General features: G+C 64.6%; 38 protein-coding genes, 1 tRNA gene and 2 pseudogenes (1 of these 41 running past the window's edge). 23 read left to right on the forward strand and 18 right to left on the reverse strand.

What is annotated here, in order from left to right:
- Positions 1–849 (reverse strand): annotated as a pseudogene (locus BW981_RS23375) (IS3 family transposase); the annotation flags it as partial.
- Positions 850–1,129: 280 nt separating this feature from the next.
- Here BW981_RS23375 and BW981_RS07610 point away from each other — a divergent pair.
- Complete coding sequence (locus BW981_RS07610; protein ID WP_139333675.1) at positions 1,130–2,296, forward strand: site-specific integrase; 1,167 nt, start codon at positions 1,130–1,132, stop codon at positions 2,294–2,296.
- Between the two features lie 181 nt (positions 2,297–2,477).
- Here BW981_RS07610 and BW981_RS07615 read toward each other — a convergent pair whose 3' ends face one another.
- From BW981_RS07615 to BW981_RS07630, 4 genes are read right to left on the reverse strand one after another with little or no spacing between them, the layout of a single operon-like run.
- Positions 2,478–3,437 (reverse strand): DNA/RNA non-specific endonuclease, encoded by a 960-nt coding sequence (locus BW981_RS07615; RefSeq protein WP_076437830.1) that lies wholly within the window; start codon positions 3,435–3,437, stop codon positions 2,478–2,480.
- A gap of 57 nt (positions 3,438–3,494) precedes the next feature.
- A complete protein-coding gene (locus BW981_RS07620; RefSeq protein WP_076437831.1) occupies positions 3,495–6,893 on the reverse strand; it encodes a hypothetical protein in 3,399 nt (1,132 codons plus the stop codon).
- Positions 6,893–8,962, reverse strand: coding sequence for a trypsin-like peptidase domain-containing protein (locus BW981_RS07625; RefSeq protein WP_139333676.1), 2,070 nt, complete (start codon positions 8,960–8,962; stop codon positions 6,893–6,895). The genes BW981_RS07620 and BW981_RS07625 overlap by 1 nt, the downstream gene beginning before the upstream one ends.
- Positions 8,963–8,971: 9 nt before the next feature.
- Positions 8,972–11,773 (reverse strand): S8 family serine peptidase, encoded by a 2,802-nt coding sequence (locus BW981_RS07630; RefSeq protein WP_076437835.1) that lies wholly within the window; start codon positions 11,771–11,773, stop codon positions 8,972–8,974.
- 135 nt (positions 11,774–11,908) lie between these two features.
- Here BW981_RS07630 and BW981_RS07635 point away from each other — a divergent pair.
- The 3 genes and pseudogenes from BW981_RS07635 to BW981_RS07645 form a co-directional block, all read left to right on the forward strand.
- Positions 11,909–12,037 (forward strand): annotated as a pseudogene (locus tag BW981_RS07635) (integrase core domain-containing protein); the annotation flags it as partial.
- Positions 12,038–12,337: 300 nt separating this feature from the next.
- A complete protein-coding gene (locus tag BW981_RS07640) occupies positions 12,338–13,810 on the forward strand; it encodes an N-6 DNA methylase (protein ID WP_076437837.1) in 1,473 nt (490 codons plus the stop codon).
- A gap of 114 nt (positions 13,811–13,924) precedes the next feature.
- Complete coding sequence (locus BW981_RS07645) at positions 13,925–14,950, forward strand: hypothetical protein (RefSeq protein WP_076437839.1); 1,026 nt, start codon at positions 13,925–13,927, stop codon at positions 14,948–14,950.
- Positions 14,951–15,424: 474 nt separating this feature from the next.
- On the opposite strand, the gene BW981_RS07650 is transcribed toward BW981_RS07645, so the two are convergent.
- The 4 genes from BW981_RS07650 to BW981_RS07665 form a co-directional block, all read right to left on the reverse strand.
- Positions 15,425–16,207 carry an ABC transporter ATP-binding protein gene (locus BW981_RS07650; RefSeq protein ID WP_076437840.1) on the reverse strand — a complete coding sequence of 261 codons (783 nt, stop codon included), beginning with the start codon at positions 16,205–16,207 and terminating at the stop codon, positions 15,425–15,427.
- A gap of 74 nt (positions 16,208–16,281) precedes the next feature.
- Positions 16,282–17,274 (reverse strand): ABC transporter substrate-binding protein, encoded by a 993-nt coding sequence (locus tag BW981_RS07655; protein ID WP_076437842.1) that lies wholly within the window; start codon positions 17,272–17,274, stop codon positions 16,282–16,284.
- A 51-nt stretch (positions 17,275–17,325) separates the two neighbouring features.
- Complete coding sequence (locus tag BW981_RS07660; RefSeq protein ID WP_076437844.1) at positions 17,326–18,138, reverse strand: ABC transporter permease; 813 nt, start codon at positions 18,136–18,138, stop codon at positions 17,326–17,328.
- Positions 18,135–18,983, reverse strand: coding sequence for an IclR family transcriptional regulator (locus BW981_RS07665; protein ID WP_076437846.1), 849 nt, complete (start codon positions 18,981–18,983; stop codon positions 18,135–18,137). The genes BW981_RS07660 and BW981_RS07665 overlap by 4 nt, the downstream gene beginning before the upstream one ends.
- Positions 18,984–19,098: 115 nt before the next feature.
- Between BW981_RS07665 and BW981_RS07670 the strand changes: the two genes are divergently transcribed.
- The 7 genes from BW981_RS07670 to BW981_RS23605 all read left to right on the forward strand — a co-directional run bounded on the left by BW981_RS07670 (position 19,099) and on the right by BW981_RS23605 (position 26,666).
- Positions 19,099–19,797, forward strand: a complete 699-nt coding sequence (locus BW981_RS07670; protein WP_076437847.1) for a hypothetical protein — start codon at positions 19,099–19,101, stop codon at positions 19,795–19,797.
- Positions 19,797–20,570 carry an SDR family NAD(P)-dependent oxidoreductase gene (locus BW981_RS07675; RefSeq protein WP_076437849.1) on the forward strand — a complete coding sequence of 258 codons (774 nt, stop codon included), beginning with the start codon at positions 19,797–19,799 and terminating at the stop codon, positions 20,568–20,570. Before BW981_RS07670 ends, BW981_RS07675 begins: the two co-directional genes overlap by 1 nt.
- Before the next feature lie 214 nt (positions 20,571–20,784).
- The gene (locus BW981_RS07680; protein ID WP_076437850.1) at positions 20,785–21,654 is read left to right on the forward strand and encodes a MurR/RpiR family transcriptional regulator; all 870 of its coding nucleotides are present in this window, start codon (positions 20,785–20,787) and stop codon (positions 21,652–21,654) included.
- A complete protein-coding gene (locus tag BW981_RS07685; RefSeq protein WP_076437852.1) occupies positions 21,651–22,976 on the forward strand; it encodes an aspartate aminotransferase family protein in 1,326 nt (441 codons plus the stop codon). The genes BW981_RS07680 and BW981_RS07685 overlap by 4 nt, the downstream gene beginning before the upstream one ends.
- A gap of 12 nt (positions 22,977–22,988) precedes the next feature.
- Positions 22,989–24,473, forward strand: a complete 1,485-nt coding sequence (locus BW981_RS07690) for a M81 family metallopeptidase (RefSeq protein WP_076437854.1) — start codon at positions 22,989–22,991, stop codon at positions 24,471–24,473.
- On the forward strand, positions 24,473–26,035 hold the full coding sequence (locus tag BW981_RS07695) for an ABC transporter substrate-binding protein (protein ID WP_076437855.1): 1,563 nt from the start codon (positions 24,473–24,475) through the stop codon (positions 26,033–26,035). Before BW981_RS07690 ends, BW981_RS07695 begins: the two co-directional genes overlap by 1 nt.
- A 502-nt stretch (positions 26,036–26,537) precedes the next feature.
- Entirely contained in the window at positions 26,538–26,666 is a 129-nt protein-coding gene (locus BW981_RS23605; protein ID WP_280174188.1) for a hypothetical protein, read from the forward strand.
- A gap of 768 nt (positions 26,667–27,434) precedes the next feature.
- Here the strand turns inward: BW981_RS23605 and BW981_RS07705 are convergent.
- From BW981_RS07705 to BW981_RS07715, 3 genes are all read right to left on the reverse strand, one after another.
- Complete coding sequence (locus tag BW981_RS07705) at positions 27,435–29,054, reverse strand: anti-phage dCTP deaminase (RefSeq protein ID WP_244560265.1); 1,620 nt, start codon at positions 29,052–29,054, stop codon at positions 27,435–27,437.
- A gap of 278 nt (positions 29,055–29,332) precedes the next feature.
- A complete protein-coding gene (locus BW981_RS07710) occupies positions 29,333–31,459 on the reverse strand; it encodes a hypothetical protein (RefSeq protein WP_076437858.1) in 2,127 nt (708 codons plus the stop codon).
- 195 nt (positions 31,460–31,654) lie between these two features.
- Positions 31,655–33,724, reverse strand: a complete 2,070-nt coding sequence (locus BW981_RS07715; protein ID WP_076437860.1) for an ATP-dependent helicase — start codon at positions 33,722–33,724, stop codon at positions 31,655–31,657.
- Positions 33,725–33,911: 187 nt separating this feature from the next.
- Here BW981_RS07715 and BW981_RS07720 point away from each other — a divergent pair, with 187 nt between their 5' ends.
- From BW981_RS07720 to BW981_RS07755, 7 genes are all read left to right on the forward strand, one after another.
- Positions 33,912–34,142: a hypothetical protein gene (locus BW981_RS07720; RefSeq protein WP_076437862.1), complete on the forward strand. Its 231-nt coding sequence runs from the start codon at positions 33,912–33,914 to the stop codon at positions 34,140–34,142.
- Complete coding sequence (locus tag BW981_RS07725) at positions 34,139–34,672, forward strand: S24/S26 family peptidase (RefSeq protein ID WP_076437865.1); 534 nt, start codon at positions 34,139–34,141, stop codon at positions 34,670–34,672. The genes BW981_RS07720 and BW981_RS07725 overlap by 4 nt, the downstream gene beginning before the upstream one ends.
- Before the next feature lie 562 nt (positions 34,673–35,234).
- A complete protein-coding gene (locus BW981_RS07735; RefSeq protein WP_076437867.1) occupies positions 35,235–35,966 on the forward strand; it encodes an SOS response-associated peptidase in 732 nt (243 codons plus the stop codon).
- 472 nt (positions 35,967–36,438) lie between these two features.
- Positions 36,439–37,335: a hypothetical protein gene (locus BW981_RS07740; protein ID WP_076437869.1), complete on the forward strand. Its 897-nt coding sequence runs from the start codon at positions 36,439–36,441 to the stop codon at positions 37,333–37,335.
- A gap of 106 nt (positions 37,336–37,441) precedes the next feature.
- A complete protein-coding gene (locus tag BW981_RS07745) occupies positions 37,442–37,933 on the forward strand; it encodes a hypothetical protein (protein ID WP_076437871.1) in 492 nt (163 codons plus the stop codon).
- Positions 37,930–39,879 (forward strand): AAA family ATPase, encoded by a 1,950-nt coding sequence (locus BW981_RS07750; protein WP_076437873.1) that lies wholly within the window; start codon positions 37,930–37,932, stop codon positions 39,877–39,879. The genes BW981_RS07745 and BW981_RS07750 overlap by 4 nt, the downstream gene beginning before the upstream one ends.
- A 150-nt stretch (positions 39,880–40,029) precedes the next feature.
- The gene (locus BW981_RS07755) at positions 40,030–40,752 is read left to right on the forward strand and encodes a hypothetical protein (RefSeq protein ID WP_139333677.1); all 723 of its coding nucleotides are present in this window, start codon (positions 40,030–40,032) and stop codon (positions 40,750–40,752) included.
- Between the two features lie 22 nt (positions 40,753–40,774).
- Here BW981_RS07755 and BW981_RS07760 read toward each other — a convergent pair whose 3' ends face one another.
- Both BW981_RS07760 and BW981_RS07765 read right to left on the reverse strand, forming a co-directional pair.
- Positions 40,775–42,799, reverse strand: coding sequence for a site-specific integrase (locus tag BW981_RS07760; protein WP_139333678.1), 2,025 nt, complete (start codon positions 42,797–42,799; stop codon positions 40,775–40,777).
- An 86-nt stretch (positions 42,800–42,885) separates the two neighbouring features.
- Positions 42,886–42,959, reverse strand: a tRNA-Gln gene (locus BW981_RS07765).
- Positions 42,960–43,204: 245 nt separating this feature from the next.
- Here BW981_RS07765 and BW981_RS07770 point away from each other — a divergent pair.
- Positions 43,205–44,329, forward strand: a complete 1,125-nt coding sequence (locus tag BW981_RS07770; RefSeq protein WP_076437879.1) for a M20 family metallopeptidase — start codon at positions 43,205–43,207, stop codon at positions 44,327–44,329.
- Positions 44,330–44,523: 194 nt separating this feature from the next.
- On the opposite strand, the gene accC is transcribed toward BW981_RS07770, so the two are convergent.
- The 3 genes from accC to BW981_RS07785 all read right to left on the reverse strand — a co-directional run bounded on the left by accC (position 44,524) and on the right by BW981_RS07785 (position 47,553).
- Complete coding sequence (accC, locus tag BW981_RS07775) at positions 44,524–45,885, reverse strand: acetyl-CoA carboxylase biotin carboxylase subunit (RefSeq protein WP_076438350.1); 1,362 nt, start codon at positions 45,883–45,885, stop codon at positions 44,524–44,526.
- 29 nt (positions 45,886–45,914) lie between these two features.
- Positions 45,915–46,382: an acetyl-CoA carboxylase biotin carboxyl carrier protein gene (gene accB / locus BW981_RS07780; RefSeq protein ID WP_076437881.1), complete on the reverse strand. Its 468-nt coding sequence runs from the start codon at positions 46,380–46,382 to the stop codon at positions 45,915–45,917.
- A 355-nt stretch (positions 46,383–46,737) separates the two neighbouring features.
- The gene (locus BW981_RS07785; RefSeq protein WP_076437883.1) at positions 46,738–47,553 is read right to left on the reverse strand and encodes a DsbA family protein; all 816 of its coding nucleotides are present in this window, start codon (positions 47,551–47,553) and stop codon (positions 46,738–46,740) included.
- Between the two features lie 179 nt (positions 47,554–47,732).
- Between BW981_RS07785 and BW981_RS07790 the strand changes: the two genes are divergently transcribed.
- Complete coding sequence (locus BW981_RS07790; RefSeq protein ID WP_076437885.1) at positions 47,733–48,932, forward strand: pyridoxal phosphate-dependent aminotransferase; 1,200 nt, start codon at positions 47,733–47,735, stop codon at positions 48,930–48,932.
- Positions 48,933–49,055: 123 nt separating this feature from the next.
- Complete coding sequence (locus tag BW981_RS07795; protein ID WP_076437887.1) at positions 49,056–51,338, forward strand: mechanosensitive ion channel family protein; 2,283 nt, start codon at positions 49,056–49,058, stop codon at positions 51,336–51,338.
- 391 nt (positions 51,339–51,729) lie between these two features.
- On the opposite strand, the gene BW981_RS07800 is transcribed toward BW981_RS07795, so the two are convergent.
- Positions 51,730–54,537 (reverse strand): Rne/Rng family ribonuclease, encoded by a 2,808-nt coding sequence (locus BW981_RS07800; RefSeq protein WP_076437889.1) that lies wholly within the window; start codon positions 54,535–54,537, stop codon positions 51,730–51,732.
- A 724-nt stretch (positions 54,538–55,261) separates the two neighbouring features.
- Here BW981_RS07800 and BW981_RS07805 point away from each other — a divergent pair.
- Complete coding sequence (locus BW981_RS07805; protein ID WP_083712231.1) at positions 55,262–56,476, forward strand: N-acetylmuramoyl-L-alanine amidase; 1,215 nt, start codon at positions 55,262–55,264, stop codon at positions 56,474–56,476.
- A gap of 161 nt (positions 56,477–56,637) precedes the next feature.
- Positions 56,638–57,671, forward strand: the 5' portion of a protein-coding gene (locus BW981_RS07810) for a penicillin-binding protein 1A (RefSeq protein ID WP_076437891.1). Its footprint extends 1,414 nt past the window's final position; 1,034 of the gene's 2,448 nt are visible here — the first part of the coding sequence; the start codon lies at positions 56,638–56,640; the stop codon falls past the right edge of the window.

The raw sequence follows: 57,671 nt of genomic DNA on the forward strand, positions 1-57,671 counted from the left end.
TGACACCAGCGCAGGATGGCCATCGATGTGAGCTCGGTGCCGTTGTCAGATACGATCGCCGATGGCCGGCCGCGCCTGGCGATGATCGCGTCCAGCTCTCGCACCACCCGGATCCCGGAGAGCGAGGTATCCGCGACGAGGGCAAGGCATTCGCGGGTGTAGTCATCCACGACCGCCAGGACGCGGAAGCGGCGGCCGTCTGTGAGGGCATCGGACACAAAGTCGAGGCTCCAGCGGATATTGGCTCGATCCGGCACCAGCATCGGGCGCCGTGTGCCCAGGCGCGTTTGCGGCCACCACGCCGGCGAACCTGAAGCTTCTCCTCCCGATAGAGCCGGCGGAGCTTCTTCTGGTTCATGGTGATGCCCTGCCGTTCCAGCATGACGTGGATCCTTCTGTAGCCAAACCGTCGCCGCTGGGCGGCCACGGTCTTCATGGCTTCACGCAACGCGTCGTCATCGGGGCGGATGCTCCGGTAGCGCACGCTCGTGCGATCGACATTCAGGGCCTTGCACGCTCGACGCTGGCTCACCCCATGCGCGTCACAGGCATGAGCCACAGCTTTGCGCTTCGCGTCAGGCGTCACCATTTTTTTGAGGCGACATCCTTCAGGATCGCGTTGTCGAGCATCTGTTCCGCGAGCAGCTTCTTGAGCCGGGCATTCTCGTCCTCGAGGGCCTTCAGCCGGCGGGCGTCAGACACGTCCATCCCGCCATACTTGCCCTTGAACTTGTAGAACGTGGCGGCCGAGATCCCGTACTTCCGGCAGATATCGGCGGTCTTCGAACCCGCCTCCTGCTCCTTCAGCATCCCGATGATCTGCTCCTCCGAAAAACGTGAGGGCTTCATCCGTCGTCTCCTTCGCGACAGACTCTACCCATTCATGGAGGAAGTTCAGGGGCTCAGGTCACAGCTCAAGTTTCCTGAGCAGCCTTAAAGAACCGCCATTCTCCTGCCAGGCAAAGCCGACAACCACGGTGATTTCTGAACTAACGGGTCATACAATGGCGCTGGCGCCGCAGGGAGAGACGTTTGAATTTTGACGACCAGCGGAGCCCGACAATGCGCCATGGTCCTATTCATCGAGATCAATAAGCTCAGTATAAGCCTCTGAACTAACGGGTTTTCAATGGACAAAATTCTGAGTGTGCTGCCAATCACGTCCAACCCGCGCGCAGAGGGCGATCTGCATCTTCGCCGTGCTCGCCGCGATTATCCGGAACTTCCGCTGGTGGCGGCGTTTCTGCAGTCCGTCAAAGCGGGCGGCGTTATCAAGGGTTCAACGGTGCGAGTTTACCGCCGCCAGCTCGGCTTCGCGCTGGACACGTTGATCGACCAAGAACTGGTTCCGTCTTCCTCCCGGGGAGATATCATGGCGAAACTGCTCGAATTCCTTGATGCGCGGCGCGGCCGTCCCGACGAGCCGCGCACGGCGAGCCGTAAAGCGAAGGACGTTACCGAAGAGGAGGCCAGGACGGTTTTCGAGTATCTCGCTAGACAGGCCAGAGGCGAGGACGACGTCAGCGACATCTGCATGCTGGCGCTTTTCATTTATGTCGTTCCCCGCGTGGGCTGCCGGCCGATCGAGTGGATGGATGCAGTCGTCGAAGGGAAAACGCTCCGGGTCCGGAGCGCGAAATTTGATGACGATCGTGCCGGGTTCGAGTGGCGGTCGATCCCGCTCTCCGCATTGCAGCCGCTCGAAATCGAGGCTGTCGCGGCTTTTGCCAGATTCGCCCGGTTGTCCGCGGCGCGCGCACCGTCGTTCCGCCACTGGCGCAATCGACTGGCGGACCGTCTGGCTCAGGCTTGCAAGGCGTGCCAGATTCGAAGGTTGTCGCTTTACTCCTTTCGCCATGTCGCGCTCGCCACTTGGAAGGCCGCGGGATTGGCTCCCTGGGAGATCGCCGCCCTTGCTGGGCATGCCGTGGAAAAATCCCAGGCGGCTTATGCCGGCAAGCGGAGCGGCTGGGGCATCGACACGATCGATCGTGCCGAGCCGGGCCGTGCCGAAGCGCTCGAAGCACGGGCCATCGAGCGTCGCGCCAACCAGAAGGCTGAACCGGAGAGCGGAAGGCAGCAGGACAATAACAATGGCGGCTGCTGGTCATTCGAAGATATGCCAGCTCCCAAGGTGCCGGCTCGCGATCCCGCTGTGTCGCGGCGCAATGCCGAGGCACTGGCAGCTATGAAGAAGCGGGCCGCCGAGATCGCGCGATCTTTGACAGGGACGACACCGAATACGGTAATTTCGGAGGACGAGCCGGATCCCGCCGCCGTCGCGTCGCCGCACTGACACTCTCCCTAAACTGGATGGACGAGCTCGGCCACTTAAATCCCTGCGCATCCCTTACAAGTGGTTCGCGTCTTGTTATGCCCTGATAGAAAAAGGCCCTCAATTGAGCGAACCAAGATGTCGATCGCTATCCGAATTAGCTCGTGACCAGCGACCGCCAATCATTCAACCGATCGCACCGTCAAACCCTAATGTCGGCTGGTGAGCGCAGTTCGGCAACAATCTCCGTTCGGGTTGCGGCTTCCTCGTTCGAAAAGCCATCGAAATCGGCGAGACCGTTGAAAAACAGCCCGGTCATACGTTCGATCGAGGAAACACTACGCTGATAGGTCTTGAACGCGCCAAACACGGCTTCAAGGTGCTTCAATTCCGCGACTTGGTCAACAATATAGGCGGTGCTCGACGGGTGCCCGGCATCATTCAGAAAGGTCAGCACTTTCCAATAAGCGGTCGGGATCTGCACACCGCGATAGGCTCTGTCGTTGTCCCTAAAAAGAGGCCCTGTAAACACCGTGACCTTGGTGTCCTGGGCCTTGGCATTGCCCAGCACATAGTCCTCAAGGCTCAGCCATGTCTTCTGATTGAAGTTCGCGGCTTGCGGCGAACAATTCGTAAAGTGGAAGGTATCGCCATTTGCTGTCTCGGCGGTTTCTCCCCACACCGGGTCCTGCCGGCGCACCAAATGACCGCGATCAAGAATGTTATCGATATAAAGATCCTCGCCGATCTGGAACTCGTCGGCGATGCGGCCATCCAAGAACCACTTATCGTTCTTTCGCTCGACGTCGCCGGGCGTCGTGCCATCAATGTTCACCGCGACGAACATGGCCAACCGTCGTGCCGAGTGCATGACAACGCTGAAATGCTCGTAGTCGAGTCGGCCCTCGCTGGAGCCCGCCACCGGCGTAACGAACCGCTTCAATTCGCCCAATGGCGTCGGCAATGGCACAGTGAAGCCGAGGAAGTCATCGACATAGCCAGCACGTCCCGCGAGATCCGCAGGCGGCGTGCGTTGCGGCCGCCGCCGCGCTTCCAAGACTTCAAGTTCACGGCCCGCAGCCGCCTCACTATCGATGTCCGCTGGCCCGCCGAGGCGCGAGAGATCGCTGAAACGCGGTCGATACGAAAGATCAATGCTCATCCTATCCCCCGGATCAATTGCTATTGCTCAACGCACTTCCAGAGAACCGGTCATCAGCTAACCAAAGACCGGCAGCGGGTTGACGGCGTCATAAGGCGTCAAAAGTAACGTATCGTAAGATTGAACAAGTTTTGCGACAGCCTGAAAACGTTTGCCCGTTTTGATACGTCGCTGAACAGCGGAGAACAATTCCGAGGTCAGGCCGGCGAGATCAACGAAGAGGACAAGGCGCGCGAGCAAATAATCCGCCTCCCGCAGGTTGACCAAATTCTCTGCGAGGCGGTCGGGCACAAGGTCCGCTGGCCAGAACGGTGGAAGTTGCGCGACCTCCGTCACCGCCGCAGCAAAGCTCGTCGCATCGGCAGCGGCGGCGTCCCCAAGTGCCGCCCGCACAGGATCGTAAAGCTCTGGCGATCGCCCCCGCATCAACAAACCCATCGCGCGCCGCACTTCACTCAGCAGCTCCGATTGTATTGACCCAGAGCTCTCGCTTATCGCAGGAAAGACAACGGAGCCTTCGCTCTCGTCCAGCCTCCTCAGATCAGATGAAAGAGGCGGACTGGAGTCGAATTCGCTCAATTGGCGCCGCAAGCTTTCTGGGATCTGCGGGGTCACGGTTGGACTGCCGATATTTCTGCCATCAACCCCTCGAACCTGTGACCAGAGCGCAACCAGCCGCAATAGATCCGGTCTCACCTCGACGGGCCGCAGCGTTGCCCCAGCGCGACCTTCATCCCAGTACTGCGCCAAGGCGCGAAGCCGCAGAGATAAGATCGAATTCACCGGTGCGCTTTCGAGCACACGCAGGGTCATGATGACATCGCGATAGGGCGGCTCTGTTCTGAACGAGGGCGCGCGGCCGAGCGCCACAGTCGCGACCGCAAGCGAGAGCACGGTACCAACACCGAATGGAGGACTGTTCGACAGTGCCGCTATCGGCCGCGAAACCGCCACAGCCCATTTCAGCTGCTCCTCATCACCCGCTCCCGTCGCCAGGCACGACAAGGCCCATTTCCAGATCCAGTGACTGGTGGTGTCGCCCACCTTGTCGAAAGGCGGTTCCTCTTGAGCTCCATTGCATAGCTCCGCCACCGCCAAGGCGGCATGCCTGAGGACGCCGTCGAAATCGGCCTCGGCAAAGCTAGCCTCGATGCGCTGAGCGGTCTCCTTGTCCTGGAGAACCTCGATCTGATCCCGCCCATAGCGCACGGTCCCCGCGAATGGCACGTCAGAACCGACTGAGAGAGATTCCAGATGCACGCCACTTTCCGATGCGCCCTCATCAAACACTTGCCGCGAGGTGACACCTTTCTTGGCCCGCCGTGATCGTCGTGTCGCGTCCGCACTGGCCCGCTCGGCTCCCGGAAGAGAAGCCGCCTCCTCGACTGAAAGGGCCTCGTCGGATCCAGCCTCTCGACGCAGGACAGCACGCGCTTCAATCGGCATTGCCGAAACATCGTCACCTGCAATATCAAGAACGCGCCGAACGAGGCTTGGATCGGATAGAAGCATTCCAACCTCTCCGAGAAAGGCATCATGGTAGGCGGCAAGCGCCACCGCGGCGGGGTCACTGGCGCCCTGCGTGCGATACCACTCCGCGGCTGTTCGATGCACAGCCCGAACCGTCTCACGCATCGCTGTATTGGCATTCTCCGACGGCGTCAGGTCGCCATTCAGCATCGGCAGCATGATCCGCCGCAATGCGGGTGCGTGCCGCACGGCGCCGGCTCCGACGCGCTCCACCAGCCAGACCTCGCGCGAAAGCGCCTCGAAGAGATCCCGTGCCCGCTGATCGTTGATTTCGCCAAGTCCAGTCGGCACCGCAAGGACGTGACGGATCAAGTCTGGCGTGACAACGCTCAAGGCGAGACCCGGATGGGCCAGGCGCACGAGATCCGCACGCGACACCAGTCGCTCGCCCTTGCCGTCCGTTATGATGTGATCCTTCAAGCGGTCGAGGAAGCGTGAATACAGCACGCGCGTGCTCGCAGCCGCTCCCAGAACCCCTATTCCTCGCGCTTCCCCAAGGGCCTCATCGATCTCGCGGGGTTCACGGCCTCGCGCGAACGCCGCAAGCAGAATGAGGACCAACGGAAAACGAGGAAGCGTCTCAACGAATCGTCGAGCCCTTGCACTGGTAACGACGCGCCGATCAGAGCGCGCGCGAACGAATTCGACAGCCGCCTCCACATCGAGTTCGCCGATCTCCAGGTGCCCCTCGAACCAGCGTGCTGATAGTGCTTCCTTATCGGGAAAGGGATGCGCGCGACCCGCAACGACCGCACGGACCGCTCCGAACGCGGGCACGCCGCTCGGCGAGGCAAGCTTGCTCAACGAGTCGATGAAGGCCAGAACCAGACCGAACGGCTCTTGGCTGATGGTCTCGGCCCGCATATTCGATCGAACCAGCACTTCCTCGAAGGTGTCGACGATAACCACCAAGGTTTCCGAGGCGAGCGCTCCTGCGCTCAGCACTTTTTGCAAATCCTCGCGCATCGTTGAAACGACAAAAAGGTTGTCCGTTCCCGTGATCCTGTCGACGTCCTCTCTTTGCAGCGTCAGCCTGTGCAAATGGTGTCGGGCTTCGCTGCGGACTTTCGATAGCGCGGCGTCTAGAGCCGGCCTCGCAAATCCGATCTGTCGTGTCAGCTCGTTAAGCCATTCGCGCTCGCCGCCCAGCGCAACATTCCTCTGATCGAAATCGAGGCCGACGACGATTGGACCGGACCAGTCATTCCGCTGCGTGCGTCGCATCAGATCGGCAACGAGAGCCGATTTCCCCGATCCGCCAATTCCCGTGAGGAGGAGTGGGCGCAACCGCGGCGGCTCGCCCACCGGTGCATCCAGACGGATCAGGGGCCACTCAATCGAGCCATCGGCCACATAAAGATCCAGAGCCTCCGCGTCGTAGTCGCGCCCAAACAGCTTGGCAGGGGCAACATAATCCTGTCGCCGGCGTTCGGCCTGGCGGGCGAGCTGGATACGTGGATCGATCGCCGGCTCTTGCGAGATGGTGTTTTTCCGGACCGGCAACGATCGCGCAAAGTCGAGCGCGAGCGCCTGTAGCATGAGGTCATCCGTGGACAACCTTTGCATGGAGACGCCATTTCCCGCTCGCCCCTTTTTGAGCGTGGCCTGCAGGATCTTGCCGAACCGGTCGCCCTCCTGCGGGCTGGTCAGCGCGATCACGCGGTCGAGCTCATCGCGCGCGACGAGTTCCTTCAATGCCTGACGGCGGGCCTCCGGTTGCAAGCGCCAAAGCACGTCCTTGCCGTCCGCCACCTCCTCGATTGAGGCAGACAGCGCGCTAAATATGCTGTCTTCGACAGCCTCTTCACGCTGCCCAGGTGCAACCTCGGCTAGGAACCGCGTGGGGTCAAATGTCCCGATAACGGCCGCGTGCCTCCAAAGCGTCGCGGCAACGGCATCGGGCGTTTCGACGGCCATGTCGGTCATCAAAGCCCCATCCGTTTTTTCAGATGAGGATCGAGGTCGTTCTTTACAATCGCCGCGACGGCCTGGGTCATGCTGAAGGTCTCGCTGACCCTACTGCTTGCGACCGAGGTCACGACACCTGCAAGGCACTCGCGCGCAACGTCGGGCAAGGCGAATCGACCATCCACGCGGTGGCCCACCCAGAGCGCAACCCTGCCGCTATCGAGATGCGTCAGCGGCTTGTCCAGCCTCTTGGCCCGAATGCCCTGAAGGGACGGCAGGTCGACGTCGGAGAGCCCGAGCAAAACGAGACGAAGAGACGGCTCTGCCGATACCTCGGCATAGAGACGATCCAGAAGGGCCCGGGTCGAGGTGTCCGGCAGCGAGTGCTTCTCCAGATCGTCGATCACGAGCCATAGAGTGCGTCCGCGGGCTGCCGCAACGAGCTCAGCCTTCAGTTCAGCCGCGATGCGAGCCACGATGTCATTGATCTCTGTCGATTGACGGTCGGCTGGAAGGGTCTTGTCATCGACCACGGTCAGCCGCGCCGACAGGCCCAAGCTCACCCCGTCAAGAATCGCCCCCGCCGTTCTGAAAGCGTTTTGCATCAGACTGGCCGCGCTGATTTCGACGACGTCATGCTGCGAAGCGTCGAGGTGCTCCCTCAGAATTCTGCGCGAGAATGATTTTCCCACCGCCCGAAACGGCTTTCCGTCGCCCGCAATGTCCGCTCGAACGATCAGGATTTTGACTCTCCCTGCACGGGCTTCAGCGATGGCTTCCTGCAGTTCCCCGCGACCGATCAGCGGGTCGCCGTTCGAGAACGTTGGTTTCAAGGCGCGCAGATCCCCCATCCGCGCCTGAATGGCGGCGCCCGCCTTCAGACGCACGCGGCGCAACGGAATTGCGATGTTGATCACCGCCTTGCGGAGCGGCGCCCCGCTGTCATCCGTGATATCGGCATCCCCGCTGAATTCGACACCCGCCTGATGCAACGCGACGGGACGCATGTCGAAATCCAGACATGGTCCGCCCGAGGACCCGCCGATCGAGTTCGCATCATGCAGCACCCGCGCAGCCGTCTTCGGCGGAGTGCCACCAAGAAGCTTCGCAAATTTCGGTTTGACATCGAAGCTGCCGTAAGACAATCGCATGGAATAGTCGCCGGGATGATGCAGCAGAACCATGTTGCCTTGCGGGATCGGCGGTTCTTCCCCGATGATGTCGTAAAAGCGCCTGTCGAGACCGGCCGGCTCGGCGATTTCCAGAACGACGAAATCATCGAACGGCTCGAAAGCGGCAACGTCAGCCGGCCACGGCACACCGGTGTTCTCGTCATTCGCGTGTTCGCTGCCTTCAGCCCGGCTCGCCGCGACGAGCCAATTGGAGTTCGCCGGAATGCGCGTCACGCCGCCCGTTTGGGCGGCATGCGCCGTGAAATCGAACTCGACGCCAAGCGCCGCGGCACTATCCGCCTTTGCCCGCCAGGCTTCCGCCGGCGCAAGACCCGCCGCGGCCGCTTCCGCCGCCGGCAGCGGCTCGAGAAGGCTCTGCACCACATGCCAGTTCGTAAGGACAAGCCTTGGTCCGATCAGAAACCCAGTTCCTCTGATCCGTGTTGCACCCTGTCTGACGACAACGCGGCATGTGCAGCGCTGAGCGCGCATGAGCCCGGCATTCACCTCGTCCGGATCGCGGAAGCGCTCCTTGTCCTTGATGATCGCCTCGTAGGTGATCTGGGCGCTTCGGCGTGCTGCTTCATCCCCCGTCAAGGCAATTGCCATGACGACCCCGCCACTGCCCTCCGGTGCTGTAGTGAAGAGCGTGGCGCCAGCGGTGGAGCATAGCTCCCCCAGAAACCCATTCGCCTTGGCGTATTCTAAGGCTACACGTACATCGGCCCTGTCGCGTTCGGATCCGGGTTCGAGCGGCGACCGCCTCTGTCTTCTCAAGGCGAGGGCTTTGAAACGGGTGAGTTCGCTCGGCCGCGCATCCACAAAGATGTCAAAGGCCTTCTCAAAGGTCTCGCGCGACACCTTGAGCTGCCGAACCAGCTCCGCGACATCAAGATGGTCAGATGGATCAGGCAAGGTTAGCCCTCACACCCAATTCAGCCGGTCGGTCACTGCCGCAGACAAAAACCCAGATTGACGTATCGCAGCAAGCGAATGGGCGTAGTTCGCCGTCATGACACGCCCGGCGAAATGCAAACCAAGGATCGGCAAACCGTCGGTGAAACGGAGAACGCCAGAACCTGAGCATCCCGCCAGCGTGGTCGCATCGTGGGTGATGATCCAGCCGCGGCCATCACCTTTTACCGTTCCTGCCGGTTGGTCGACGACCCCGGGGCTGAAATACTTGCGCCCATAATCCAGGCCGAAGATCATAGCCAGGCGCTGGCCAATCGTTTCGGCCGTCTCCTTGCCCGCCGGGTCGTCCAGTGCGGCGCGGTCCGGACGGGCCGGATAGCCGATTACAGCGATATCCTGGGAGAGCTTCGCCTCTTCCAAATCGTTGATCAGACCGATCGGCTTTGGCAGATTGCCTGCTGCATTCTCGGTTTCGACATCCAGTATCACCATATCGAGATGAGCAAAATCGACAGTGTGGCCAATATGCGCCGGTCCGGCAGCGACGATCTCGCGCACCTTGAAGCGCTTTTCGTTGCCACGGCCGCGATCGTCAAAATTGATGCTGACACTGTCGCGTAAGAACCAGCGATCGACGCCATCAGCGCCGGCAACGACATCGGCAATGGCCTCGGCCACATGCCTGTTCGTGACCACGAGACCAGGACCGCTCACGAAGCCGGTACCGACATGCTCGCCATTGAGGTCGATCCGGCCAACGATCGCACATACCGCCGGCAAGTAGGGCTCGGCGGCATAGAGCTGCGTCTGCCAGTCAGTTGTTTCTGCTTGAGCCTTGGAGATTGCGCCGCCGTTGATCTTGAAGGCGGGACGTCCCCTCAGCCTGACAAGGGCCTCGACGACGATGCGGCCCTCGGCCGACAACGCCGCCTCACCGCCGGTTACCAACGACCGAACAACACTTTCGGTTCTGTTGAGTACGTCGCGACGCGCGGCCGAAGCCTCTAGCGTCGTTCCGGATTCAACCTCGATCTGAGCCAGCGCGCGCTCGACGAGATCCTGCAGATCTCGCATGCCATTCCCCTCCAGACTGGCTCGCGCGCTTGCGAGCGTGCTCTCCTGACCCGGTTGCCTAGGAGCAATCATTGTTACGACTTGCCGCCGCGACGGGAAGGGGGGCGGTAAGGGCGACAGAAGATGCGGCGCAGTATTCGCGTAACTCACGCTGCGCTTCAAAATCGACGGCGCGGCAGTGGCCAAGCCCGGTGACGGAATCGGGCGGGCTAGCGACTCCAGCAGCACCGAGCGTCCGGCATCGCCGCGGCGCCATGCGTCGGCCGCGAGAAAGGTGGCTTCGGCACCGAAACGCGCCCAATCCGTCCGTCCGTCGCCGCGTGTCTGCGCCTCGGCAAACACCTGGGCAACAGCCGCGGTTGGCGGTGTATCCGGGACCGATTCCGGCGCAATTGGCGTTTCCGATCCTTTCGGTATCTTGGTGAGGGTCAGACGCAGCAACGCGGCGGCATCGACGATACCAGCACCGTAAAGCCAGCTGTTCCACCGTAGCGGACGCCGCGCAGTGGTCGTAAGCGCCGAACGGAACAGCTCCTGCACGCTAACGCCGCGCCGCTTGGCCTCGGCTCGAATCTTGGCGCGACCAAAATGGGCGACCCATAGTGCCGCAACGCCGGCCGTCGTCGCGACGGCGAAAGACGTGCCCTGTCCGCCGCTAACAGTTCCGACACCCCCATCGAGCGGCGTCCGGCGGGCGACGTAGACGTTCTCGGAAGGGGCCGCGATCGTAACGCTCGGCCCCGCACTCGTCCCTTTCCATGGTTTGTCATTTGCATCGACACCGGCAACGCCGATGACCCGATCATCCGAAGCTGGGTAAACGACGAAGCCGACGCAATTTCCGGCGGCCGCCATGACGATCAGCCCCGCATCGACGGCAACCCCGACCGCTGCCGCGATGGAGCGTGAGTAGATGCCGCCGAGGCTCATCGTGATAATGTCGGCCTTCATTTTGACCGCATGCAGAATGGCAGCGGCCACTGGCGTGCCATCGAAGATCTTGACGTCCGTGGTACAGCGTATCGGTACTAGGCTGGCCGCCGGCGCCGAGCCGACCATTCCACCTCCGGCGCGACTGATCACAACGCTGCCGGTCGCTGTGCCATGCCCAGGATTGGCGAATGCGGGATCGAGCGGATCGGTAGGATCCCTGTCACCACCGATGATGTCGGTGGCGATGTCGAACCGAAGCGCCTCAGGGTCGAGGTCAGGGTGGCTGGCGACGCCGGTATCCGGCTGCGCGACAATAGCGCCCTTGCCCTTCTTTGGCGAGATCGCCCAAGCTTCGGTCGCTCGCACGGCCTTGACCGACCAATGTAGATCACCCGGCGCCGGCGCCTGAGACCAGCAAAAGGCATCCAGCGCAACAGATTCCGGTGCATTGCCGCGCAGGGCGCGGGCGTCGGGCTCGGCATAAAGCGTTGAACCGATATCCGGCGTGCATGACACGAGATCGAGTGCATCGACCAATGCATCGGCGATCCCAAAGAGTCTGTCAGGCGCGACCGTACGAGGTACGCCTGGAAACTGAAGCACGTGAAAGCTTGGCAGCAACGGACCTAGCGGCGTCAGGCTGAAACGACTCGCTCCGAGTAGCGATTCGATGTCTTTGCGAAGGTGAGCCGCCTTCAGGTAGTCCTTGAGTTCAAGCTCGAAGCGAACAATGCCAGGCCGCAGAACCGGGTCATCGCTCTGAGACGCCTCCGATATCGCACGCAGAATGTCTAGACTAGCCATGTTCGCCCCCCCCGACGTCCCAGACCATACTACTTTAAGGCGCTTCTGTTGAGAACGCTCAACCCGTCGCGGGCATTACGCGGAGGAAGCGCGTGAACGCTGCCTTCCGGGGATCATGGTCTAGGGCGTAGGCGGCTGCCCGATGCGTGGGAGAAAGTGGAGGCTTGGCGAAGGGAGTACAACGAGCTACGACCTCATAGTGCGATCGGGAATAAACCTCCGATATCGCTCCTCAATCGGCCACCGGCATGCAGCCCACGGTGACCGTTTCACCCCCTGGAAGCGGCCAGCAGGCCGGTCCAGCATCGGGGGCAGGCTCATAACCGCCGGAAACGAACTCAGCGCTGGATAGAAACTGGGGACAACGTCACAAGCTCCCGGGATCTGGACAATCCGATCAGCGCACAGTTCTGACATCCCGCAGCAGCCATGGGATCAGCTCTAATTTGCGCTCTTGAGGAAACGGCATCCACTTGCCAGAGCGATGTTGCCAACCGAAATCGTTCCCATTATGTTCCCTTACGCGAGATTGCGGAACGGTCCCATCTGACTAAGGTGAATGCGATGGTGGGCAGATATCCGGAATATTCCCAGAAGCGATCAGGCGCGTTTTTTACTCCTCACGATGTGAGCGAGGCGCTTGTTGCATGGGCATGCCGCAAGCCCGCTGACCGCATGATTGATCCCTCATGCGGCGACGGCCAGTTTCTGGCACTTCACCGCAATAGCGTCGGCATCGAACAGAATCCTGTTTCGGCGCATCGCGCGATCGAACGCGCACCTGGGGCGCTCGTACATGAGGGCGACTTTTTCACATGGGCGGTTGAAACCCGTGAGCGCTTCGAATGCGCCGCGGGCAATCCCCCCTTCATTCGCTATCAAACCTTCAAAAACGAGATGCGGCGTCGGGCGCTGGATCTGTGTCTTGATCTCGGCGTCCACTTCAACGGACTGACCTCGTCCTGGGCGCCGTTCCTGGTTGCGACCGCCGGCTTATTGAAACGCGGTGGCCGCATGGCTTTCGTCGTGCCGGCCGAGATCGGCCACGCGCCTTATGCCGCGCCACTGCTCGACTATCTCGTGGCCTCATTCTCGACGGTGCATATCATTGCCGTACGCAAGAAGCTGTTTCCGACGCTCTCGGAAGATTGCTGGTTGCTCTATACGGAGGGCTTCGGCGGCAAAGCCAACTCAATCGACTTCACGGTGCTCGAAGAATTTGTGCCACAGAAAGCACCGCCCAAATCGGTCATGAAGATCGATCTTGGGGAATGGCGGACGGTTTGGAACCGGCGCCTGCGCCCCTACTTGCTGCCGGCATCGGTGCGCCACCTATACGCTGCAGCGCTGGCTGATCCTGGCACGCGTCGGCTCGCGGATTTCGCGGCGGTTGGGATCGGATACGTCAGCGGCCATAACGACTTCTTCCACCTGAAGCCCTCCGATGCGAAGCGGCTGCGCATTCCACCTACTTTCCTGCAGCCGTCGCTCCGCAACGGCCGGGTGATGCCGGAGAAGGAGATCACCAAGGCGACCGTGGAAAAATGGAAGCAGAGCGACGATCCAATCCTGCTGCTCCGGCTGGAGCGCGATCAGGAGCTTCCGGCTGCGGTACGCAACTATCTCGACAGCAGCGCCGGCCACGAGGCGAGGCAAGGGTACAAATGCCGCAATCGCGCACCTTGGTACGCTGTGCCTGACGTCCAGATCCCCGACTTCATCATGAGCTACATGTCGGGGCGCAACGTGAACCTTGTCAGGAACGCTGCCGGCGTGACCTGCACAAACAGCGTCCATTCGATTCGCATCCGCGATCGCGCGTTGGCGAGCAAGCTGCTGCCGGAATGGTCGTCGTCCTTCGTCAGACTGAGCTGCGAGCTTGAGGGCCATGCGCTGGGAGGCGGGATGTTGAAGCTCGAGCCCCGCGAGGCTGGGCGGGTTGTCTTCCCGTCGAAGGCCACTATTCAGATGGCCGATGGCGACGAGCTTGAGGACGCAATCGGATCGCTCCAGCGTTGGCGCCATTATGCCGACTGATTCGGCGGGCTGCTCGTCTATCTGCGCTAGCGCAGATACTTACAAACCAGCAGAACAACGGCATGCAGCAAACTCGACCTACGTTTGCTTATCGTTCTAACGTGAGACCAGCCGGTGGCCAGCAAACAATCAGCGAAAAGCGAAGCGTGGCGCCTGTTCGACTATATCGTCGCCCAGGCGGCCCCTGGGGGGGTACACAGCAACCCTTGGATTAAAGGTCTGGACGGTCAGCTCCGTTTTGAACCGGATCACCACACGCTCGAGCAGTTGCTTGGTGTTCCGCTTCTCCTCAAGGCAGGAACGCAGTCAGGGGTTCCGGCGCTCGCCCTCGATGTATGGCTCAGCTACGAGCTGCGTCGGGCAGGTTTCCGATCTGATCAGGTCTGGCCGAAGCCAACCCATCCGCGCGTTCTTCCTGCCGCTATTGCCGCCTTGGTGAACTCCCTTCCCGGCAAGCTTCGAGCTGAGGTTGAGGAGCGAATCCTTAGAAGCTCGTCCATATCTGGAGCTACGTCGTCGTCAGCGGCTATTCTTGGCAAGAATTACCTGAAGCAGGTCGATGTCATCATGACGGACTGGGCAACTGGCCCAGAATTGCTTGTTTCCACCAAGCGCATGGACTCCTCCTACGGCAAAAACGCACCGAACAGGGTCGAAGAGTCCTATGGCGACGCCAAGAACCTTCGACTGCGCCATCCGCTCGCGGCGCTTGGCTTTGTTTTTGGGCTTCGCTCGGACATTCTGCAGAAAGAACCCAAAGCAGCGGAATGGTTGTGCGACTTGCTCGTCAAGCTCGGGCAGGAGGACGATGCATATCACGCCACCTGTCTTGTTTTGATGGAATACGCCGACGACGCCGTGCTGCCAGACGCGGATGCCGAGCCGCCACCAGAGGGCATTTTGGAACCGGGGCCAGACCCTGAGGGCGAGGCGGAAGAACTGCCTGCACCAATCCCGGCGGGCGCGGTCGAGGAAGTGATCAAGCGCCTGCCAACGGTAACAATTCTGACCGATCGCACTCCGGCCGAGCTTTCCCCTGGTCGCTTTCTTGCTGCGATGGTGTCACGCGTTCTGGGTGCAACGCCCGTTAACATGCACGAAGAGGCGAGACGCCGACGTGCTTCAGCGCTCCGCAAATGAATGCCAAGGCGTCATAGTCCGGGGTAGGTGGGCCTTATGATTGGGTGACCATTTGTGCCAAAGGACTAAGCCGCTCTGGCGGCAGGGGCGGAGCATGTCTGTGGCGCTGCGGATAATGAGGTAGCGACGGCCATGCCATCTACAGCAAAGAAGCTAAGCCGCTTCTCGACAAGGCCCGTGTCGAAGAAGATGACGGCGTTGTCGCGCTGGGCAAGGGTACCGAGGCCTTGCTCGCACCAGCGCGGACGCGGCAAGGGGCGCGTGAGCCTGAGGTCCGCATACTCGCGTAGTCCCGGTAATCCTCGGCCAAGGATCCGCCGTTCCACTTCCCCAACCAATCAAGTGAGCAAGGCCCGGCGAGTCGTTCTTGGCGGGGCGAGACGCGCCATATGCGGACGTTGGCGTTCTGCCGGAAAGCGGACGCCACAACCATCCGTCACAAGCGGTTATAGAAGCCGACCGCCAGTTCCGCCTTCAATACTTGATCACCCCGAAACGCCGGAAGGCGTCGTGGATGCGGTCGGCATAGTGGTTAAAGCTCGGATAGTCGCCGAGATGGGCCGGGCGCGGTCGCGGCAGATCGATCGCAATCTCATCGACGATCCGGCCGGGCGTCGGCGACATCACCAGAACCCGATCCGAAAGCCCGATCGCCTCTTCGATCGAGTGGGTGATGAATACCACCGTTTTGGCTTGCTCCATCCAGAGCAGTTCGAGATCGTGCCGGATCTGGGTGCGGGTGATGGCGTCGAGCGCGCCGAAGGGCTCGTCCATCATCAGCACGGCGGGGTTGTGAATCAACGCGCGGGTGATCGAGACGCGCTGGCGCATGCCGCCGGAGAGCTGCTTCGGGTAGCGGTCTACCGCATGCGAGATGCCGAGCTTGGCGAAGAGGTCGAGCGCCCGCTCGCGCGCCGGCCCCAGCGGCAGGCCGCGGATCTCCGCCTGCAGCAACACGTTTTCCATCGCCGTGCGAAATTCGAGCAGAAGGTGATCCTGGAAGACGATGCCGATATCGGTTAGGGGCGAGGTCAGCTTCTGGCCGTTCACAACGAGCTCGCCTTGGCTGACAGGGATCAGCCCGGCTGCCATCAGCATGAAGGTGCTCTTGCCGCAGCCCGACGGGCCGATCAGGCTGACGAACTCGCCGCTGCGGATGTTGAGTGTCAGCCCATCGACAGCGGTGAAGCTGCCGAAGGTCTTGATGATGCCGCGCCCTTCGATCGAGGCGGCGGCGTGGGTGGCTGCGGCGTTCATGCTCGTGTCTCGATCAATCCGACGTCATCCCGGATCTCCGCTTCGCTTCGTCCGGGATGACGAGAGTTGGCTTGTCAGGGGCAGGACGGCGCCGAGGCGGGCAGCAGTTCCGCCGTGTAGTAGTCGGTGATCGGCTTGTCCTTGGGCAGGCCGAGATACTGGGTCAGCAGTTCGAAGCTCTTGGTCCAGTTCGCGTCGGGCACCTTGCCGAGCGCGGTCGCACCCGGCGCGCAGAGCAGCTTGTTGACCACGTCGAACTGGGCGAGAACCTGCGCCTTCTTCACCGAGGGGAACTGCGCGACGACCGCGTCAGCGGCCGCGTCCGGGCTCTTCCGGGCCGCGTCCCAGCCCTGCAGGCTGGCCTCGACGAACTTCCTGTAGAGGTCGGCATCGGCCTTGATCCTGTCGTCGCGGGCGATAATCGAAAGCCCCACCGTCGGCACGCCGACATCGCGATAGAAGATGTCGCGCACCTTGAAGCCACGCTCGCGGATCTGGACGGAGTGGAAATCAGCGCCGCCCAGGATGGCGTCGACCTTCTTCTCCAGCAGCGCCCCGACAAAGGCGCCGGGATCGATATTGATGATGTCGAGCTTACTCTTGTCGATCTGGTTGCTGGCGAGGATGGCGTCGAGCAGGGTGGTCTGCGCCGTGCCGGGCTGCACCGCGACCTTCTTGCCGACGAGGTCCTTCGGCGAGGCGATGCCGCTTTCCTCCAGCGCGATGATGGCGAAGCCGTTGGTCTGCAACACCGGCGCGATGATCTTCACCGGTGCGCCCTTGGTGCGCAATTGCATGGCGGCGGGTGCGTCGGCGAAGCCGATATCGGTCTGGCCGGTCGCGACCATCTGCGCCGTGGTGCCGGAGCCCTTGCCCTCCTCGATGGTCAGGTCGATGCCGGCCTTCTGGTAGAGCCCCATCTGCTTGGCCATCATGAAGCCGGCATTGGGCGCGGCGGCGAGGAAGTTGAGCGTGATCTTCATCGGCTTGCCGGCGCTCTGCGCGAGGGCGCCGGAGGCGCTGAGCGCAATGGCCGCGACGGTGCCGATCAGCATGCGTCTGTTCATCTGGTTTCCTCCCTTGAGCCGGTTCGTCCGGCTTATTGGTGTGGTCTGGATTCAGCCCTTGCGTTGCCAGGGCATCAGCACGATTTCGAGGCCGTCGACGACGTAGCTGAATAGGATGCCAACGACGCTCAGCGCCACCAGGCAGGCGAAGATCAGCGGCATGTCGAGGAAGCTCGTGCCGCGCAGCAAGAGATACCCGAGCCCCGCATTGGCGCCGACGAACTCGCCGACGATGGCGCCGGTCGCGGCGAAGACGGCGGAGACCTTCAACCCCGAGAAGATATAGGTCAGCGCTGCCGGCACGCGGACATAGCGGAAGGTCTGCCAGGCGGAAGCGCCCATCGAACGGGTGAGATAGAGCACGCGTTCATCCAGCGCGCGGAAGCCGGTCATGCTCGCGACCAGCGTCGGGAAGAAGCAGAGCAGGAAGGTCAGCAGCACCTTCGGGAACAGGCCGAAGCCGAACCAGACGACGAAGAGCGGCGCGATCGCGATCTTCGGCACGAGCTGAAAGAAGACGATGACCGGATAGATCGCCTTTTCCAGAATCCGCACGGAGACGATGACATAGCCGAGCGGGATCGAGATCACCGCGGCCATCAGGAAGCCGAGGACGATCTCGTTGCCCGTCACCAGCGTGTGCCGGAATATCTCGCCTCGGTCGGTCCAGAGCCGCTCGAAGAAGGCGCTCGGCACCGGCAGGATGTATTCCGGAATGCGCGCGAGCGGCACCAGCCACTCCCAGGCGGCGAGCAGCACGGCAAAGCTCATCAGTGGCCAGGCGATGGCGGAGCCCCAGTCCTGGAGCCTGCTGCGCCCGCTATCTGCTGCGGCGGGAGAGGCGTTGGCGGCACTGTCGCTCATGCCAGTGTTCCTGCGGGATGGTTCTGGTTGGCCGAGACGAGCGGATGGGCTTGCGACTGAGGGATCTGGCGTCGGCGCAGCGGCCAGATATCGGCCATTTCTTCCGCCGCCCGCCCGAGTGCCTCGGTGATGGCGAGGCGTCGTTCCTCCGGCATGCGCGGCAAGGGGCCGGCGACGCTGAGCGTCCCGGCGACCGGGGCGGCCGGATCGGGTCCGGCGCGGAAGGTTGTCGCCATCGCGACGATACCGATCTCGCCTTCCTCGACCGCAATCGCAAAACCGCGCCGCCGCGTCTCGTCAAGATGGGCGCGCAGTGCGTCGACATCCTTGAGCGCGTTCGGCCCGGTGCGATCGTCGCCGTCGAAACCGCGCGCAAAGACGATGCGCAGCGCCTCAGTCTCCGGCAGCGAGGCGAGCCACGCCTTGCCGGTGGCAGTGGCATGCAGCACGGGCCCGGAACCCATCGGCGGCTCGTAGCGCAAGCCCGCCGTCGCGCCTTGCGAGCGGGCGATCCAGATCAGGTCACCGCCCTCGACCACGGCGAGCCGGCAATATTCCCGCGTCGCCGCCGCCAGCCGGTCGAGCACGATCTGGCCGGCATCGGGCAGGCCGCGACTGTCGAGATCGCGAAAGGCGAGCTGTGCCAGCTTCAGCGTCAGCCCATAGGCGCCGGAATGCGCGTCCTGCCGGACGAAGCCGCGCTCGGCCAACGTGGCGAGCAGGCGATGCGTCGCGCTGAAGGGCAGGTCGAGCCGTTCTGCGAGCACGCTGAGATCGACGCCATCCGGCGCGCCGGCCAGCGCCTCCATCAGCTTCAACGCCCGCTCGACGGCCGCGATCGTCACTTCGTTTCATCCCTGAGATGATTTATGGAAATGATTTCCAATTCAGAATTGATTTCCGTATAAGAGCGCGGCGAGGCCAAGTCAACGCGCCTCGCGGCGGGATACGGGAGGGCGCATGAGTCTGGCGGGTGAGGGGGCGGTCGCGATCTGGCACGACATCGCGCCGGAGGGGCGCGCCGAATTCTACGCCTGGCATGGCCAGGAGCACATGCCGGAGCGCGTCGGCATTCCCGGTTTCCTGCGCGGGCGCCGCTATGTCGCGATCGAGGCCGAGCTGGAATTTTTCAACCTCTACGAGGCGTTGAGCGTCGAGACATTGAAGAGCCAGGACTACACGGCCCGCGTCAATGCGCCGACGCCCTGGACGTTGAGCGCGGTGAAGCATTTTCGCTCTGTCGCCCGCTCGATTTGCCGTGTCGCCCAGAGTGCCGGCCCGGCCCAGGGCGGGCTGATCGCGACGCTGCGCTACGACGTGCCCGAGGGAGGCGAGCAAGCTCACCGGGATGCGCTGCTGCGGCGCTTCATCCCGGATCTGCTGGACAAGCCGGGCGTGGCCGGCGTGCATCTGCTCGTCGCCGATGCCGAGGCGAGCGGCGTCGCCACGGCCGAGCAGAAGGCACGTGGCGTCGCCAATGCCGTGCCGCGCTGGGTGCTGCTGCTCGAAGGTTGGGGCGATGAGGCCGATTTCGTCACGCTGGCGAAGCAGGCGCTGTCTCCCGCTGCGCTCGATGCCATCGGCGGCGAAGGGCCCTATTCGCTCGGCCTCTACCGTCTCCAGATCATCCGGACCAAGACCGCCTGGAGCGCCGGCTGATGGATGCGCGCTACGATCTCGCCGGGCGCAAGGCCATCGTCACGGGAGGCGCCGGCGGGCTGGGCCGTGGCATAGCCGCCGGGCTGCGCGATGCCGGCGCGACGGTGGAATTATGGGATTCCGATCGGGTCAAGCTGGAGGCGGCTGCTGCCGAGCTGGGCGTCGCTGCCCGACAGGTCGACATCACCAATGCGGCCGCCGTCGATGCGGCTGCGGCGGCCGCTTTCACCACGCATGGGCGCGTCGACATCCTCGTCAACAATGCCGGCATTCTTGGCGAGGTGAAGCCGATCTGGCAGACCGATCCTCGGAATTTCGAGGCGGTGCTGCGGGTCAACCTGTTTGGCACCTACCTTGTCAGCCGCGCGCTACTCGGCAGCATGCGGATGCAGAATCCTCGTGCCGCCATCGGCGGTCATCCGCTGCGCGGCCATGTTGTCAACATCGCCTCGATCCAGGGCAAGGAGGGCATGGCGCTGGCCGCCGCCTATTCGGCATCCAAGGCTGGGGTGATCGCGCTGACCAAGAGCACGGCCAAGGAGACGGCGCGTGACGGCATCGTCGTCACCGCCATCACGCCAGCCGCGGCCGAAACCGCGATGGCGAAGGAAATTTCGGCGGAGCGTCGCGTCGACATCCTCTCCCGCATCCCGATGGGACGCTTCGTCGAGGTTGATGAGGTGGCGCGCATGGTGCTCTGGCTCGCCTCGGACGAGTGCTCGTTCTCGACTGGCGGCATCTTCGATTTGTCCGGTGGCCGGGCAACATATTGATCGGCGGATTGCGCCATTTGCGGACATTGAGCTACCGGCCGGAAGCGGACGCTGGTCGTGTCCGTCTGCATAGGTCGGCAGCTTAACTCTCAGCGGCTCGCTCAGCAGGCCCGTGGTCGGGCTCGGCGTACCTCGTTCGCGGCCGACGGCCCCCTATTGACTTGTGACGCTTCGCTGTGAAACATTTGTTTCGTTAAAACTCGAACGAGAAGTCATGCGTTCCACAACTCAAGACACCGTTGCCCTTCTCACCGCCGCGCTGCGCCGCCTGCCGCCGCAGCAGGCCGATGCGGCGCGCTTCGTGATCGGGCGCAGCTTCGAGGCGGCGACGACGCCGATGCGCGGGCTGGCGCGGGCCGCGGGCCTTCCGCCTGCAACGTTTACCCGGCTGGCCCAGTCTCTAGGCCTCCCCGGTTGGGAGGAATTGCGCGCTGGTTTGATCGCCGATGCTCGCGACGACCTCGGTGCGCGGCGGCCCTTCTCAGTCCGGCCCTTGCCAAAAGGAGGACCCGAGCCGCTCGCAGGCGCGATGATCGCGGCGGATCGGGCCATCCTCGACAATCTCGACGCAACGCGTATCGAGCAGGCGGCGACGCTGCTGGAGGCCGCCCCGCGCGTTATCGTCGCTGGCTTCCGCAGCTGCCACGCCCCGGCGCTTCTGTTTCATTACCAGTATCGGCTGTTCCGTCCGGACACCGCGCTCATAGGGGGCGTTGGCGGCGTGCTCGATGTCGAGCTCGGCGGCATCAAGTCCGGCGACGCGCTCGTGCTCTTCGGCTTCGATCCCTATTCGCGCGATGGCCTGCTCTGCGCGGAAGCTGCGGCCGATGCCGGCGCGAAGGTCATCGCGATCGTCGACCGCCCCGACGCGCCAGTGGCCGAGGGCGCCGCGGCGGTGCTCACCTTCGGCACGGATTCGAGCGGCTTCTTTCCTTCGCTCACGGGCTGCATCGCGCTGGTGCAGGCGCTCGCCGCGACGCTCTATTCTCGCGCGGGGGATGCGGGTCGCGAGCAGTTGCGCCGCACCGAGGCGCGCATCGCCGCCCATACGCCTTATCTCGAAACCGGGCCACGTCAGCGATGACACGACTGCTGCACCGTTCACCGGCCTTGCCGCCGCCAGTCGCCGCCGAAAGCAGCGGCATCCTCATTCGCACCGCCGACGGGCGCACGATCATCGATGCCGCCGGCGGCGCAGCGGTCTCCTGCCTGGGCCATGGCCATCCTGCGGTCATCGCGGCGATCCGGGAACAGGTCGGCAAGCTCGCCTTTGTCCATAGCGGCGCCTTCAGCAACGCGCCGGCGGAGGAACTGGCGGACTGTCTCGTCGGCCACGAACCTGGTGGGCTGAGCCATGCCTATTTCGTCTCCTCGGGCTCCGAGGCCTGCGAGGGCGCTTTCAAGCTGGCGCGGCAGTATTTTTTGGAGGTCGGCCAGCCAGGCCGGGCGCACTTCATCGCGCGGCGCCAGAGCTACCACGGCAATACGCTCGGTGCCTTGGCGGCGGGCGGCAATGCGGGCCGCCGGGCCCCCTATGCGCCGCTGCTGCCAGAGAGCTTCAGCCATGTCTCGGCGCCCAACGCCTATCGCCGTCCGGCCGGAACCAGCGAAGCCGATTTCGTCGATGTGCTGGAGGCCGAGCTCGAAGCCGAGTTCCAGCGCCTCGGCCCCGCCAACGTCGCCGGCTTCGTCGCCGAGACGGTGATCGGAGCGACCGCGGGCGCGATACCCGCGCCAGCCGGCTATCTTACCATGGCCCGTCGCCTCTGCGACCGACACGGCGCGCTGCTCATCCTCGACGAGGTGATGTGCGGCATGGGCCGGACCGGGACGACACATGCCTGGGAGCAGGACGGCGCGAGTCCGGACCTCCAGACCATCGCCAAGGGGTTGGGAGGCGGCTACCAGCCGATAGGCGCCGTGCTGATGCGCGAGCCGATCTTCGCCGCGATCCGCGCCGGCAGTGGCCGTCTCTGGCACGGCCACACCTATATGAACCACCCGGTCGCCTGCGCGGCCGCGCTCGCGGTGCAGCGGACAATCGCGTCGGAAGGGTTGCTCGACCGGATCCAGGCGATGGGCGAGCGGCTCTCGCAGCGGCTCAACGCTCGCTTCGGCAACCATCCCCATGTCGGGGACATCCGCGGCCGCGGCCTGATCCAAGCGATCGAACTCGTTTCCGACCGCTCGGCCAAGGAACCCTTCGACCCGGCGCTCAGGCTCAACGAGCGGGTCAAGCAGGCCGCCTTCGATCTCGGCCTTGCCTGCTACCCCTCCGGCGGCACTGTCGACGGCGTTCGCGGCGACCATGTGCTGCTCGCTCCGCCCTACATCGTCACGGCCGAAGAGATCGACCGAATCGTCGAGATCCTCGGCGAAGCGGTCGATCTGGCTCTCGCTTCCTGAAGGTTATCGCTGATGCCCCGCCTCGCCGTTGCCCGGTTCTCGCATGAAGGCAATTCCTTCTCGCCGGTGATGACCGGGCTCAACGAGTTCCGGCGTGAATGGTATCAGGGCCAGGAGGCCGAGGCTGTCTACCGCGGCACCACGACCGAGGGCGGCGGCGCCGTCGCGTTCCTCGACGCCCATCCCGAATGGCGCGGCACTTTCCTGCGCATGACGGGCGCGACGCCCGCCGGCCCCGTTACCCGCGAGGCCTACGACATGATCATCGACGAGATCGTCGCAGACCTTACGCAGGGCGAATGGGATGCGGTCTTCCTCTCGCTGCATGGGGCGATGGTGGTCGAGGGCATGGACCTCGCCGATTACGAGATCGTCCGGCGCGTGCGAGAGGCGATCGGGTCTGAGATGCCTTTCGGCGTTAGCTTCGACCTGCACGCCAATCTCGACCCGCGCATCGCCGATCTCGTCACCTTCGCCGCCGGGTTCAAGGAACATCCGCATATCGACATGAAGGAGACCGCCGAGCGGGTGCTCGACGTGCTCGACCGCACGGTGAAGGGCGAGGTCCGACCCGTCGGCCACATCGCCAAGCTCGACGCGATCCTGCCCAGCATGAACATGCGCACGGCGGAGGGGCCGATGGCGGAGCTGGAAGCCTTCGCGCGCGGCCTCGAATTCGATCCGCGCATCCTCGATGCTTCGCCCTTCGGCGGCTTCTCCTATGGCGACACGGTCGTCGCGGGTGCCGGCGCGCTGGTTTATGCCGATGGCGACCGGGAGCTGGCGAAGCGCGCCGCTGAGCGCATCGTCGAAGAGACCCGCAAGCGGCTCGACCGCTTCTATATCGCGCTGCCCGATGCTGCGTCAGGCATCGCGCAGGCGCTCCGGCTCGGGTCGGAGGCACAACCCGTAGCGGTGATCGATTCAGGCGACAACCCGCTCTCGGGCGGCATCGGCGACACGCCGGAGATGCTGCGTGCGCTGCTGGATGCCGCCCCCCAGGTGCCGACCGTCTTCGCGTTCTTCGCCGATCCCGCGCTAGTCGAGCGATGTGTCGCGGCAGGCGAAGGCGCTGCGATTAGCGGCACGCTCGGCGGGCGGATCAGCACCGATTTCGGTTCGCCTGTGCCGTTCTCGGGGACTGTGCTCAAACTCACCGACGGCCATTACGCTAACAGCGGCCCAATGATGCGCGGCCTGCCGATGTCGCTCGGCCCCACTGCAGTGATCGGCATCGGGCAGATCAGCGTGATCGTCACCACTGCATGCGGCTCGGCGCATGACCCGGCCTTCTATACGCTCCACGGCGTCGACTTCGCTCAGGTCGCGCTGCTCTGCGCCAAGGCCAAGAATCATTTCCGCGCCGCCTTTACCGCGATCTGCCCGACCATGATCGACATCGACGCGCCCGGTCCCGCTGCGCTCGATATCAACCGCTTTCCGTTCCGCCTGGCCCCGCCCACCCTCTATCCGCTCCGTATCAGGGAGGCTTCGTGATGAGACGCCGTGATTTCCTCGCCGCCGCTGCCGCGACCGCAATCGCTCGTCCGGCCCTCTCACAAAGCCGCCAGCGGGTCCTGAGGTTCATTCCCCAAGCCGACCTCGCCAATCCCGATCCGATCTGGACGACCACGACCGTCGCCTACAACCACGGCTTCATGGTTTGGGACACCCCTTATGCGCTCGATGCAAACTACTTGCCCAGGCCGCAGATGGTGGCGGGCCATGAACTGTCCGACGACAAGCTGACCTGGCGCTTCACCCTGCGCGACGGCCTCGTCTTCCATGATGGCGAGCCGGTGCGCTCGATCGACCTTGTCACCTCGATCCAGCGCTGGGCCAAGCGCCGGCCGCTCGGCCAACTCATGATGAGCTTTGGAGCCGAACTGACCACCGAGGGCGATAAGGTCTTCATGATCCGACTGAAAAAGCCCTTCGGGCTGATGCTGAACGCGCTCGCCGATTACTGCTTCATCATGCCCGAGCGCATCGCCAAGACCGATCCATTCAAGCAGATCTCGGAATATGTCGGCTCCGGCCCCTACCGCTTCCTGCGCGACGAATGGAAGCCCGGGGCCGGCGCGGCCTATGCCCGGCACGAGCGCTACTTGCCGCGCCAAGACGAGACGAGCCTGCTGGCCGGGGCGCGTATCGCCCATTTCGACCGGATCGAATGGGTCGTCATGCCTGATCCTGCCTCGGCAGCCGCGGCGCTCCAGACCGGCGAGGCCGACTGGCTGGAAAGCCCGCTGCCGGACCTGCTGCCGATCCTGCGCGGCAACCCTGCGACCCGCGTGTTGCGCAACGACCGTATCGGCGCCATCGGCATGGCTGCGATCAACCACCTGCACCCGCCCTTCAACAACCGCAAGCTGCTGCAGGCGGTGCTGACTGCAGTCGACCAGAAGGAATTCATGCAGGCCGCCTTCAACAACGAGCCCGAGCTCTTCGCCACCGACGTCGGGGTATTCACAAAGGGCCTGCCGATGGACAACGACGAGGGCATCGGCATCCTCAAGGCGGATGTTGCGTTGGCGAAGAAGATGGTGGCCGAGAGCGGCTACAAGGGCGAGCGCGCCGTGTTGATGGCGCCGGGCGATCAGGCTGTGCTCGGGGCCTTCGCGCCGGTGATGGCGGCGACGCTGGAACGCATCGGCATCAATGTCGACCATGTCACTACGGATTGGGGTACGCTGGTGCAGCGTCGCTCCAGCCAGGAGCCCATCGAGAAGGGCGGCTGGTCGATGTTCTGTACCTCCTATACCGGGCTTTCGGTCATGGATCCTGCCGTGCACCTGCCACTGCGCGGTACCGGCAAGGCCGGCTGGTTCGGCTGGCCGACCGATCCTGACATGGAGAAGCTGCGCGACACTTGGATCGATGCGCCGGACCTTGCGGCCCAGAAGCAGATCGCCCGCAGGATGCAGGCTCTCGCCTTCGAAAACGTGCCGTTCATTCCGCTCGGCCAGTATTATTTCGCGACGGCGGCGCGTGCCGACCTTACGGGCTTCGTTCCGTGGCCCACGCCGATCTTCTGGAACGTCCGCCGCAGCGGCTGAGCGCGGGCACTCCAATGCAGTGCTGCGCCGCAAAGCCCTAGGCTGTCCGTAGCAGTGAGGCGCCATAAGCGGTCTTTGGCTCGCCGCCGGAAATTAGAAGACAGGGCCGGGACGTTGAAGTTTAGAGGACGTTGATCGGCAGCTACGTATGTGAGTGCGCTCAATCCCGGGGCCGGGATTGAGAACTGGTCGAGCTGTTGACGCCAGGTTGCGGCGGCGGCCGTGGATGTTCTGGCTGGAGAGGCGTAAATGGCGCCCGGCTAATGAGAGACGAGTTCGCGCGGACTCAGAGCAGGCGACCTACAGAATTTGAGGAGCTACCATGGGTGAACGTAGCCAGCTATGGAGGGCGCCCCTACAAGGCCGCGGTCGCTGGCAGTACGAGGGGTACGTCCAAATCACCCACGGCGGATGGGCTGGCAAAGGTCCGGACGGCCACGGCCGGAGTGGTGTCACCATTCGTGGAGCTATGGCTTCCGGCGGGGGCAATTCAAAGGTTGTCATGCAGATCGGCACTGATGACTTCCTGCATGTGTTCCGAGCCATGTGCGCCGAAAAGCGTGAGGCCACGATCATCGCCTTTTCGCAGGCGATTAAAGAATGCATCGGCTCCGGCGAGGTCGAGGCCTAATTCCTGCATCCAAGGTCAAGCCTGTCGCTAGGGCGTTGAGCGTCAAAAGGCCGAGCCGCGCCAGCTTCGGACATTGAGATCAGGCCGGAAAGTGGACGTCCAGAGCAGCGAATAGCTCGATCAGCCCCTCGGCTATCAAGGCTGACTCGTCGGAGCAGCCGCGTCGCCGGGAGCGAAGCCGAGGCGTCTAACTCGCTTCCTCGATCCTCCAAGGACCCTCCATACGCGGAGTCAGCACCCTGGTCAGATGGGATGCGATCGAGCGAGCTTCTTCGTGCCGGTAGACAAGTACGAAAATGCAATCCGCTCCGCGATCTGCGATCTCGTGAACGAGCACACTGGATACCGGTGTGTCCAAGGTCGCTAGCGCACGCGCATCGAGGCGGTGCCACGGGAGCGAATCCTTCACGTAATATGTGCGATGTACGCTAAGGGCGCGAAATACGTCGTCCCGGCTGGTCCCTGGGAGATCGAAGCGGATCAACTGCCGAAGATCCACAGCTGAAGCGGGCTTCCGTTCGCTGATCAGGTTTCTCAGCATGGGACCGTTCATCGATTCCATCGATACGATCAGCACCGTGGGACCCACAGGCTTGTCGTCAAAGGGCAACGATAGCTGCCAATCCTTGGGTATCGACGTCACGTCGATTGTTCGCCGAGGACCTTTTGCCGCTAGGCGCACTCCATCTGTAGGCTTCTCAGCCTTTTCCGTCTCAGCGCGCTGCCCAGCAGGCTGATGGTTGGGGACGATATAAAGGTGCGGACGGCTCACGATTCGCTCAGTTTCGCTTCGAGCTGAGGGTACGATAGCGTGAACGCCCCCCAGCCGTCACCCCAGCCAGGTGGGGTCATTTTCATTTCGCCACTGACTTTGTCCTTCAGCTCCCAGGTCTTCTCGAAGGCGCGCTCATAAAGACGGGGAGCCACTCCGTTGAATGGGCGAAACAGCACACGCCCCTCTGCCGGCGGCTCCGTGAGCTTTCGCTCTTCGGCAATTGAAATCCTCTCGGGAGGGTTCCAGTTGTCAGCGTCCACCTCAATGGCGTCGCAGTGCAGCTTCAATGCCAGGCTCTTCGGATAGGGCTCAATGTACTGAACCTCCGAGACACCGGCGCCGACGATATGCCGAGCGCAATAGTGGCAAGGGAAGGTAGTTACGAACAGCCGCGTACCGGTCGTGGACACTCCGACGCGCCCCGCAGAGAGGACTGCATCCATCTCGGCATGAACCGCGCGGCTGAACTCGATCAGGGAGCCCAAGCGTGTCTTCCGAATGCGTGCTGCGAGGTCGAACTTGTCCGACACATCCTTCAGCTCCGGAAGCTGTTCAATTAGCTCCTCGACGATCGCATTCTGCTCCTGATTGTTGCTGCAGACCCCTCGGCTGAACGCGCACCGATCGTCGTGGGGCGGGAACTTCGAAGCGAAATGCTCGCCATAGACACCGCCTCCGGCCCGAGGCACCTCGTTCGTACCGGTTGCCACGACAGTGCCGCCCTCATCGATCAGGGCCGCGCCAACCTGGCGGGAGAGGCAGGCGCTCCTCACCCGCGCCGAATGCGCGTGGTGCATCGCAGTCTCTTCAATGGTGGGTCGTATCAACTTCTCATGTGTGACGATGTTGATCAGGCGCCCCAGCCCCTCGTCGAGCAGCTGCTGCTCGTCCTTCGGATCCGACTTCGTATTGTCTACGAAGAAATCCGCCTGATGAAAGGCGTCACCCACGTGCTGCCCATGCTTATTGTCGACGTCGTCGGCGTCCCGCTTGATGAACTCCCGAGCTTGCGACGCGAATTTGTCTTGGAGCCTCTGCGGGTCCGTGAAGTACTTTCCCAGCACGCGACGCTCGCGCTCACTTTCCTGGCAGACGACGCCAATCAAGGCGAATGACTGACCGTAGGTACGGCGAAGCAGCTGGATTTCAGCGGGGTGACGGATGGAGTCGATCAGATAGGCCCGCTTTCCATCGTCCGGCTCGATTACAAGTCCCGGATTATAGGGGATCTTCATCGCTGATGCCCGCGCTTCTGCAATTCGTCCGATGACCGCTCGCGCCACCGAAGCCTTGTCCGCCTTTCGCATCTGGTCACCCAGATCCTGCATCGTGGTGACGTTCGCCAAAGTCTTGTCATCACCCTGCGGGTACGGGAGCGACTGCCTGGCTGCCCATTCACGGATGAGGTCACTCGCCTTGATCGTAATTGGCTCGTATCTCGACGCCTCCAGAGCTCGCCTCAAGGAATCGATGACGCGCGAACTGCCCGCACCGACTGGCCCGACGACGGCGAAAAACACCTCGTTCGAACGAGCCTTCTTGATGATCGATTCTGAATCGACACCCGTCGGCGATGATGTGGCTTTTCCCGGCTTTATAGCTGCGACGTTCACCCAGGCCCCCCAAGGTTGATGCAATCCGGATCTGCCGAAGGATTAGTCCCACATTGGAAAGGATCCATCGAGCGGCTCCGGGCCTTGGTCCACAGCTGGCATGCATGAACCTTGGACTGACGTGAAGGACGGCCAGCCGATCCAAATTTCTCCGGCACGCGTTAAGGCATGCTAACGATCATAAATCTTCCGCCGCTGTTCATACCCCGGATTGCACGGAACGGAGTTTCCGTGGATTGAACCGAATTCCAAATGGAGTCGGGCGGTTGCTGTGCCCTCTACTTTTTAGAAAAGTCTATTTGCAATCTGTCTCGATAGACCCCGATACGCTTGCTGGCACGGTCGACGACATCGTCGTAGAAGAGGGTTTCAGCGTAAAGTTCACCGAGAATTCGTCCGCTTTCGGGATCCTGTAGATCGCTCGTTTGGAAATAGCTGCGTCCTGAGGCGAATTTCTTCCAGCCAAGCATCCCAAGCGGATCCAGCGTGTCACCGATGAGATATCCATAGAACTTCTTCAGGCGGCCGTTCGACTTGGCCGCGAGCAGGTGGGCGTAGCGAGATAGATCGCCAACGTGCTCGTCCATGCTGACGCCCGGAGCTTTGAACTCGATGATGATCGCCGAGCCCTCCTTCCCGAAGATTGCAATGTCCGGCCGCTTGGCACCGTACTCCTGCGTGCGGCGGCGTAGCGTCGCGGCCATCTCGGCGTCGATGCCGGCATCGAACAGTTTCTCACCCTCTTTCCACTCGATCTGAGCTAGCGGCTTATCCGACGCGATGTAGTCGTAGTATTGGTATTCCTCACTCAGCAGCCAAATGTCATGATCTGACGTATCGTGACTGTCTCGCTTCATAGGGAAGAAGATGCTGTGGATGATCTGCTCGTCCTTGCGGCGCTGGCCATCCGGAATGGCCTGCATCGCGAGCCCACGCTTGCATGCCAAGCCGAGGATTTCGACGATGGCGGCTCGCCGCACCACGAGCTGCGACAGGTTGGCCATGTCGAACGTCTTGAGCGACGAAGTGTACTTCCAAGACAGTTCGTGGATCTTGTGTCTGAATTCGGAGGTGTGCGGTTCGGCACTCTCAATTTCTGCCCTGAGGTCGAAAATCTCCGCTGTGTCGGCGATTATGCGCTCCTGATATTTCTTCAGGACGCGCTCCGCGACAGTTTTCGCGCTGTCTCCATAGACAACTCTAGTATCGGTGTCGGTCAGCATTGCCGGAAGGACCCCGAACTTGTCGGTCACGTCCTTGATGACGTCGTCCTTGCTCCATCCAGAAGGCGTTACCATCTCCTCGATGATTGGGTCGATCTGGTCGAAGATGCCAGCGAAGGACACTGTCCCATCCGTGAAGAGATCCGCGACCGGAATCTCCTCGGGGATGTCGTCGAAGCCGTCGCGCTGCTCATTTACGCGCCTGTCGAGGAGCTCGCCCTCGACCAGCACGATGTGGTGAAACCCCTCGATCGGGCGGTTCTGCTCCGCGACCGTGCGCAGGTAGCGTCTGGTAATATCGAGCACGGGCGACGATCGTGCGCAGAATGAGATGGCGTTGCGCGGCAGGTCGTACATTTCTGCATCGAGCCGGTAGTGCGAGAGGGTAAATCTCTTCTTCTTCCCTAGTGGGCGGCCAGACTGGGGATCCCGCTCCTCCACCTCCGCCGGCTTGACTGCCGTGACCTGCGGAAGGTCGGCGGCGCTCAGGCTGCTCCGTTCGACGCGGTCCTTGGGATACCGCGTTTCGAACTTGATCACGAACTCGCCAAGCTGCGTCTTGAGGCCGACGAGCCTCTGCAGGAAAGCCACCAGCATATTGCGCCGCATATTTTTCGCCGAGAAGACCTCGCCCAGCGGCTCTGATTTGTAGAGGCGCGTGCGGGGCGCCTGTTTGAGGCCTTCGAGCTGGATTGTGGTGCCGATCTCGTCCGCCCTGCCGTCGGTCACCTTGAAGTCGGATAGGTCAATCTTCTTCCTTCCCGCTGCGAACGGCAATGTGCGGGTGTGGAAGACCTCGCCACTACGGTAGGTACTGCGGATTCCTACGCGCTCGAAATGGTGGAAATACTGGATGCGGCCGGCCCCCTTGCACTTGCCTATGCCGGCAATCGAGAGGTCGTCCTTGTAAGACGTGTCCTTTGTGAGGAAGGCGTCGGTTTGATCATCTCCGAAGCCACAGCCATTGTCGGTGCAAGCGATCGAGATGTCTGCTCCATCGCCAAAAAGTCCGGATACAGTAATTTCGACCTTTATCGAAATTTCGAGACTACGCTTCGTGGGGTCGAGATGCTGCCTGATCAGAAAGGCGTCGATCGAATTGGAAATCAGTTCTTCAAGGACGACGTAACCGTCGGCGCTGATCTTGGTATTTTTCAAGCTTCCGCGAATGTCGAGCGTCATCTGTATCCGTCGGAAGTTGCATGTTGGGCGGAGATTCCTGGAGGAGCCTCCCCTTGGAAGTCAAGACGATTTCCGACGGGACCGCGTCGGACGTGGCAAATCCATGGGCCACCTTGGACCGTCGGGGGCTGCTGCATCTACAATGCCGGAAAGCGGACGCTCCTCGCGTCAGCTACGGGCCAACTGCCGACGTGTCTACCGCCACATCCCGCGCATCTTGGCGCGGACATCGACCTTGGCGCCGCTTGAAGACATTCGTGCCTCGCCTGCTGGCGTCACGGGCCAGGCGACGCGCTCGAACTGCCCTAGTAGGCTGTTGGAGATGAAGCGCGTCCGGTTGGCATAGACGTGGCGGTCGCCGGTCGCGGATTGGCCATGGATGAAGAAGCGCTGCGGCACGACGAGGCGGAGGTCGTCCTTCGCGCGTGTCATGGCGACATAGAGCAGGCGCCGCTCCTCTTCTAGCTCGTCCTGTGACCCGGCGCCCAGGTCGATCGGAATGCAGCCATCGACGGCGTTCATCACGAAGACGGAGGTCCATTCCTGGCCTTTCGCCGAATGTATCGTCGAGAGGATGAGGTAGTCCTCGTCGAGATGCGGCACGCCGGGCTGGTCGCTGGTCGCATCGGGCGGATCAAGCGTCAGCTCGGTCAGGAAGCGTTCCCGCGAGGGATAGCCGCCGGCGATCTGTTCGAGTTGCACGAGGTCGGCCTGACGCGTCGCCGCATCCTCGTGGACGCGCTCCAGATGCGGCTCGTACCAGCGTCGCGCCCGCTCGATCTCGCCGGGCCAGCCGGCCTTGCCGGACCGCAGCTCGGCGATGGCCTTGACGAAGTCGGTCCAGTCATCGCGGCAGCGCGGGGGAGCGGGCGCATCCGCCAGCGCCTCCAGCGGCGATGCTGCTTGAGCGAGATGGTCGAGCACGCGCTGTGCCGAGGTCGGGCCAACGCCTGTCATCAGCTGGAGGACACGGAATCCGGCGACCTTGTCGCGCGGATTCTCGACGAAGCGCAGCAGCGCGAGCAAGTCTTTGATATGGGCGCTGTCGAGGAACTTCAGGCCCCCGAATTTGACGAAGGGGATGTTGCGGCGGGTCAGCTCGATTTCGAGAGGACCACTGTGATGGGAGGCCCGGAACAGCACGGCCTGCTGCTTCAGCATCGATCCGCCCTCACGGTTCTGCAGCACCGTCTCGGCGATGAAGCGGGCCTGATCGGCTTCGTCGCGGACATGGACGAGCTGTGGCGCAGCCCCGGTCGCGCGATCCGTCCAGAGGTTCTTCGTGAAGCGCTCCGAGGCGAGATCGATCACCGCGTTGGCCGCCGACAAGATCGCGCTGGTCGAGCGGTAGTTCTGGTCGAGGGTGATGATCTCCGCTGGCGGTGCGAAGGCTGCCGGAAAGTCGAGGATGTTTCGCACCGTCGCGGCCCGGAAGGAATAGATCGACTGCGCGTCGTCCCCGACGACCGTCAGGCCGCGGCCATCAGGCTTCAACGCCAGCAGGATCGAGGATTGAAGGCGGTTGGTGTCCTGGTACTCGTCGACCATGACATGGTCGAAGCGTGAGCCGATGTCGGCGGCGATCTCCGGGTCGGTCATGGCCTGCGCCCAGTAGAGCAGCAGGTCGTCGTAATCGAGGACGTTCTGGCTCTGCTTGGCCTCGACATAGGCCGCGAAGAGCTCTTTGAGCTCGGTCGCCCAGGCGACGCACCAGGGATAGGACCGGCCCAGAACCTCCTCGATCGGCTGCTCTGCGTTCACGCAGCGGGAATAGATCGCGAGGCACGTCCCCTTGGTCGGAAAGCGCGCCTCGGTCTTCGAGAAGCCCAGCTGGTGCCGAACCAGGTTCATCTGGTCGGCCGAGTCTTCCCGGTCATGGATGGTGAAGGCAGGATCGAGCCCAAGCTGATCTGCGCAATCCCGCAGAAGCCGCGCTCCGATGCCGTGGAACGTGCCGGCCCAGGTCAGCGCATCAGCCAGGACGCCGGCCCCGTCACCGAGAACCTTGCGGGCAATCCGCTCGACGCGCTTGGCCATCTCCGAGGCGGCCCGGCGCGAAAAGGTCATCAACAGGATGCGGCGCGGATCGGCGCCGCTGACCATGAGATGCGCGACGCGGTGCGCCAGCGTGTTGGTCTTGCCCGAACCCGCGCCCGCAATCACCAGCAGCGGCGAGGCCGCGGCCGAGCCGACGCCATGGATGACGGCGCGGCGCTGCGCCGGATTGAGCGTGTCGAGATAGCTGATCGGGGCGATGACGTTCATGACGGCGTTCTGTTCGACACGATTCGTCCTCGCTTGCCATGTCGGATGACAGGCCGACGTCAGCAGCCTGGCGCGCAGCGCTGCTGACCCCAGGCACGCTCGCTCACCAAACGCCTAGCGGTGCAGGCCCGCTTGACTCCGGCCCGTCATCGTTCTCATTCTGTTCTTATAACCGAGAGCGCAACCGATGTCAGCCCAGCCAGCAAACCAACCCGCAGAGGATACCACGCTCGACGCCGAGGTGACCGGCATCGTCACGGACTTGCTGGAGGAGCACGGCTCGGAAACGGCGGCGCTGCGCGCCCTCGCGCATGATTTCGTCATCCTGCTGGCGGACGCGGATCGGTCGGTTTCGCGGGGCTACCTGCGGGGCCTGTTCTCGCAGGGCGCGCGTCCGGTTCCGGAGAAGGACGCATGAGCCCGGGTCCGCTCCAGATGTCGCCGGCGCTGCTGGGATCGCCGATCTACCTGCCGGTCTTCCTCAAGGCGGTCCGTGCCGGTTTTCCATCGCCGGCGGACGACTACCTTGACGCGCCGATCGATCTGTCACGAACCCTGATTCAGAACGCACCGGCCACCTTTATCGTGACGGTGGCGGGCAACAGCGCCGTCGATGTCGGTATCTTTGACGGCTCCGGTCGTGGGAGTTGCGGCATGAATGCCTTCGTCCATCAGGTCGAGATCAAGCTGCCCGAGGCCGAGGCGCCCGAGCGTCTGCGGCGCATCGAGAGTTGGTGTGGGGACTGGGAGATTGGCTATCGCGTGCTGCACCGCCAGCCGCACTCCGAGAGCATCCGTCTGGCCTTCGAGGAACGCCGTCTCGCGCGGGCCTTCATCGGTCACTTCGGCGGTGTGCTCGTCGACGAGCGCGAGATAGAGGACGCCATGGATGCCAGCGCGGCGTCCGAGGACGTCTACGAGCGCCTGGCGCGAGAGTTCAACGCGTGAGCGGCCGCGGCTACCCCACCACACCGGACGGTCGCTATTTTATCGTTGCCGGCCGGCTCTGGCGATCGACCAATCCCGCGCTGCCGGAAGCTGACCGCCAGCGTCTCGTCAATGGGCTTATGGACGCCCGCCGCGCTGTGAAGGAGGCCAAGGCCGGAAGTGGGGACCTGAAGGCTGCCAGGGCTGCGGTCGACGCGGCGAAAGTCGCGCTCGGGGAACGGGGTCCGGTCTGGTGGGACGATGGCGCGCCCGACTATAATCGGCATCTGGCCAAGAACACGCCCTACGCCCAATCGGCCGCCGCCCTGAAGCGGTTACCTACGACTCGGATTCAGGGCGGCCGATCTTGCTCTGGCCGGGAACGAGGCCCGTCCGCTTCGCCACCTGTCGGACGACACGGACCCAAAAATCCGCAGCAGCGTTGTCGTCCTGATCGACTGCAAGCCGTTTGATGGCCTTGGCCGTTTAATAGCCGGCGCCACCCTCGTTCTCGACGAGTCGGGTTGCCTCGGCGTCGACGAGAGCCTGATAGTCGCGGCGGCGAGAGAGCCAGGAGAAGAGCATGTGCAACCTCTACAGCCATACTCACAACGTCGAGGCGATGCGCAAGCTCTTCGCTGCCTTCGACGTGATGGCGCAGGTTGTGCCGCAGCCAGGCATCTTTCCGGACTACGAGGCGCCGATCATCCGGAACGAGGGCGCCGGCCCCCCGCGGCTTGCGATGACCCGCTGGGGCATGCCGTCCTCGAAGCAGGCGCTGTTCCAGGCTGCGTCCAAGCGCGCCGATAAGCTCCGCGCCAAGGGCAAGGAGGTCGACTTCAACGAGCTGCTGAAGGCCGAGCCCGATGGCGGGACGACCAACGTCCGAAACACCACCAGCGCCCACTGGAAACCGTGGCTCGGCGTCGCGAACCGATGCCTCGTGCCCTTCACGTCATTCAGCGAATTCGACCACGGGTCCAAGCAGGATATCTGGTTCGCCTTCGGCGAGGAGCGGCCTACCGCCTTCTTCGCCGGCATCTGGACGGCGCAGTGGACCAGCGTCCGCAAGATCAAGACCGGTGTCGAGACCATCGACCTCTACGCCTTCCTGACGACCGAGCCGAACGCGGAAGTCGGCGCCGTCCATCCGAAGGCGATGCCGGTGATCCTGACGACGCCGGAGGAATGCGAGACATGGATGGCGGCGCCTTGGGAGCAGGCGCAGGCGCTTCAGAGGCCGTTGCCGGATGGAGCGCTCCAGCTTGTCGCACGCGGTGTCAAGAAAGATGCCACAATAGAGTCGGTCGGCTAAACCGGACGAAGCGTCGCGCCCTTGGATTTGGTCGCTTGCGTGCGTAGCCATGGAAACCCCTGAGCGTTTCACTTTGTGCTCAAACCGCCCTGGAACCGGCTGTTAGCCATAAATGATTGGCACGGTTGCGTCTCTTTACGGGATCCGGCAGCGTGGCTTCGTCGGTCGCGCTCCTGCGGCCGTTTCATAGCGCCGCGTGATCGGGCGGCCACCACCTCCGCGCCAACGGAGATGGCGGCCTGACCACAAGGCGATCATCAGTGAGGATGATCACCCATGGCTAACAGCCATCATATCGACCCGTGCCGCTGCACGGAAGCCGTTGCGACCCGCATGATCGGGTTTCCCTTCAACCGCAGCTCGGACTTCTGCCGCCTCGTCTGAGGCAGCCGAATCCTGCTGACGCCATCGTCGCGCAGCGCTGCGGGACACCGCCGGCGCGCGACGCGGCGCGGCTCGAAGGGAACTTCACATGACCATCATCGACATGACGGCGCCCGCGGCGCCGATGACGCTGCACGTCCGCAGCGTGCCGGGTCTGCCGGCGTCCGTCCGCCTCGTCACCGCGCCGACCAGCACGCTGGTGATCGGCGCGGCTCCATGGCGCCATGCCCGGCGCCTGGCCAGCATGCCGATCTTCGCCGGCCCCTGCGTCTATATCCTGACCGGGGAGGAGGCGCGCATCGGCAAGACCACTGGTCTCGATGCCCGCTTCAGGGATCACCGGCGCACGATGCCGATGCTGCGGATCGACGAGGTTGTCGCGATCGCGTGCTCCTCCTTCACGTCGGACTCGATCACGACACTCGAGGCGAGCCTGACGACGACGGCGCGCAAGGCCGGGGTCTTGCCGGTGGTCGGCGTGCCCCTGAAGGCGCCTGTGCTCGATCCCATCCGTGATCGGGATGTAGCGCATTGGCTGCGCGAGATCCCCGGCTTGCTGCTCGGTGCCGGTTGCGCGCTGCTCGACGCCGAGTTCGCTCCCTCGACCGAACCGCGCAGGGATCGCGCTGCCGCGATCGGCAGTGGCGCCGTTCGGGAGGGCTGGCAGGAGGATTTCCCCGCCGGGCTCACGAGCCATCCCGCGACGGTGCATTTCGCGCTGGAGCGGGGCGGATTGCAGGCCAGGGCCGCCGTCAATGGTCCGTGGACGGTGCTGCGGGCAGGCTCGCTCCTGACCGCCGCTGCCGACACCTCGGACCAGCGCTGCATCGCGGCCAAGCGCGACCGCCTTCGCGAGGTTGGCCTGCTCAAACCCGCAGGCGCGTTTTACCGCCTCCAGCGTGACATCGCGGTGCCCTCGCTGACGAATGGCGTCCGCCTGGCGTGCGGCACCAACGGCCCGGCCTCGCTCTGGCGCGCGCTCTGATCCGGCTGAGCGGCCGGCTGCTCTGACGCGCCGGCCGCATCCCATCCTTTTCTTCTTTTCGCGACGCCGGCGCCTGCGAGCCCGGCGATCGCCGGAGTCTTGTCCTATGGCCAACGCGATTCTCGCTTTCCCGCGTCAGACGACGCGTACCGACGACCCTGCCCACGCGACCGAGGCCAACCTTGCCCTCCCCGAACCAGCTATCCCGACGCTCCAGCTCTGGCGCAGGCTGCCGGCGGATGCATTCGGCGCTGCCGAGCGGGTCGCGCTGCAGGCCTTGATCGGCTCCGCGCGACCCTTCGGCGTCGCGCACTGGCGGGAGGCGCTCGCCGGCGACGATGCCGCCGCCGTAGCGATGGCGCTCAGGCTTTGCGGTGTCGATGTCCTGGATACCCAGCGCCACGATCTCGTGCTCAGCATGCTGCTTTGGCACGCGCTGAACGGATCTGCAGCGGCCCGGACCACCCTGGCTTTCACCCTGGATCGGCGCCGCTATCTGGGCGAGGACGTCGAGGCGCTGGCGCGCTCTTGGCGCGGTCCCTCGCGGACGGCCATCCATCGCGCTCAGCTCCGGGCGCTGGTGGAGGCGCTGTCATGAGTGCGACTGATCAAAACCAGGACGACGCCTTCGGCTTCCTGCAGGAGTTCGAGTCGGAGACGCCGACGACCGCCGAGGAAAAGACCGAAGCGCAGCCGCTGTCGCCGGTCGATCTGCTGGTCGATCTGTCGTGGCAGGCGATCAGGAACTTCCCGAAGGAGCGCATCTTTTTGGCCGGTACGACGCTGGCCGCGATCATCCGGGTGCCCACCAACGCCTGGATCGACCCCATCCATCACTTCGTTCACGAGAACGACCACGCGGCTATGATCGTCGATGGCAAAGCTAGCCGGCGGGATTGGTCGACGCAGGAAGCGCTCATCGTCGACGCGCTCGAACGCGGTCAGACCATTTTCGGCATCGCCGCCGATCCGGACAGCGAGCTGCCGTCGCTGCTGCGGACGGCCGCCGACATCGTGATCACGGTGCCGGCCCCGACGCCGGAGCTGGTGAGGCGCGCGATGCGGCTGCACACGGGGCGATCCCATGTCCCGGCTTTGACGGCGATCGACATCGGCGGCCTGGATCTGCTCGACCTCGCCGCGGCCCTTCGCCCCAACACTACACCGAAGGCCTGCGTGAAGCGCCTGAAGGCAGCAAGCGCGCGCCGCAGTGTCGACACGAGGGACGACCGGACCCCACTTTTGCACGAGCTGACCGGCTACGGCGAAGCAATGGAGTGGTGTCTCGACATGGTCGAGGAGGTGAAGGCCTTCCGCGCTGGCCAGCCCGCCGAGTTCTCGTCGGCGATGCTGTTCAGCAAGCCGGGATTGGGCAAGACCCAGTTGGCCAAGAGTCTCTCCAAAACCGCGAAGTTGCCGCTGATCTCGACCTCTGTCGCCTCCTGGTTCCAGCATCGCGAGGGGCATCTCGGCGACGTCCTCCAGCAGGTCAACGAAGTGTTCGCGCGGGCCAGGGCCGCCGCGCCCTGCGTCCTGTGGATCGACGAGTGCGATGCCCTCCCGGATCGTCGCAAGCTCGAAGCTCGCGGCCGCGACTGGTGGACGAGCGTCATCACCAATGTCCTGATCCAGATCGATGCCTGCCGTGCCGATCCGCGTGGCATCATCCTGCTCGGCGCCACGAATCATCTCGAAAACCTGGATGCCGCTCTCCTCCGGCCCGGACGCTTCGACCGAACGATCGAGATCCTGCCGCCCGACGCGGACGGCATCGTCGGCATCCTGCGCACGCATCTCGGTCAGGACTGCCCGGACGCGGATCTGCCAGCGCTGGCTCGGCTGATGCCGGGCACGACCGGCGCCAGGATCGCGACGATCGTGCGTGACGCGCGGCGAAAGGCGAGGCGGGAGAACCGTCCGATGACCGAAGCGGGCCTGCGGGCCGAGATCATGCCGCCCGATCCACGCTCGCCGGACGACCTGCGGCATGTCGCCGTGCATGAGGCCGGGCATGCCGTCGTCGCGCATCTGCTCGGCTACGGCGTCGAGTCGATCACGATCCGGGGCGAAGGCGATGCCGGTGGCTGGACGGATATCCGCATGCCCAGCGTCTCGCACCGGGCTGTGATCGAGGCCCGGGTGAAGATCCTGCTCGCCGGCCGGGCTGCAAATACGCTGTTCGGCGCACCTCCCGATACCGGCGCGACCTCCGACCTCGCCGAAGCGACGCGGCTCCTTGCCTCGGCAAGGTTGAGCTTCGGGCTGGCAGTTGATCTCGTCTATCGTGCCGCTCCAAGCCAGGCTCTCGACATGGTCGCACGCGACAGAAACCTCGCCGATGCGATCAGTCAGGAGTTGGCTCGGCTGATGGCTTCGACGGAGCGCCTCGTAGCGGAGCACAGCGCCATCGTCGAGCGCGTGGCGAATGCGCTTCTCGATCGGTCGGTGCTTGACGGGCGGGCGCTGGCGGAACTGATCGCCGCCAAGCCAGTGCCTCACCTGCGACGCGAGCCGAGGCTAGATCGCTCAGGGCCGCGTCTCTAGACATGCCCTAGCCGTCACTAGTGACACCAAAAGCATCACTAGTGACGGCACCTGCAATCGTGGAAATCGATAAAATAGCGCGCTTTATGAGCGCCTTGCGTCAAGCGTTTGGGTTTACTGCTCTAGCGACACCAGAATCCGCTAAGGCTCATGGCAAGACCGAACACATCTTCTGAGGTCACCGTCGTAGTGTCTGTTGCGGTCGAACCGACTGAGCTCGGCTGCGATCCCGCTGCGCCGACAAAGCAAAAGCGGCAAGATCGTTATCGGTTGAGGAACACGATTGAGCGAGGGGTTGGGCAGGTCAATCTGATCGTGCCGATCGATCTCCGAAGCGAGTTCCAAACGATCGCCAACCGGCTCAGAAGCGGCGAAGCCGCGATGGCGGAAGCAGTTCGAATGCTTGCGTCCGAGTTCAGTTCCGACACCAAATTACTCGCCATCCCGGCAGACAGGGTGCAGCTTGTCCAAAGGGTCCTAGCCGCCGGCAACACTGGCGAGCTGGCAACTGAGCTTGGTGACGGCCAAGCAAAACTCATTGGGCAAACGGGAAAGACGTCGCTCGATACCTGGCAGCTGGGAGAGCTCGTCAAAACCATGGCCGTTCGCATGGGCTCGGAGACCCTGGCCATGAAAGTCGACACTGACGAGGTCGAGGCGGCGACCCGTGAGATCGACGACCTCCTGGCGTCGCGTAGCCCTGGCGGTGAGAGCGCCTCACGCAGCCAAAATCCGCTGCCTGCCCCCCGGGCCGAGGCCCCCGCTACGACAGGGCCGGCAACCTTGGATAAGAAGACGCGCCAGATGATGCGTGATGTCTCTGCGAATTTCGGCGCGCGGGCGGTCCGGAAGAGCTCTGATGTGAGTCGGTGAAGTCGGCGGTTCGCGTGCCGATTCACTCCGGATGGCGGGAGCTGGGCCGCACCCGTTGGGGAGGCGGAACTGCCATCTTGATCTCATAGCGCGTCAGGGCATCCCTCATTGCTGTGATATCGATAGGCAACTGAAGCAGGTCGATCGTACGCTTCAAATTCGGCAGATAGATTTCCTTGGTATAACGCGCCCGCTCGCTCTCTCGCTCTTTGCCGCTATGTCCCGTGATAGCGTCAATGAATGCGCTTTTGGCGTCCGTATTCTCAAGCTCGGTGATGAAGCGGTGGCGAAGTCTGTGCAGGCCGGTGCGCATGCCCTTGAGGCAGGTTTTTTGATAATAGAAAAACGCTTTCCCAACCGACTCACCGTAGGCACTGTGCGCGTTTTCGTCGGTCAGTTCGGGGAACAGGAGTTCGCCGGGTTGCCTGCCATCGACGAGCCGATAGACGAATCCGAGTTCGAGCAGAGCGTCGTGCAAGGGAATGATACGCCGGCTCGCTTCGTCCTCGCTCCCGTCCTCCTTCTTGAGCGACAGGTCGGGGGCATTCAAGTCGATGGCCCAGATTCCGTCCTTTTCGATAATGTGCCGTACCCTGAGCTGGCTTGCTTCTTCGCGACGCATGCCGAGGAAGGCGCACATCAAAGGGATCCAATAGAGCGCGTCTGCGACGATGACCTGCCCCGCCTGGTGCTTGGTGTGCAGGGATTTCCGGCCTGTCCAAACGGGACCTTCGAAGATGCGCTTCACCTCGTCCATGGTGTAGGCCTCGCGCTCGCGATTTCCAGCCTTGCCCCTTTTGCGGATTCTCACGCCGAGATTATCGAGGATCGCGCCTGAGCCCCTTGGGATTTTGCCCTTGCTTTCGGCCCATTGAAAAAAGGCCCGCCAATTCGCCAAATGCTTGTTGAAGGTTTTCGGGTTGACGCGGTCGTAAGCGGGCGTGGCGCGACTGTCAGGGTTGGCGCTCCGCCAAGCACTCTTGGCAGCTTCGACAATCTGCAAAGGCGAGCGATCGGCATAATTGCGGAAGCGATCATAGCCCTTTGGCAGCCACAGATAGGTATTGCGCGCGCCGTGGATATCCGCCGATGTCGCCTGCGCGGGCTCCTTGCCGATCAGCCATGTCCACAGGCGACGGCTGGCGAGCAGTTCAGGACGCCGCGACTTCTTCCATTCTTTCAGCGTGTCGATTTTCTCGAAAACCAGCTCTGCCCAGAGTTCATCAAACCCTGGCCGGGAACTCGCTTTCGCGACAGCAACCGGTGAAGTGTCCGGTGCCCGTTCAACTGTGAACCGCTCGACGAGTGTCGCGGCGTCAGGCGCCGACTGCGGCGCGGTCTCGGCCTCGCTGGCACCGTTTCGAGGCTTTGAGGTTGTGGCGACCGGCTCCGAACGGGTGGCGTCCGTCTCGAAATTCGCCGGCCGCAGAGCCGTCATCAAAGCGTCGGGCTCGCCATCGCCAATGGCCACGAGTTCTTGCACCAGCTTGGCGTAAGCCTGCAGGGCCTTGATCGTCAGGATGCCGGCGGTCCGGCGTGGCGCATCTGCGTCGATTCCGGCGGCTCGCAACGCCGCGGCGATGATGGGGGCCAGGTGTTCTCTTGCGCTCGGGTCGCCGGCGAGTGCCCTGCGAGCGAGAGCGAGTTGATCGCCCAATGTTTCGCGATGGGCGCTACGGAGCAAGAGATCGACTCCGAACCCCGGGTCGCCGGCGATGCCAGGAACCCGGCCGGTCATTTCATGGCGATCGAGATAGAGCCGGCCGTGATCGAGGATGTTCGCGGCGAAGGCAGCGGCGTGGTCGGCGCGCCAGCGCTCGATCGCCGCCTCGGCCTCCTCGATCGTCGTCATGCTCGACACCTCCTCGAACAGTTGCTGCGCCCCGACCCGCAAGGCTCGCGCATGAGCGAGCGCGGCGGCATGCGGGATCGTGCCCAGTCTGACACGCAGCTCCTTGCGTGCGGTTAACCGGGTCAGCCGGCGCGGCATCCGGACACGGAATCGCCAGCCCTGGCCATGACGTTCGAGAAAGCTGTTGTGCCCCACGATGTGCCCCAACGCTGTGGCATTTGAGGGCACGGATTCCAACCGATACGGCCAAGCCTTTGGCGGATTTGGGAAAACCACGTGAGTGGCTGGGGGACTAGGATTCGAACCTAGACAACCAGAGTCAGAGTCTGGGGTCCTACCGTTAGACGATCCCCCAACGGTGCGGCGGTGCGCTCGCGTTGGTGAGCGGCGGTCTAATCAATGTGGCTGGGCTTGGCAAGCCTGAAATGAGCCGGCGGCGGATGATTGTGCGGGACGCCCCGCTCGGGCCCGGGCGGAGAGCGCCGCCGTCGCGGCGGCCTGCCTCTTTCTCGTCCCACAGGCGCGGCATGCGCTCTTCGCCTGCTTGCCGCGCGCGCAGGCGGGCTTGCCCGGGGCGGCGCTGCGTCGGACAAAGCGGGCATGACACATCCCGCCAGCTCCGCCGATTCCGCCGCCGCGCTTTCCGTCTGGGTCGCGCTCGAAAGCCCGACCAGCCATGCCGCCGGGGTCAACGGCATGATGGACCTCGTCGCCAAGGATGTCGCCGGCCTGCCGATCGCGGTCGAGCGCGTTCCGGGCCGCGACGGGCTGGGGGACATGGTGCTTCTGCGGGCCGGGCTCGACAACGGCCAGCCCGCCGTCGCGCTGATGTCGCATCTCGACACGGTGCATCCGGTGGGGACGAGTGCGCGCGACCTGCCGGTCCGCATCGAAGGCGACCGGCTCTACGGTCCGGGCGTCTGCGACATGAAGGGCGGCGCCTGGCTGGCGCTTCAGGCCTTCAAGGAGGTCGCCATGGCCGGCAGCGCCAAGCGCCCGCTGGCCTTCCTCTTCACGCCCGACGAGGAGATCGGCTCCCCGACGAGCCGGGGCCTGATCGAGGAGGTCGGGCGCGGTGCTGCCGCCGTTCTGATCACCGAGCCGGCGCGGCAGGGCGGCAAGGTCGTCACAGCGCGCAAGGGCGTCGGCCGCTTCGAGGTGAAGCTGGAGGGCCGGCCTTCCCATGCCGGCACGCGCCACGCCGATGGCCGCAGCGCCATCCGCGAGGCCGCGCACCAGATCCTCGCGATCGAGGGCATGACCGACTACGCCCGCGGCATCACAACCAGCGTCGCCCTGATGGGCGGCGGCACGGCCGCCAACGTGATCCCGCAGCACGCCTGGTTCAGTGTCGATTGCCGCGTCACCACCCATGCCGACGGCGTGATGATGGAGAACCGCATCCTCGGCCTCAAGGCGCATGATCCGGACGTGGCGATCCGCATCACCGGCGGGATGAACCGGCCGCCCTACGAGAAGTCGACCGCCGTCGCCGGCCTGTTCGAGACCGCCCGCGGCATCGCGGCGGGGATCGGCTTCGATCTGCAGGACGCCCCGATGACCGGCGGCGGCTCGGACGGAAATTTCACCGCGGCCCTCGGCGTCCCGACGCTGGACGGCCTCGGCATCGAGGGCGAGGGGGCGCATACCTTGCAGGAATATGCGCTGATCTCGTCGATCGCGCCGCGCCGGGCGCTGATCAAGGGGCTGCTGGAGACGATCTGACGGCTTGCGCCCCGGCTGGTGGTGTTCCGAGAAGCCCACCGGCTCGCTGACGACCGCGGGAGCGTCCGGGATACCGTTCCGAGCGCCGGCGACCAGGCGCCGGGCGCCGGGCCACAGACCGGACATCGAGGCCCATGAACGAAAAGCCCCTCGCGGTGCGAGGGGCTTCGTCGTTTCCGGTCCGGCGGAGGCTCTCAGCGTTCGGCTTCGTCCATGCCGCCGGCGGCGAGGAATTTCTCGAGCCAGTGGATGTTGTAGTCGCCGTTGAGGATGTCAGGGTTGCGCACCAGCGTGCGGAACAGCGGCAGCGTGGTGTCGACGCCGTCGACGACGAACTCGTCGAGCGAGCGGCGCAGCCGCATCAGGCATTCCTCGCGGTTGCGGCCGTGGACGATCAGCTTGCCGACCAGCGAATCGTAGTGTGGCGGAATCGTATAGCCCTGATAGACCGCCGAATCGACGCGCACGCCGAGGCCGCCCGGCGTGTGGAACGAGGTGATCCTGCCCGGGGAGGGGCGGAAGGTCGCGGGATGCTCGGCGTTGACCCGGCACTCGATGGCGTGGCCCTCGATCACGATGTCCGACTGCTGGAGCACGAGCGGTGCGCCGGCGGCGATGCGGATCTGTTCGTTGACGAGGTCGATGCCGGTGATCATCTCCGTCACCGGGTGCTCGACCTGGATGCGCGTGTTCATCTCGATGAAGTAGAACTCGCCATCCTCGTAGAGGAACTCGATCGTTCCGGCGCCGCGATAGTGCAACTCGCACATCGCCTTGGCGCAGATCTCGCCGATGCGCTCCCGCTCGCCGGCGTTGAGCGCGGGAGAGCCGCCTTCTTCCCAGACCTTCTGGTGGCGGCGCTGCAGCGAGCAATCGCGCTCGCCGAGATGGATCGCATGGCCCCGTCCGTCGCCCAGAACCTGAATCTCGATATGGCGCGGCCGCTCGAGATACTTCTCGATGTAGACCGCGTCGTCGCCGAAATTGGCCTTGGCCTCGGTGCGCGCGGTCGACAGCGCGACGGACATCTCGTCCTCGCTGCGCACGACCTTCATGCCCTTGCCGCCGCCGCCCGAGGCCGCCTTGATGATGACGGGGAAGCCGATCTCGGCGGCGATGCGCAAGGCCTCGGCATCGTCGGTCACGCCGCCTTCGGAGCCCGGAACGCAGGGGATGCCGAGGCGCTTGGCGGTGCGCTTGGCCTCGATCTTGTCGCCCATGGAGCGGATATGCTCGGGCTTGGGACCGATGAAGGTGATGTTGTGCTGCTCCAGGATCTCGGCGAAGCGGGCGTTCTCCGAGAGGAAGCCGTAGCCGGGATGGACGGCGTCCGCGCCGGTGATCTCGCAGGCGGCGATCAGGGCCGGGATGTTGAGGTAGCTGTCGCGGGCGGCCGGCGGGCCGATGCAGACGCTCTCATCGGCGAGGCGCACATGCATGGCGTTGGCGTCGGCGGTGGAGTGCACCGCGACGGTCGCGATGCCGAGCTCCTTGGCCGCGCGCAGCACGCGCAGCGCGATTTCCCCGCGATTGGCGATCAGGATCTTGTCGAACATCTTGAAGCCCTGCTCGGATCCGGCGGCGCTCACTCGATCACCAGCAGCGGCTCGCCATATTCGACCGGCTGCCCGTCTTCGATCATGATCGCAGTCACCTTGCCGGCGCGCGGGGCGACGATGTCGTTGAAGGTTTTCATCGCCTCGACGAGCAGCAGGCGCTCGCCCTGCTTCACCACGCTGCCGACCTCGACGAAGGCCTTGGCGTCGGGGGAAGGGCGACGATAGGCGGTGCCGACCATCGGCGAGGTCACCGCGCCGGGGTGGCCTGCGCCGGGCTTGGCGTCCGGAACGGCCGTCGCGGCAGGCGCAGCCGCGACCGGCGCGACGGCCGCGGCGGGCATTGCTGCCGGCACATGGACGGTGGTGGTCAGATTGCGGGCGACCCGGACGCGCAGATCGCCCTTCTGGACCTCGATCTCGGTGAGATCGGTCTGGGTCAGGAGCTGCGCGAGCTCGCGAACGAGTTCGGGATCGATCGGGCCTTTGGTCGCCATGGCGGTATCACCGTGTTCTTCGCATGGGCGCCGGACGCGTGCGGGACGGTCCGTCGTCTCTGGTTCAGGCGGCCTTCGCCGCGAAGGGGTCCGACAGGCGCGTGTCGACGTGCCGGGCCGGACGCCGCAGCCGGCCCATCGCCCCCGTGCGCAGGCACGGGAAGGGCCGGTTGGAGGCTGATCCGGTGGGAACGGGACGGGCGGCCATGAAGGATGTCGATTCCAAGGCCGCGCGCGGCGGCGGAGCCGCCCTCATAAACGCTGCGGGCCGGCAGGGGAAGCCTCAAGGCTCGCCCGCGCCGGCCCGCGTGATCGGAGGTGTGCTCTGCCCGGCTCGCTCAGCCGGAGCACTCGGTCAACCGGCGCAGTCGGTCTTGCCGCACTTGCGCACCGACTCGATCTTCTGCTTCAGCGCAGCCTCTCCGACCGCGCCGAAGACGATCTCGTCGCCGATGATGAAGGCTGGCGTGCCCGTCAGGCCGAGACGATCGCCGAGCGCCACCGTGTCCTCGATCGAGGCCTTGGTGGCGGCCGCATCCATCTCCTTGCGGGCGCGCTCGACATCGGCGCCGGATTCCTTGGCGATCTCGAGCGCCTTCGCGCCGTTGACGCGGCCCTTGGCGCTCATCAGCTTGTTGTGGAAGTCGAAATATTTCTGGCCCTGGAGCTGGTTCTTGACCGCGATGGCGACGCGGCTCGCCTCGACGGAATCAGGGCCCAGGATCGGGAAGTCCTTCAGAACCACCTTGAGCTTGGGATCGGCCTTGGTCAGCGCCGTGACGTCCTGCATCGCCCTTTTGCAGAAGCCGCAGTTGTAATCCATGAACTCGACCAGGGTGACGTCGCCATCGGGATTTCCGATCACGATCGAGGTCGCCGGATTGGTGATCCGCGCCTTTTCGGAGGCGACGGCCCCGCGCTGCGCCTCCGCCTGCGCGACGGTGTTGCGGCGCTCCAGCTCGACGAGCGCATCCTGGATGATCTCGGGGTTCTTGAGAATCGTCTCGCGGACGAGATCCGTCACTGCCTTGCGCTGCTCGGGCGTGAGCGGCGCCTGGCCCTGTGCCAGGGCGGGAGCGGCGGCGAGGCTTGCGCCGAGCCAGAGGCCGAGCGCGAGGCCTGCCGCCTTGAGCGCGCCGCGGACCGGACCGGACGGGATCGGGAAAGCCATTCTCTGTCCTTTCATGACCGGGCGGCGTCGGCCACAGTCCCGGTGAAACGAGGTTGTCCGCTTTTGAGCGCTTGCGGGGAGGGCGTCAAATCACGGCTTAGCCAGCGGCGCCGCGCCGGTGCTTGCCGGAAGCAGGCAGCTCAGCTACGCCGTGGGGCCTTCCAGAAGCGGACGAGACGATGACAGGACCAGCCTTCTCCGTGGTTCCGGCGCCCGTGGCTCCGGCGCTGGCGGAACGCGCCGGGCGCGTCGCGCCGTTCATCGTGATGGACGTGATGAACCAGGCGGCCGCGATCGAGCGCAAGGGCGGCTCCGTCGTGCATATGGAGGTCGGCCAGCCCTCAGCCCCGACCCCGCTCTCGATCCGTGAGGCGGTCTCGCGTGCGCTGGAGCATGGGCGGATCGGATACACGCAGGCGCTCGGCACAGATTCGCTCAGGGCCCGCATCGCCCGCCACTATGCCGAGGCCTATGGCGTCGATGTGGAGGCCGAGCGCGTGGTGGTGACGACCGGGTCCTCCGGCGGCTTCCTTCTCGCCTTCCTGGCCTGCTTCCAACCCGGCGCGCGCGTCGCCATCACGGCGCCCGGCTACCCGGCCTATCGCAACATCCTGATCGCGCTGGGGCTGGAGCCGGTGGCGATCCCGGTCGGCCCCGAGACGCGCTTCGCGCTGACGCCGGAGCTGATCCAAAAGGCGCACGCGCAAGCGCCGCTGGCTGGTGTGCTGACCATGAGCCCCGGCAATCCGACGGGCGTGGTGATGACGCCCGAGGCGATCGCCGATGTCGCCGCCTGCTGCCGTCGGCTGGGGCTTTGGTACATCTCGGACGAGATTTATCACGGCCTGACCTACGAGGCGCCGGCGACCACCGCCCTGTCGGCCGATCCGGATGCTATCGTGGTCAACTCCTTCTCGAAATACTACTGCATGACCGGCTGGCGCGTGGGCTGGCTGGTCGTGCCGCAGCGCCTGGTGCGGACGATCGAGCGGCTCCAGCAGAATCTCTCGATCTCGGTGCCCTATCTCAGCCAGGTTGCCGGCGAGGCAGCCTTCGAGGCCACTGCCGAATGCGAGGCGATCAAGGCGGGCTACGCGCAGAATCGCGCCTTCCTGCTGGAGGCCCTGCCGCAGATCGGGCTCGGCGACTTCCTGCCGGTGGACGGCGCGTTCTACATCTATCTGGACATCGGCCGGTATTCGAACGATTCCATGAGCTTCTGCCGGAATGTTCTCGAAGGAACCGGCGTCGCGATCACGCCCGGGCTGGATTTCGACGAGGCGCGGGGCGCCCGCACGGTCCGGCTCTCCTTCGCCGGCTCGCTCGGCGAATGCGAAGAGGCGGTCTCGCGCCTTGGAAGCTGGCTGAAGCGTCGCTGAGCGCTTGCCACCACGCGATGATCCGCAACATGCTGCTTTTCCCCGGCCGCGACTTTGGCCGGCCGGGGTAGGGCCTGTTCAGGCTGACGGCTGGGGGGCTGGGACATGAGTCGGCTTTTGGGAATGCGTGCGGCTTTGTTTTCGGCGGTCTGCGCCGTCGGCCTCTTCGGCGTCGTGGTCACTGCCCGGGCCGAGCCGCCCGTCGTGCTCACCCTGCGCGGCGACGAATCGGCCGCGACCATCGCGAAGCTCGTCAACGCGCTTTCGGCCGAGGGGCGGCAGGTCGAGATCAAACTGTCCGATTCCGCGAACCAGGTCGCGCCCCAGCCTTCAGCCGGCCCGGCGACTGCAGGGACCAGCTCTGCCGCCCCCGCCGGCGCGAAGACGCCGCAGCCGGCCTCGTCCCCGGCGGCTGCGATGCCCAAGGTCGACGACATGCTGCCGGCCCAGATCGACGCGCTGATCGACCATGTCATCGACGGCGTGGACTATGGCAACCGGGCGATTCCCGAGATCGCCAGCCTGCCGCGCGACTGGGCGGCCGCCTGGGAGAGAAACCAGAACGGCCGGGATCGCCTTTCGGCCGGCTGGCGGATCGTGCTGACCCTTGCGCTCGCCGTGGCAATCGGCCTGGCGGCGCGTCTGGCCTGCGCGCGCTGGTTCGCCCGCAAGCGCCGGCCGAAAGGCGAGGCCTTTACCCCGCGACTGATCGCTGCGACCTTCGGGCTGGCCGAGGATGTGCTGACCATCGCGCTCATGCTGCTGGTCGTGCGGGTCGCGCGCAACGCCTGGCTGCCGCACAGCGATTTCGCCGCCACGGCCCTGACGGTCGCCACCAACGGCGCGGCGATCGGCGCCTTCTATATCGCGGTCGGCCGGTTCCTGCTGGCACCCGGCCGGCCGGAGCGGCGCCTGATGCCGCTGCCGCGTGCGGACCGCCATTTCCGCCTGTTCGTGCTGTATTCGATCGCCGCGCCGATCGTCGTCGTCAGCATCCTGTTGTCGCATCATGTCTCGCAAGGCCCGCTGCCAGTGGCCGGCCTCATTGCCGTGACGGGATTCGGCATGGCGCTGTTCAAGCTCTGGTGGTTCCACGACATGCGTCATGACCTGGCGGCGCTGATCCTGTCGGGGGCGGAAAGGCCTGGCCTGCTGCGCCGGGCCGCGGCGGCCGGGCTCGCGATCTTCTACATGGCCGCGACGGTCGTGCTCTGGGCGGTGGAGGCCGGCGCGGCGATGATGGCCAATGGCGGTCGCTGGACCCAGGCTGCCGCCTTGACCGAGACCGGGCTCGTGATCCTCCCGATCCTGGCGGTCGGCGTCTCCAGTCTGCTGCGCTGCCGGGCGACGCACCGGGTCATCATCGGCCATGCCACGCCGCTGTCGCAGGCCGCCGCTGCGGCCGCGGGAGCCGGCGCCGTCGGTCTGGTCTGGGCCGGAGGTTTCTTCATGCTGGCGCGCCTCTGGGCCGGGCTGCTGCTCGGGGTGAGCTCCGAGCAGTTCGTCGCCTTTTCCCGGCAGGTCGGCGGGGTCGCCCTGCTGGCCTTCGCCGGCTGGGTCCTGCTCGTTTTCCTGCGGTCCTTCTTCGATTCCTATGCGCCCCGCCACTACGCGACCGGCCCTGGCGACGAGGATGCGGTGCCGGACGATCTGGTGCCGAGCCGTCTCGCCACGGTTCTGCCGGTGCTGCGCGGCGTCGTGCTGGCCGCGGTGGTGGGGCTGACGATCCTCGTGGTGCTCGCGCGCCTCGGCGTCGACATAGGGCCATTGCTGGCCGGTTTCGGCATCGTCGGGCTCGCCTTCTCCTTCGGTTCGCAGACGCTGGTGCGTGACATCGTCTCGGGCGTGTTCTTCATGATCGAGGACGCGTTCCGCGTCGGCGAGTACGTCGATACCGGCCGGCTCAAGGGGACGGTCGAGAAAATCTCGCTGCGCTCGATGCAGCTTCGCCATCAGAGCGGGCAGATCCACACCGTGCCATTCGGCCAGATCAGCTCGCTCACCAATGCCAGCCGCGACTGGGCGACGATCAAGTTCAACGTCCGGCTCGACCATTCGGCCGATCTCGAGCAGGCCCGCAAGGTCATCAAGAAGACCGGACTTGCCCTGCTGGAGGACCCGGAATTCGGGCCGCATTTCATCGCGCCGCTGAAGATGCAGGGCGTCGCCGACATCACCGACAGCGCCGTCGTCGTCCGGCTGAAATTCACCGGCAAGCCGAACCAGGCCTCGTCCCTGCAGCGCGAGGCGCTGAAGCGCGTCTATCGCGCGCTGAACGAGGCCTGCGTGCCCTTCGCCTCCAATGCGGTGACGGTGCGGGGTGCCGACGGCACGCTGCAGAACCAGGCGGCCGCGGCGATCACGACGGTTCCGCCGCCGACCCCTCTGGCGCCCGCCGCGGCTTGAGCCCGGCGCTGCGTCGCCGGTTGAGCGAACAGCGCTTCTCGAGCGATCACTGGCGGCAGGTCGGCCCGGCAGCACCTGCGACAGGTGTTGCACTTCGTCTGTGAACTCAGGGAAGGATCCATCGAAGGGGGCTGGAGCTCTACGATGGACCCCGGACCCGCGCGGCTTCGCCGCTTGTCCGGGATGACGGCGTGGGTCTGTCTGAACTCAGCACGCGCTGAACGGTGGCCCGGATCGACAGCTTGCAAGCGAAGCGCGCAGGCGCGCCGGCTTCTGCCGCGGGCAGGGGCGGGCGCACCAACCTCGCAGGCGTGCTGCCCTCGGAGGCGCCCACGAAAAAGCCCGCTGCGAAGGCAGCGGGCTCATCTTGTCCAGCGCGTGAGCCTTGGGCTCAGGAGCGGCCGGCGAGGCGGTTCCACCAACCGCCGCGCTTGGGACGGTTCGGGTCAGGCTCGGTGAGGATGACCGCGACGGGCTCCTCGACCGGGCGGGGGGCCGGCGCGGGCTCCGGAGCAGCGGCCTCGACGGAGGGGGCCTGCGCTTCAGCGTGAGGGGCATCCGCGGGAGCCGGAGCGGGCTGGCCTTCGGCCTCGACCGGGGCGGTGTCCGCAGGGGCGGCGCCGTCCTCGGTGATCGGCACGACCTTCTTGCGGGAGCGGCTGCGCTTGGGCTTCTCGGCCGGCACGGCCTCTGCAGGCGCCGTTTCCGCTACGGCGGTGGCCGCCTCGACCGATGCCGGCTCGGTCTCCTCGCCAGCCGTCTGAGCAGACGCCTTGGGCTTGCGTGCGCGGCTGCGCTTGGGCTTCGGCGTCTCGGCAGGCGCCTCGATCTCGGCAGGGGCGGCCGGCGCGGTCTCGTCCGTCACCGTTGCGACGTCGACCTGTGCGACGTCGACCTGAGCAGCCTGAGCTTCGGCATCGTCCTCGCCGTCTTCGCCATCCTCGTCGTTTTCGGACTGGCCCGCCTCGAGCGACTGGCCCTGGCCATCACGCTCGCCGCCGCGCCGGCGCCGACGCCGACGCTTGCGCTTGCGGCCGCCGTCGCGGTCGGCATCGCCGCGCTCGCCCTGGGCCTCGCCCTCGGTCTCGCCATCGCCCGATTCGGCGTCGAGTGCCGCGGCTTCGGCGGCCGCATCGAGCGCCTCGTCGTCGAGATCGGCTGCGATGGCCTCGGCCTTGAAGGACGACGCCGGGGCAACACGGCCTTCATTGCCGACGAACTCGCCGCGCTCGACCTCGAAATAGCGCGTGCCGAGCAGGGTCGCGTCGGTCGAGATGGAGATCGCGATGCCGAAGCGGGTTTCCAGATCGGTCAGATGCGCGCGCTTCTGGTTGAGCACATAGAGCGCGACTTCCGGCCGGGTGCGGACGGAGAGATTGTGCGCGTTGCTCTTGATCAGTGCCTCCTCCAGTGCGCGCAGGATCTGCAGCGCGACCGACGGGGTGGAGCGGATCATGCCGGCGCCGGCGCAATGCGGGCAGGGCACGGAGGAGCTCTCCAGCACGCCGGTGCGGATGCGCTGGCGCGACATCTCCAGCAGGCCGAAGGCCGAGATGCGGCCGACCTGGATGCGGGCGCGGTCGTCCTTCAGGCACTCCTTCAGCTTCTTCTCGACCGCCCGGTTGTTCCGGTTCTCCTCCATGTCGATGAAGTCGATGACGATGAGGCCCGCGAGGTCGCGCAGGCGAAGCTGGCGGGAGATTTCCTCTGCCGCTTCGAGGTTGGTCTTGAGGGCCGTGTCCTCGATGTTGTGCTCGCGGGTCGAGCGGCCGGAGTTGATGTCGATCGCGACCAGCGCCTCGGTCTGGTTGATGACGAGGTAGCCGCCGGATTTCAGCGTGACGTTGTTCGAGAACATCGCGTCGAGCTGGCTTTCGACGCCGAAGCTCGCGAAGAGCGGCGTCTGATCGCGATAGGGCTTCACGCTCTTGGCCTGGCCCGGCATGAGCATGCGCATGAAGTCCTTCGCCTCGCGATAGGCCTCCTCGCCGGCGACGTGAACCTCGTCGATGTCCTTGTTGTAGAGGTCGCGGATCGAGCGCTTGACGAGGTTGCCCTCCTCATAGACCAGCGCGGGCGCGACCGAAGCGAGCGTCAGCTCGCGCACGCTCTCCCACATCCGCATCAGGTACTCGTAGTCGCGCCGGATTTCGACCGGGGTGCGCGAAGCACCGGCCGTGCGCAGGATCAGGCCCATGCCCTCCGGCACCTCCAGCTCCTGGGCGATCTCCTTGAGGCGCTTGCGATCCTCGGCATTGGTGATCTTGCGCGAGATGCCGCCGCCCTTGCCGGTGTTGGGCATCAGCACCGAATAGCGGCCGGCGAGCGAGAGATAGGTGGTGAGGGCGGCGCCCTTGTTGCCGCGCTCCTCCTTGACGACCTGGACGAGGATGATCTGGCGGCGCTTGATCACCTCCTGGATCTTGTACTGGCGGCGCGACTGGCGGTGCGGGCGCTCCGGCATATCGTCGAGGCCATCGCCGCCACCGAGCTGCTCGGGCTGTTCCTCGGCCTCGTCTTCGTCGCCGTCTTCGGAACCTTCGTCCTGCGAGCCCTTGCGAGCCTCGACCTCGGCTTCCTCGGAGACGTCGTCCGTGTCGGCGGCCTGCACCTCGGCGGCCTGAACCTCGGTCGTCTCGTAGGTCAGCGGCGCGGCATTCCCGGCCGCGTCTTCCGTGGTCGATTCGGTCACGGCAGGCGCGAATTCCTCGCCGAAGGCGGGAGCGCCCTCGTTGACCATCGCGGCTTCCTTGCCGTCCGTCTCGACAGCATCGGTCGCGTCGCCGGTCTCGACCTCGGCCGAAACGGTCTCGTCGGCGGCCGCCTTCTTGGCGCGGTGGTCACGATCGCCGCGGCGGCCACGGCGGCCACGCTTCTCGCGCTTTTCCTCGTCGCGTTCCTCGTCGCGCTCGGCGCGAGCCTCCTCGGCCATCAGCGCCTGACGGTCTGCGACGGGGATCTGGTAATAGTCCGGGTGAATCTCGGAGAAGGCGAGGAAGCCGTGGCGATTGCCGCCATATTCCACGAAGGCCGCCTGGAGCGAGGGCTCCACACGGGTCACCTTGGCGAGATAGATATTGCCGCGCAGCGGCTTTCGGCTGGCGGATTCGAAATCAAACTCTTCGACGCGGGATCCGCGCACCACCACGACCCGGGTCTCCTCCGGGTGGGTGGCATCGATAAGCATCTTGTTGGCCATTGAGAATTTCCATAGGCGCGGTCGCCGGCAAGGTCCGCAAGGCTGAGGACGCATGTCCGTCGCCGCGGGCCGAGGCGCCGCTCGAGAGCCGGTCTGGACCGGCATGTTGCAGGGGGGAAGCGAAAGAAATGGAGGCCTGAACGGCAAGGCGGCTGGGGAGCGCGGCACGAGCGGAAAGCCCGGCACGGTCCCACAGTCCCGGACGATACTCTGCTGGTACGAGCGCCGTCGTTTGCCCCGTCATCTGCCCTGACCTGCGATGCGTCCGTCTTGCGACAGGGCTCACCGCGTTTGCACGCTCGCAAGACAGGGGAGGGTGCAGATGAATGCGACGCCGACCCGACCGTCTGCGGACGATCTGTTACGGCTCATCCCGCGCTGTCGCCCGTGAAGGCGGCGGCAGGCCCGCGCCCGGACGCCGACGGATTGTTCGATCCGGATGTGTCACATGGGCAGGCTTTGGGAGCAGCCATGTTCCATTACAGACAGGAGAGCGTGATTTGCAAGTCACATCGCACCCGCATGATGAGGCGGGCCTGCCGGGCCGGTTCACCCGCGGAAGTGCGCGTGGTAACCGCCTGTTAGGATTTGACGACGCTATGGTTAAGCGTTGGTGACGACAGACGGGATTTTTCAGCTGTTCTCCGACTTCCGCAGAGCTGAGACGAGCCGTTCAGGCCCGACATCGCGCGCTCCCTCAAGGCGCGATGTGAGGGTACTTTGCGTGCTCGCCATCTTCGCCGGTTTTTGGGCGGGCATGCCGGCCGGGGCCGAGCCCAGACCACCGAGTGAATCCAAGCCGCAGAACGAATTTCCGGTCGCGACCGACGCCAAGCTGGACCTGCAGGGCGACACCGTCCGCCTGAGCATGATGCTGTCTTCCGTCGTGCCGGTCGAGGCCTGGGTGCAGGCCGCGCCCGACCGCGTGATCGTCGAGCTGCCCTCGACCAACTTCCAGATCCAGACGGGCGCCCGCAGGAGCGCGGGCTTCGTCAGCGGCTATCGCTACGGGCTGTTCACCGCCGACAAGGCCCGAATCATCCTTGATCTCGCGCAGCCCGCCCTTGTCGGGAAGGTCGAGGTCAGGGCGATGCGCGGCGGCTTCGGAGAGCTCTCGCTGGAGTTGAAGAAGGTCGGGCGCAGCGAGTTTCTGGCGGAGGCGGCCAAGGCGAAAAAGGCCGAGGTCGCAAAAGCGCCCGTTCCCGTGGTAGCGCCGGCTGGCGAGACGCGCCGGACTGTCGTGATCGACCCCGGCCATGGCGGCATCGACCCTGGAACGATCGTCGCCTCCATCGCCGAGAAATCGGTGGTGCTCGGCTTCGGCCAGGCCCTGAAGGAACAGCTCGAGGCTTCCGGCCGATATCGCGTGGTCATGACGCGCGACGAGGACCGCTTCGTCTCGCTCGCCGATCGCGTCCGCATCGGCCAGGACCAGAAGGCCGATCTGTTCATCTCGATCCACGCCGACTCTCTGGCGCAGGCGCAGGATGTGCGCGGCGCCACCGTCTATACGCGCTCCGAGCGGGCGACGGACGCGGAAGCCGCGAAGCTCGCCGCCAAGGAGAACGAGGCCGATTCGGCCGCCGGCATCGAAAGCCGCGAAGAGGTGCAGGACGTCGCCGGGATCCTGATGGACCTCGCCCGGCGCGAGACGCGCACCTTCTCCGGCGTCTTCGCGCGCAACCTGGTCGACAAGCTGGGGGCGTCGGTGAAAATGCACAAGATTCCGTTGCGCTCCGCCCGGTTCTGGGTGTTGAGCGCGCCGGACGTGCCTTCGGTGCTGATCGAACTCGGCTACATGTCGAGCCCCAAGGATGCCGCGCTGCTGACATCGCAGGAATGGCGCGGCAAGGCCGTCGCGGCGGTGGGGACGGCGATCGACGATTATTTCGCCCGCGAGCGCGCCTCCGTCGGCCAGGCGGCCGAGGCGCGACCTTAGAGGGGCTGAGAGCCCTGTCTCGCCTCCAGAGCGGCGAGATCACTTATGGTTGTGATCGTGAGGCCACGGTTCCGCCATCAGCGTCATGATATAGAACGCTGTTTCGACGCGCCCGGATTCGGCGCCGGCGGCTGTCAGAATTTTGGGGTCCAGGGCCAGAAATGCGGTTTATCCTGCGAATCTTCGGATGGCTGTTCGCAGCCGGCGCGATCGCCTTCATGATCGGCGCCGCTGTCGTCGGCGGCGTGATCTGGCATTACTCGCAGGACCTGCCCGATTACGCGCAGCTGCGGAACTACGAGCCGCCGGTCATGACCCGCGTCCATGCGGGCGACGGCAGCCTCATCGCCGAGTATGCGCGCGAGCGCCGGCTCTACCTGCCGATTCAGGCGGTGCCGAAGCTCGTCGTCGACGCCTATATCTCGGCCGAGGACAAGGACTTCTACACCCATATGGGCATCGACCCGAAGGGCCTGATCCGCGCCGCGATCTCGAACTACCGCAACCGCAGCGCCAATCGCCGGCCGCAGGGCGCCTCGACGATCACGCAGCAGGTGGCGAAGAACTTCTTCCTCAGCCCCGAGCAGTCGATCGAGCGCAAGATCCGCGAGGCGCTCGTCGCGCTGAAACTGGAATCGACCTATTCGAAGGACAAGATCCTCGAGCTCTACCTGAACGAGATTTATCTCGGCGCACCCGCGCCCGGCCTCGGCAGCTACGGCATCGCGGCGGCTGCGCTCAACTATTTCGGCAAGTCGGTCCATGAGCTGAACCTTCAGGAAGCTGCCTATCTGGCAGCCCTGCCGAAGGCGCCGAGCGACCTGCAGCCCTATCGCAACACCGATCGGGCGATCGAGCGCCGCAATTACGTCATCGACCGCATGGTCGAGAATGGCTACGTCAAGCGCGACGTCGCCGAGGCCGCCAAGATGCAGCCGCTCGGGGTGAACCCCCGCCAGGTGTCGCCGAACCAGATCGCAGCGGGCTACTTCGCCGAGGAAATTCGCCGCGAGCTTCAAGACCGCTATGGCGAGAAGAAGCTGCTGGAAGGCGGCCTTTCTGTGCGTGCCACGGTCGATCCCAAGGTCCAGCTGATGGCCCGCAAGGCGCTGGTCGATGGTCTCGTGCGCTTCGACGAGGCGCGCGGCTGGCGCGGCCCGGTGCAGAAGCTCGAGATCGCAGGCAAGGACTGGGG

It is taken from the genome of Allobosea sp. TND4EK4, assembly GCF_900156025.1.
Taxonomy (GTDB): domain Bacteria; phylum Pseudomonadota; class Alphaproteobacteria; order Rhizobiales; family Beijerinckiaceae; genus Allobosea.

Coding starts and splice junctions, on each gene's coding strand:
- BW981_RS07610 (WP_139333675.1), top strand. CDS start 1,130: ATGGACAAAATTCTGAGTGTGCTGCCAATCACGTCCAACCCGCGCGCA.
- BW981_RS07615 (WP_076437830.1), bottom strand. CDS start 3,437: ATGAGCATTGATCTTTCGTATCGACCGCGTTTCAGCGATCTCTCGCGC.
- BW981_RS07620 (WP_076437831.1), bottom strand. CDS start 6,893: ATGACCGACATGGCCGTCGAAACGCCCGATGCCGTTGCCGCGACGCTT.
- BW981_RS07630 (WP_076437835.1), bottom strand. CDS start 11,773: ATGGCTAGTCTAGACATTCTGCGTGCGATATCGGAGGCGTCTCAGAGC.
- BW981_RS07640 (WP_076437837.1), top strand. CDS start 12,338: ATGGTGGGCAGATATCCGGAATATTCCCAGAAGCGATCAGGCGCGTTT.
- BW981_RS07650 (WP_076437840.1), bottom strand. CDS start 16,207: ATGAACGCCGCAGCCACCCACGCCGCCGCCTCGATCGAAGGGCGCGGC.
- BW981_RS07655 (WP_076437842.1), bottom strand. CDS start 17,274: ATGAACAGACGCATGCTGATCGGCACCGTCGCGGCCATTGCGCTCAGC.
- BW981_RS07660 (WP_076437844.1), bottom strand. CDS start 18,138: ATGAGCGACAGTGCCGCCAACGCCTCTCCCGCCGCAGCAGATAGCGGG.
- BW981_RS07670 (WP_076437847.1), top strand. CDS start 19,099: ATGAGTCTGGCGGGTGAGGGGGCGGTCGCGATCTGGCACGACATCGCG.
- BW981_RS07675 (WP_076437849.1), top strand. CDS start 19,797: ATGGATGCGCGCTACGATCTCGCCGGGCGCAAGGCCATCGTCACGGGA.
- BW981_RS07680 (WP_076437850.1), top strand. CDS start 20,785: ATGCGTTCCACAACTCAAGACACCGTTGCCCTTCTCACCGCCGCGCTG.
- BW981_RS07685 (WP_076437852.1), top strand. CDS start 21,651: ATGACACGACTGCTGCACCGTTCACCGGCCTTGCCGCCGCCAGTCGCC.
- BW981_RS07690 (WP_076437854.1), top strand. CDS start 22,989: ATGCCCCGCCTCGCCGTTGCCCGGTTCTCGCATGAAGGCAATTCCTTC.
- BW981_RS07695 (WP_076437855.1), top strand. CDS start 24,473: ATGAGACGCCGTGATTTCCTCGCCGCCGCTGCCGCGACCGCAATCGCT.
- BW981_RS23605 (WP_280174188.1), top strand. CDS start 26,538: ATGCAGATCGGCACTGATGACTTCCTGCATGTGTTCCGAGCCATGTGC.
- BW981_RS07710 (WP_076437858.1), bottom strand. CDS start 31,459: ATGACGCTCGACATTCGCGGAAGCTTGAAAAATACCAAGATCAGCGCC.
- BW981_RS07715 (WP_076437860.1), bottom strand. CDS start 33,724: ATGAACGTCATCGCCCCGATCAGCTATCTCGACACGCTCAATCCGGCG.
- BW981_RS07720 (WP_076437862.1), top strand. CDS start 33,912: ATGTCAGCCCAGCCAGCAAACCAACCCGCAGAGGATACCACGCTCGAC.
- BW981_RS07725 (WP_076437865.1), top strand. CDS start 34,139: ATGAGCCCGGGTCCGCTCCAGATGTCGCCGGCGCTGCTGGGATCGCCG.
- BW981_RS07735 (WP_076437867.1), top strand. CDS start 35,235: ATGTGCAACCTCTACAGCCATACTCACAACGTCGAGGCGATGCGCAAG.
- BW981_RS07740 (WP_076437869.1), top strand. CDS start 36,439: ATGACCATCATCGACATGACGGCGCCCGCGGCGCCGATGACGCTGCAC.
- BW981_RS07745 (WP_076437871.1), top strand. CDS start 37,442: ATGGCCAACGCGATTCTCGCTTTCCCGCGTCAGACGACGCGTACCGAC.
- BW981_RS07750 (WP_076437873.1), top strand. CDS start 37,930: ATGAGTGCGACTGATCAAAACCAGGACGACGCCTTCGGCTTCCTGCAG.
- BW981_RS07755 (WP_139333677.1), top strand. CDS start 40,030: ATGGCAAGACCGAACACATCTTCTGAGGTCACCGTCGTAGTGTCTGTT.
- BW981_RS07770 (WP_076437879.1), top strand. CDS start 43,205: ATGACACATCCCGCCAGCTCCGCCGATTCCGCCGCCGCGCTTTCCGTC.
- accC (WP_076438350.1), bottom strand. CDS start 45,885: ATGTTCGACAAGATCCTGATCGCCAATCGCGGGGAAATCGCGCTGCGC.
- accB (WP_076437881.1), bottom strand. CDS start 46,382: ATGGCGACCAAAGGCCCGATCGATCCCGAACTCGTTCGCGAGCTCGCG.
- BW981_RS07785 (WP_076437883.1), bottom strand. CDS start 47,553: ATGGCTTTCCCGATCCCGTCCGGTCCGGTCCGCGGCGCGCTCAAGGCG.
- BW981_RS07790 (WP_076437885.1), top strand. CDS start 47,733: ATGACAGGACCAGCCTTCTCCGTGGTTCCGGCGCCCGTGGCTCCGGCG.
- BW981_RS07795 (WP_076437887.1), top strand. CDS start 49,056: ATGCGTGCGGCTTTGTTTTCGGCGGTCTGCGCCGTCGGCCTCTTCGGC.
- BW981_RS07800 (WP_076437889.1), bottom strand. CDS start 54,537: ATGGCCAACAAGATGCTTATCGATGCCACCCACCCGGAGGAGACCCGG.